Origin of the sequence: Pseudomonas citrullilanati (assembly GCF_030580855.1) — a bacterium.
Lineage (GTDB): Bacteria > Pseudomonadota > Gammaproteobacteria > Pseudomonadales > Pseudomonadaceae > Aquipseudomonas > Aquipseudomonas citrulli.
On record NZ_JAUQOP010000012.1, the window covers coordinates 1 to 56,123 of the forward strand.

At 63.1% G+C, this 56,123-nt stretch carries 50 protein-coding genes, 2 tRNA genes, 1 rRNA gene and 2 pseudogenes; 27 read left to right on the forward strand and 28 right to left on the reverse strand.

The features are described from left to right. The 4 genes from rrf to Q6A48_RS10655 form a co-directional block, all read left to right on the forward strand. A 5S ribosomal RNA gene (gene rrf, locus Q6A48_RS10640) occupies positions 1 to 114 on the forward strand; the annotation flags it as partial. A 146-nt stretch (positions 115 to 260) separates the two neighbouring features. Then, positions 261 to 920: a paraquat-inducible protein A gene (locus Q6A48_RS10645; protein WP_304554067.1), complete on the forward strand. Its 660-nt coding sequence runs from the start codon at positions 261 to 263 to the stop codon at positions 918 to 920. Beyond that, a complete protein-coding gene (locus tag Q6A48_RS10650) occupies positions 907 to 1,530 on the forward strand; it encodes a paraquat-inducible protein A (RefSeq protein WP_304554188.1) in 624 nt (207 codons plus the stop codon). The genes Q6A48_RS10645 and Q6A48_RS10650 overlap by 14 nt, the downstream gene beginning before the upstream one ends. Then, positions 1,523 to 3,826 (forward strand): PqiB family protein, encoded by a 2,304-nt coding sequence (locus Q6A48_RS10655; protein ID WP_304554068.1) that lies wholly within the window; start codon positions 1,523 to 1,525, stop codon positions 3,824 to 3,826. Before Q6A48_RS10650 ends, Q6A48_RS10655 begins: the two co-directional genes overlap by 8 nt. A gap of 121 nt (positions 3,827 to 3,947) precedes the next feature. Here Q6A48_RS10655 and mksF read toward each other — a convergent pair whose 3' ends face one another. Genes mksF through mksB form a run of 3 tightly spaced genes read right to left on the reverse strand, consistent with a single transcriptional unit; the run spans position 3,948 to position 8,756 of the window. Further along, positions 3,948 to 6,788 (reverse strand): Mks condensin complex protein MksF, encoded by a 2,841-nt coding sequence (gene mksF, locus Q6A48_RS10660; protein WP_304554069.1) that lies wholly within the window; start codon positions 6,786 to 6,788, stop codon positions 3,948 to 3,950. Continuing rightward, on the reverse strand, positions 6,785 to 7,486 hold the full coding sequence (gene mksE / locus Q6A48_RS10665; RefSeq protein ID WP_024778194.1) for an Mks condensin complex protein MksE: 702 nt from the start codon (positions 7,484 to 7,486) through the stop codon (positions 6,785 to 6,787). The genes mksF and mksE overlap by 4 nt, the downstream gene beginning before the upstream one ends. Further along, positions 7,476 to 8,756 carry an Mks condensin complex protein MksB gene (gene mksB, locus Q6A48_RS10670; protein ID WP_304554070.1) on the reverse strand — a complete coding sequence of 427 codons (1,281 nt, stop codon included), beginning with the start codon at positions 8,754 to 8,756 and terminating at the stop codon, positions 7,476 to 7,478. Before mksB ends, mksE begins: the two co-directional genes overlap by 11 nt. A gap of 180 nt (positions 8,757 to 8,936) precedes the next feature. On the opposite strand from mksB, the gene Q6A48_RS10675 reads away from it, so the two are divergent. Both Q6A48_RS10675 and rimI read left to right on the forward strand, forming a co-directional pair. Continuing rightward, entirely contained in the window at positions 8,937 to 9,713 is a 777-nt protein-coding gene (locus tag Q6A48_RS10675) for an energy transducer TonB (protein ID WP_304554071.1), read from the forward strand. Next, positions 9,706 to 10,158, forward strand: coding sequence for a ribosomal protein S18-alanine N-acetyltransferase (gene rimI / locus Q6A48_RS10680; protein ID WP_304554072.1), 453 nt, complete (start codon positions 9,706 to 9,708; stop codon positions 10,156 to 10,158). Before Q6A48_RS10675 ends, rimI begins: the two co-directional genes overlap by 8 nt. Positions 10,159 to 10,335: 177 nt before the next feature. On the opposite strand, the gene Q6A48_RS10685 is transcribed toward rimI, so the two are convergent. Then, positions 10,336 to 10,740 carry a serine kinase/phosphatase gene (locus Q6A48_RS10685; protein WP_304554073.1) on the reverse strand — a complete coding sequence of 135 codons (405 nt, stop codon included), beginning with the start codon at positions 10,738 to 10,740 and terminating at the stop codon, positions 10,336 to 10,338. Positions 10,741 to 10,868: 128 nt separating this feature from the next. On the opposite strand from Q6A48_RS10685, the gene can reads away from it, so the two are divergent. Continuing rightward, the gene (gene can, locus Q6A48_RS10690) at positions 10,869 to 11,513 is read left to right on the forward strand and encodes a carbonate dehydratase (RefSeq protein WP_041023284.1); all 645 of its coding nucleotides are present in this window, start codon (positions 10,869 to 10,871) and stop codon (positions 11,511 to 11,513) included. 10 nt (positions 11,514 to 11,523) lie between these two features. On the opposite strand, the gene Q6A48_RS10695 is transcribed toward can, so the two are convergent. The 3 genes from Q6A48_RS10695 to Q6A48_RS10705 all read right to left on the reverse strand — a co-directional run bounded on the left by Q6A48_RS10695 (position 11,524) and on the right by Q6A48_RS10705 (position 14,910). Continuing rightward, entirely contained in the window at positions 11,524 to 12,051 is a 528-nt protein-coding gene (locus Q6A48_RS10695) for an SET domain-containing protein (RefSeq protein WP_304554074.1), read from the reverse strand. A 169-nt stretch (positions 12,052 to 12,220) separates the two neighbouring features. After that, the gene (locus Q6A48_RS10700) at positions 12,221 to 13,381 is read right to left on the reverse strand and encodes a hypothetical protein (RefSeq protein WP_304554075.1); all 1,161 of its coding nucleotides are present in this window, start codon (positions 13,379 to 13,381) and stop codon (positions 12,221 to 12,223) included. 110 nt (positions 13,382 to 13,491) lie between these two features. After that, entirely contained in the window at positions 13,492 to 14,910 is a 1,419-nt protein-coding gene (locus tag Q6A48_RS10705; RefSeq protein ID WP_304554076.1) for a short-chain fatty acid transporter, read from the reverse strand. A 301-nt stretch (positions 14,911 to 15,211) separates the two neighbouring features. Here Q6A48_RS10705 and Q6A48_RS26055 point away from each other — a divergent pair. The 4 genes and pseudogenes from Q6A48_RS26055 to Q6A48_RS10720 form a co-directional block, all read left to right on the forward strand. Further along, positions 15,212 to 15,898, forward strand: a pseudogene (locus Q6A48_RS26055) (PAS domain-containing protein); the annotation flags it as partial. A 108-nt stretch (positions 15,899 to 16,006) separates the two neighbouring features. Next, positions 16,007 to 16,438: pseudogene (locus Q6A48_RS26060) on the forward strand (methyl-accepting chemotaxis protein); the annotation flags it as partial. A gap of 93 nt (positions 16,439 to 16,531) precedes the next feature. Further along, on the forward strand, positions 16,532 to 17,086 hold the full coding sequence (locus tag Q6A48_RS10715; protein ID WP_304554078.1) for a DUF2975 domain-containing protein: 555 nt from the start codon (positions 16,532 to 16,534) through the stop codon (positions 17,084 to 17,086). A 7-nt stretch (positions 17,087 to 17,093) separates the two neighbouring features. Next, positions 17,094 to 17,327 carry a helix-turn-helix domain-containing protein gene (locus Q6A48_RS10720; RefSeq protein WP_304554079.1) on the forward strand — a complete coding sequence of 78 codons (234 nt, stop codon included), beginning with the start codon at positions 17,094 to 17,096 and terminating at the stop codon, positions 17,325 to 17,327. On the opposite strand, the gene ggt is transcribed toward Q6A48_RS10720, so the two are convergent. The 3 genes from ggt to Q6A48_RS10735 form a co-directional block, all read right to left on the reverse strand. After that, positions 17,309 to 19,153 (reverse strand): gamma-glutamyltransferase, encoded by a 1,845-nt coding sequence (ggt, locus tag Q6A48_RS10725; protein ID WP_304554080.1) that lies wholly within the window; start codon positions 19,151 to 19,153, stop codon positions 17,309 to 17,311. The genes Q6A48_RS10720 and ggt overlap by 19 nt on opposite strands. Before the next feature lie 186 nt (positions 19,154 to 19,339). Then, positions 19,340 to 19,416: transfer RNA gene (locus Q6A48_RS10730), tRNA-Met, on the reverse strand. Between the two features lie 103 nt (positions 19,417 to 19,519). Then, positions 19,520 to 21,577 carry a methyl-accepting chemotaxis protein gene (locus tag Q6A48_RS10735; protein WP_304554081.1) on the reverse strand — a complete coding sequence of 686 codons (2,058 nt, stop codon included), beginning with the start codon at positions 21,575 to 21,577 and terminating at the stop codon, positions 19,520 to 19,522. Positions 21,578 to 22,183: 606 nt separating this feature from the next. Here Q6A48_RS10735 and Q6A48_RS10740 point away from each other — a divergent pair. The 4 genes from Q6A48_RS10740 (at position 22,184) to Q6A48_RS10755 (ending at position 27,183) form a co-directional block, all read left to right on the forward strand. Further along, the gene (locus tag Q6A48_RS10740) at positions 22,184 to 23,734 is read left to right on the forward strand and encodes a TerC family protein (protein ID WP_304554082.1); all 1,551 of its coding nucleotides are present in this window, start codon (positions 22,184 to 22,186) and stop codon (positions 23,732 to 23,734) included. Between the two features lie 117 nt (positions 23,735 to 23,851). Further along, positions 23,852 to 24,295, forward strand: a complete 444-nt coding sequence (locus Q6A48_RS10745; protein ID WP_304554083.1) for a DUF3592 domain-containing protein — start codon at positions 23,852 to 23,854, stop codon at positions 24,293 to 24,295. A 4-nt stretch (positions 24,296 to 24,299) separates the two neighbouring features. Continuing rightward, positions 24,300 to 24,887 (forward strand): hypothetical protein, encoded by a 588-nt coding sequence (locus tag Q6A48_RS10750; protein ID WP_304554084.1) that lies wholly within the window; start codon positions 24,300 to 24,302, stop codon positions 24,885 to 24,887. A 232-nt stretch (positions 24,888 to 25,119) separates the two neighbouring features. Next, positions 25,120 to 27,183 carry a calcium-binding protein gene (locus Q6A48_RS10755; protein WP_304554085.1) on the forward strand — a complete coding sequence of 688 codons (2,064 nt, stop codon included), beginning with the start codon at positions 25,120 to 25,122 and terminating at the stop codon, positions 27,181 to 27,183. A gap of 48 nt (positions 27,184 to 27,231) precedes the next feature. Here Q6A48_RS10755 and ychF read toward each other — a convergent pair whose 3' ends face one another. The 8 genes from ychF to Q6A48_RS10795 form a co-directional block, all read right to left on the reverse strand. After that, positions 27,232 to 28,332: a redox-regulated ATPase YchF gene (gene ychF / locus Q6A48_RS10760; RefSeq protein WP_304554086.1), complete on the reverse strand. Its 1,101-nt coding sequence runs from the start codon at positions 28,330 to 28,332 to the stop codon at positions 27,232 to 27,234. 22 nt (positions 28,333 to 28,354) lie between these two features. Next, entirely contained in the window at positions 28,355 to 28,939 is a 585-nt protein-coding gene (gene pth, locus Q6A48_RS10765; RefSeq protein ID WP_003185374.1) for an aminoacyl-tRNA hydrolase, read from the reverse strand. Between the two features lie 161 nt (positions 28,940 to 29,100). Then, entirely contained in the window at positions 29,101 to 29,703 is a 603-nt protein-coding gene (locus tag Q6A48_RS10770; protein ID WP_304554087.1) for a 50S ribosomal protein L25/general stress protein Ctc, read from the reverse strand. 143 nt (positions 29,704 to 29,846) lie between these two features. Next, positions 29,847 to 30,788, reverse strand: coding sequence for a ribose-phosphate pyrophosphokinase (locus Q6A48_RS10775; RefSeq protein WP_003171603.1), 942 nt, complete (start codon positions 30,786 to 30,788; stop codon positions 29,847 to 29,849). A 47-nt stretch (positions 30,789 to 30,835) separates the two neighbouring features. Continuing rightward, positions 30,836 to 30,910: transfer RNA gene (locus Q6A48_RS10780), tRNA-Gln, on the reverse strand. A 37-nt stretch (positions 30,911 to 30,947) separates the two neighbouring features. After that, positions 30,948 to 31,799 carry a 4-(cytidine 5'-diphospho)-2-C-methyl-D-erythritol kinase gene (ispE, locus tag Q6A48_RS10785; protein WP_304554088.1) on the reverse strand — a complete coding sequence of 284 codons (852 nt, stop codon included), beginning with the start codon at positions 31,797 to 31,799 and terminating at the stop codon, positions 30,948 to 30,950. Between the two features lies 1 nt (position 31,800). Beyond that, positions 31,801 to 32,418, reverse strand: a complete 618-nt coding sequence (gene lolB / locus Q6A48_RS10790) for a lipoprotein insertase outer membrane protein LolB (RefSeq protein WP_304554089.1) — start codon at positions 32,416 to 32,418, stop codon at positions 31,801 to 31,803. Positions 32,419 to 32,422: 4 nt separating this feature from the next. After that, positions 32,423 to 34,147 (reverse strand): tetratricopeptide repeat protein, encoded by a 1,725-nt coding sequence (locus Q6A48_RS10795; RefSeq protein WP_304554090.1) that lies wholly within the window; start codon positions 34,145 to 34,147, stop codon positions 32,423 to 32,425. A 172-nt stretch (positions 34,148 to 34,319) separates the two neighbouring features. On the opposite strand from Q6A48_RS10795, the gene hemA reads away from it, so the two are divergent. From hemA to Q6A48_RS10825, 6 genes are all read left to right on the forward strand, one after another. Next, the gene (gene hemA / locus Q6A48_RS10800) at positions 34,320 to 35,609 is read left to right on the forward strand and encodes a glutamyl-tRNA reductase (protein WP_304554091.1); all 1,290 of its coding nucleotides are present in this window, start codon (positions 34,320 to 34,322) and stop codon (positions 35,607 to 35,609) included. After that, positions 35,606 to 36,688, forward strand: coding sequence for a peptide chain release factor 1 (gene prfA, locus Q6A48_RS10805; protein ID WP_304554092.1), 1,083 nt, complete (start codon positions 35,606 to 35,608; stop codon positions 36,686 to 36,688). Before hemA ends, prfA begins: the two co-directional genes overlap by 4 nt. A 14-nt stretch (positions 36,689 to 36,702) precedes the next feature. Next, positions 36,703 to 37,533, forward strand: coding sequence for a peptide chain release factor N(5)-glutamine methyltransferase (gene prmC, locus Q6A48_RS10810; protein ID WP_304554093.1), 831 nt, complete (start codon positions 36,703 to 36,705; stop codon positions 37,531 to 37,533). Further along, a complete protein-coding gene (locus tag Q6A48_RS10815; protein ID WP_304554094.1) occupies positions 37,527 to 38,282 on the forward strand; it encodes a molybdopterin-synthase adenylyltransferase MoeB in 756 nt (251 codons plus the stop codon). Before prmC ends, Q6A48_RS10815 begins: the two co-directional genes overlap by 7 nt. Further along, positions 38,275 to 39,066, forward strand: a complete 792-nt coding sequence (murI, locus tag Q6A48_RS10820; protein ID WP_304554095.1) for a glutamate racemase — start codon at positions 38,275 to 38,277, stop codon at positions 39,064 to 39,066. Before Q6A48_RS10815 ends, murI begins: the two co-directional genes overlap by 8 nt. Positions 39,067 to 39,181: 115 nt before the next feature. After that, positions 39,182 to 39,700 carry an acyloxyacyl hydrolase gene (locus Q6A48_RS10825; RefSeq protein ID WP_304554096.1) on the forward strand — a complete coding sequence of 173 codons (519 nt, stop codon included), beginning with the start codon at positions 39,182 to 39,184 and terminating at the stop codon, positions 39,698 to 39,700. Between the two features lie 138 nt (positions 39,701 to 39,838). Here Q6A48_RS10825 and Q6A48_RS10830 read toward each other — a convergent pair whose 3' ends face one another. From Q6A48_RS10830 to Q6A48_RS10855, 6 genes are all read right to left on the reverse strand, one after another. Further along, positions 39,839 to 40,144 carry a YkgJ family cysteine cluster protein gene (locus Q6A48_RS10830; protein WP_304554097.1) on the reverse strand — a complete coding sequence of 102 codons (306 nt, stop codon included), beginning with the start codon at positions 40,142 to 40,144 and terminating at the stop codon, positions 39,839 to 39,841. Positions 40,145 to 40,172: 28 nt separating this feature from the next. Further along, complete coding sequence (locus Q6A48_RS10835; protein ID WP_304554098.1) at positions 40,173 to 40,943, reverse strand: SDR family NAD(P)-dependent oxidoreductase; 771 nt, start codon at positions 40,941 to 40,943, stop codon at positions 40,173 to 40,175. Positions 40,944 to 41,063: 120 nt separating this feature from the next. After that, positions 41,064 to 42,530 carry a deoxyribodipyrimidine photo-lyase gene (phrB, locus tag Q6A48_RS10840; RefSeq protein WP_304554099.1) on the reverse strand — a complete coding sequence of 489 codons (1,467 nt, stop codon included), beginning with the start codon at positions 42,528 to 42,530 and terminating at the stop codon, positions 41,064 to 41,066. Between the two features lie 12 nt (positions 42,531 to 42,542). Further along, complete coding sequence (locus tag Q6A48_RS10845; RefSeq protein ID WP_304554100.1) at positions 42,543 to 43,481, reverse strand: MerR family transcriptional regulator; 939 nt, start codon at positions 43,479 to 43,481, stop codon at positions 42,543 to 42,545. After that, on the reverse strand, positions 43,481 to 44,443 hold the full coding sequence (locus Q6A48_RS10850) for a YbgA family protein (RefSeq protein ID WP_304554101.1): 963 nt from the start codon (positions 44,441 to 44,443) through the stop codon (positions 43,481 to 43,483). The genes Q6A48_RS10845 and Q6A48_RS10850 overlap by 1 nt, the downstream gene beginning before the upstream one ends. A gap of 249 nt (positions 44,444 to 44,692) precedes the next feature. Continuing rightward, entirely contained in the window at positions 44,693 to 45,679 is a 987-nt protein-coding gene (locus tag Q6A48_RS10855; protein ID WP_304554102.1) for an NAD(P)/FAD-dependent oxidoreductase, read from the reverse strand. Between the two features lie 197 nt (positions 45,680 to 45,876). Between Q6A48_RS10855 and Q6A48_RS10860 the strand changes: the two genes are divergently transcribed. Next, a complete protein-coding gene (locus Q6A48_RS10860; protein ID WP_304554103.1) occupies positions 45,877 to 46,776 on the forward strand; it encodes a TIGR01777 family oxidoreductase in 900 nt (299 codons plus the stop codon). A gap of 13 nt (positions 46,777 to 46,789) precedes the next feature. Further along, complete coding sequence (gene hemH, locus Q6A48_RS10865) at positions 46,790 to 47,815, forward strand: ferrochelatase (protein ID WP_304554104.1); 1,026 nt, start codon at positions 46,790 to 46,792, stop codon at positions 47,813 to 47,815. A 132-nt stretch (positions 47,816 to 47,947) separates the two neighbouring features. On the opposite strand, the gene Q6A48_RS10870 is transcribed toward hemH, so the two are convergent. Both Q6A48_RS10870 and upp read right to left on the reverse strand, forming a co-directional pair. Beyond that, on the reverse strand, positions 47,948 to 49,222 hold the full coding sequence (locus Q6A48_RS10870) for a uracil-xanthine permease family protein (protein ID WP_304554105.1): 1,275 nt from the start codon (positions 49,220 to 49,222) through the stop codon (positions 47,948 to 47,950). Positions 49,223 to 49,224: 2 nt separating this feature from the next. Next, the gene (gene upp / locus Q6A48_RS10875; RefSeq protein WP_304554106.1) at positions 49,225 to 49,863 is read right to left on the reverse strand and encodes a uracil phosphoribosyltransferase; all 639 of its coding nucleotides are present in this window, start codon (positions 49,861 to 49,863) and stop codon (positions 49,225 to 49,227) included. Between the two features lie 163 nt (positions 49,864 to 50,026). Here upp and Q6A48_RS10880 point away from each other — a divergent pair, with 163 nt between their 5' ends. Both Q6A48_RS10880 and Q6A48_RS10885 read left to right on the forward strand, forming a co-directional pair. Continuing rightward, positions 50,027 to 50,584, forward strand: coding sequence for a hypoxanthine-guanine phosphoribosyltransferase (locus tag Q6A48_RS10880; protein ID WP_304554107.1), 558 nt, complete (start codon positions 50,027 to 50,029; stop codon positions 50,582 to 50,584). 3 nt (positions 50,585 to 50,587) lie between these two features. Then, the gene (locus Q6A48_RS10885) at positions 50,588 to 51,061 is read left to right on the forward strand and encodes a WbuC family cupin fold metalloprotein (protein ID WP_304554108.1); all 474 of its coding nucleotides are present in this window, start codon (positions 50,588 to 50,590) and stop codon (positions 51,059 to 51,061) included. Between the two features lie 58 nt (positions 51,062 to 51,119). Here the strand turns inward: Q6A48_RS10885 and dauA are convergent, their stop codons facing one another. Beyond that, a complete protein-coding gene (dauA, locus tag Q6A48_RS10890) occupies positions 51,120 to 52,859 on the reverse strand; it encodes a C4-dicarboxylic acid transporter DauA (RefSeq protein ID WP_304554109.1) in 1,740 nt (579 codons plus the stop codon). A 220-nt stretch (positions 52,860 to 53,079) separates the two neighbouring features. On the opposite strand from dauA, the gene Q6A48_RS10895 reads away from it, so the two are divergent. Further along, the gene (locus tag Q6A48_RS10895) at positions 53,080 to 53,565 is read left to right on the forward strand and encodes a hypothetical protein (protein ID WP_304554110.1); all 486 of its coding nucleotides are present in this window, start codon (positions 53,080 to 53,082) and stop codon (positions 53,563 to 53,565) included. Positions 53,566 to 53,626: 61 nt separating this feature from the next. Beyond that, positions 53,627 to 53,914 carry a PA4642 family protein gene (locus Q6A48_RS10900; RefSeq protein ID WP_304554111.1) on the forward strand — a complete coding sequence of 96 codons (288 nt, stop codon included), beginning with the start codon at positions 53,627 to 53,629 and terminating at the stop codon, positions 53,912 to 53,914. A 114-nt stretch (positions 53,915 to 54,028) separates the two neighbouring features. Here Q6A48_RS10900 and mqo read toward each other — a convergent pair whose 3' ends face one another. After that, positions 54,029 to 55,537: a malate dehydrogenase (quinone) gene (gene mqo, locus Q6A48_RS10905; RefSeq protein ID WP_304554112.1), complete on the reverse strand. Its 1,509-nt coding sequence runs from the start codon at positions 55,535 to 55,537 to the stop codon at positions 54,029 to 54,031. Positions 55,538 to 56,123: the final 586 nt, after the last annotated feature.

Here is a 56,123-nt window from a genome sequence, read left to right on the forward strand (position 1 = left end):
TGACGACCATAGAGCATTGGAACCACCTGATCCCATCCCGAACTCAGAAGTGAAACGATGCATCGCCGATGGTAGTGTGGGGTTTCCCCATGTGAGAGTAGGTCATCGTCAAGATTGAATTCCGAAACCCCAATTGCGAAAGCAGTTGGGGTTTTGTTTTGCCCGCAATAAACACCCGTGGAAGCTCGTGATAAATTTGCACGGTCATTTACGAACGAGGGCACTAGAATAGCCCCACCTTAGCCGAGCCAGAGCGCTTTATGCCCGACCCGTCAGACACTGAGAGATTGTCGGATCTACCCCTGAACGATCTGGTGGCATGCCATGAATGCGACCTGTTGATGCGCAAGCCTCGGCTGGCCCATGGCGAAAAAGCCGAGTGTCCCCGTTGCGGATATGAGCTCTACGCGCACCGGCACAATGTCGTCGAGCGCAGCCTTGCCTTGGTGATTGCCGCACTGCTGTTGTACGTGCCGGCCAATTTCCTGCCGATCATGCAACTCAACCTGCTCGGGCAGTCCTCCCAGGACACCGTCTGGAGCGGCGTAGTCGGTTTGTTCGATACGGGCATGCAAGGCATTTCGGTGGTGGTGTTCCTGTGCAGCATGGGCATTCCACTCCTCAAGCTGCTTTGCCAGCTGTTGGTGCTGCTGACCATTCGCCTGGATATCGGCCGCAGTTATGGTTTGTTGCTGTATCGCATCTATCACCATCTACGCGATTGGGGAATGCTCGAGGTCTACCTCATGGGCGTACTGGTGGCCATCGTCAAGCTGGCGGACATGGCGGCCATCACCGTAGGCCTTGGCCTGGTGTGTTTCATCAGTATGTTGCTGGTCCAGGTCTGGCTGGAAGTGGTGATGTCACCGCATCAGATCTGGCAAGCGTTATCAGGGGAGGATGATCATGCGGGCGATTGATGCAGGCATTCTGATCTGTACGGAATGCCATGAATTGAATCGGCAGGACCCCGAGGCCGACAAGCAAACCTGCACCCGCTGTGGGGCGCTGGTTCATCCTCGTCGCCCGGACAGCATGATGCGGACCTGGGCGTTGTTGATCACCGCCGCGATTCTTTACATTCCGGCCAACCTGCTGCCGATCATGACCATCAACTCGCTGGGCAAGGGGGCCCCGAGCACGATCATGGCCGGCGTCATCGAGCTGGTGCAGCACGGCATGATCCCCATCGCGGCCGTGGTGTTCATCGCCAGTATCGTGGTGCCCACGTTCAAGCTGGTGGGTATTGCCCTCTTGCTGTTTTCCGTACAGCGGCACCAGCCGATGTCGGCTCGCCAGCGCATCCTCATGTACCGTTTCATCGAGTTCATCGGCCGCTGGTCGATGCTGGATATCTTCGTGATCGCGATCCTGGTGGCCGTGGTGAATTTCGGCCGCCTCGCCAGTGTCGAAGCCGGGCTGGGGGCCATCGCATTTGCCAGCGTAGTGATTTTGACAATGATTGCCGCAGTAACCTTCGATCCCCGACTGATCTGGGATAACACGGAGTCGGATAACGACCATGACTGATTTGCCTACCGCAAAAACCCGACCGGCTTCGAACTGGTCGGCCATCTGGATCCTGCCGTTGATCGCCCTGGTCATCGGCGGTTGGCTCGGCTGGCGGGCCTACAACGACACCGGGATCGAGATCAGCGTACGCTTCGAAAGCGGCGAAGGCATCCAGGCCAACAAAACCGAGATCGTCTACAAGGGCATGTCGGTGGGCAAGGTGAAGGCCTTGACGCTGGACGATGAAGGCAGCTCGAAAGGCGTGATCGCCACCATCGAGATGAACAAGGACGTCGAGCAATACCTCAAGACTGGAACGCGTTTCTGGCTGGTCAAGCCGAGTGTCAGCCTGGCCGGCATCACCGGGCTGGAAACCCTGGTGTCCGGCAACTACGTGGCGATCAGCCCGGGGGAAGGGGAGTCGACGCGCAAGTTCAAGGCCTTGGCGGAGGAGCCGCCGCTGTCGGATTCCAAGCCGGGCCTGCACCTGACGATCAAGGCTGACCGGCTGGGTTCGCTGAACCGCGGCAGCCCGGTGTTCTACAAGCAGATTCAGGTTGGGCAGGTGAAAAGCTACGTGCTGTCCGAAGACCAGAGCACGGTCGAGATCAAGGTGTTCATCGAGCCGACCTACGCCAGCCTGGTGCGCAAGCACACGCGTTTCTGGAACGCCAGCGGCATCAGCATCGATGCCAACCTGTCGGGCGTCAAGGTGCGCAGCGAATCCCTGGCCAGCATCGTGGCCGGCGGTATTGCGTTTGCCACGCCGGAAGGTCGCAAGGACAGCCCGCCGACGGATCCGAGCCTGCCGTTCCGGCTCTACGAAGACTTTGACGCCGCCGCCGCGGGTATCCGTGTGAAGGTCAAGCTCAGCGACTTCGAAGGCCTGCAGGCCGGTCGGACGCCGGTGATGTACAAGGGCATCCAGGTCGGCAACCTGAAGGCCCTCAAGGTCGATCCGGACCTGTCCAGCGCCACGGCCGAGTTGACCATGGATCCGCTGGCTGAAGATTACCTGGTCACCGGCACCCAGTTCTGGGTGGTCAAGCCATCGATCTCCCTGGCGGGGATCACCGGCCTGGAAGCGTTGGTCAAGGGTAACTACATTGCCGTGCGCCCGGGGGACAAGGGCGGCGCGCCCCAGCGCGAGTTCGAGGCACGGGCCAAGGCGCCGCCGCTGGACTTGCGTTCGCCCGGGCTGCACCTGGTCCTGCTCACGGAAAACCTGGGATCGCTGGAGGTCGGCAGCCCGATCCTCTACAAACAGGTCAAGGTCGGTTCGGTGCAGAGCTACCAGTTCTCGCGCAAGAAAAAACAGCTGATCATCGGTGTGCACATCGAGAAAGAGTACGAAGGCCTGGTCAACGGTTCGACCCGGTTCTGGAACGCCAGCGGCATTACCCTCACGGGTGGCTTGACCGGCGGGATCCAGGTCAAGAGCGAGTCCTTGCAAAGCCTGATGGCCGGCGGGATCTCCTTTGAGACGCCAGAGCCGAATGTGCCGCTGAAACGGCGTATCCCGCGTTTCCGCTTGTTCGAGGACCGTGAAGCGGCACAGCAGCGGGGCACCCAGGTGACGATCAAGCTCGATCGCGCCGATGGCTTGCGCAGTGGCACGCCGATCCGTTTCAAAGGCCTGGATGTGGGCAAGGTCGAAAAGGTCGATTTGAGCGCCGACATGCAATCGGTATTGCTCACTGCGCGAATCACCGAAGTGCCGGAGCGCATTGCCCGGGTCGGTTCGCAGTTCTGGGTGGTCAAGCCCGAGTTGGGGTTGATGAAGACGTCCAACCTGGAGACGCTGGTGAGCGGCCAGTACATCGAGGTGCAACCCTCGGCAAAGAACCTGGGACCGCAGAAGAACTTCGTGGCCCTGGCCAACCCACCGGAAACGGCCGCGCCCGAAGCGGGCCTGAGCCTGGTATTGAGTGCGGCTCGCCGTGGCTCGTTGAAGATCGGCGTGCCGGTGACCTACCGCGAGATCACGGTAGGCAAGGTCACCGGTTATGAGTTGGGCCAGACCGCGGATCGAGTGTTGATCCATATCCTGATCGAACCCAAGTACGCGCCATTGGTGCGCACCGGCACGCGGTTCTGGAACAGCAGTGGCTTTGGCCTGGACTTCGGTTTGTTCAAGGGCGCGACGGTGCGCACCGAATCCCTGGAAACGCTGATCCAGGGTGGCATCGCCTTCGCCACGCCGGATGGTGAGCGGATGGGCGCCCCGGCGCGTCCGGAGCAGACCTTCGCGCTGTTCGATAAATTCGAAGAGGAATGGCTGACCTGGGCGCCGAAGATCAGCCTTGGCAAGTAGTTTGGCGCTATCGCGAGCAGGCTCGCTCCCATGGGGGGCTGCACGCAGGTGCTGAAATAGCGCAATGAAAAAGGCCGCGTTCCATCAGGAGCGCGGCCTTTTTTATTTCCGGCGTTTCACCTCACACCGCATCCAGCTCCGGCTCGTCGGCCTGGACGTTCACCGTGGCTTTTACCGCGTCGTGACGACGGATGTATTTCCAGTCCGCCTCGTCGATGTAGATCCCGTTCGGGCCGCTGCCGCCTTCCAGGTCGATGGCGACACTGGCGCAGACTTGCGGCTTGACGCTCGCCAGGATCGGCACGAAGCCCAGTTGCAGGCTGGTTTCCAGCAAGGCGGCCTGGTTCTTCTCGTCAATGTCCGCCGCTTCGTCCAGGTAGTACGGCAGGCGCACGCGACCGGCCTGTTCGCGGTCCATCAGGTGCAGCAGCAGGTACATGTTGGTCAGCGCCTTGATGGTCATGGTGGTGCCGTTGGACGCCGCGCCGTCGATGTCGGTGTGGATCACCGGCTGGCCGTTGACCTTGGTGATCTCGAACGCCAGTTCGAACAGGTCCTTGAGGCCGAGCTGGTTGTGGTTCGCCGCCACCAGGCGCGCCAGGTATTCCTTGGCCTCTTCGTTCTTGTTGTCCTGCTCCGCGCTCTGGCTGAGGTCGAACACCGACAGGGTCTCGCCTTCCTCGTACTGGCCGGCGCTGTGGATGATCTGGTCGATGTGCTTGAGGGCTTCCTTGTTCGGCGCCAGGACGATACGGAAGCTTTGCAGGTTGGACACCTGGCGCTTGTTGATCTCGCGGTTGAACAGCGCCAGTTGATGTTCGAGGCTGTCGTAGTCGCTGCGGATGTTGCGCAGGGTCCGGGCGATATCGGTCACCGCCGCGCGACGCGCCTTGCCCAGGGTCAGGGCCTCGTCGGTGCGGTGCGCATAGGCGTTGATCAGCAGTTGCAGGCGTCGCTCCATGTCGTCTTCGCTGTCGAACTTGGCCACGCCCTTGAGGCGCACCTGGGCATACAGCGCTTCGATCTGGCCGTCGACGCGCAGCAGGCCTTGCCAGCTGTCCTGGTAGTCATTGAGCAGTGGCAACAGGTTGTCCATGGAATCGTCGACCGGGTCCATGAACGGCGTGCCGAACGGCAGGTCCGCCGGCAGCAACTGACGGCGACGCAAGGCGTCGTCGAGGGTGCGCTGCTTGGCTTCCATGTCGGCGATCTGGCGGCCCACCAGTTGCAGCTTGGCGGAGAGTTGCTGGACGCGTTCGGTGAAGGCATCGCTGGAGCGCTTGAGTTCCTCCTGGGCTGCTTCCATCTGCGCCAGTTGCTCGAGCTTTTCGCCTTCTTCGGCGCTCAGGGTCTGGGTGCGGCGGAAATCTTCCAACGCTTTCTGGGCGTCCAGGACTTGCTGGTACAGCGCTTCGGTCTGGGTCTTGCTCGCCGCCCGGTCGGCCGCGACGGCTTGCTGGGTCTTGAGCTGCTTGAGCTCTTTTTCCAGGCGCTCCTTCTGGTCGCGCAACGCCGCGCGGTCGGCCAGCGCCTGCAAGGCGGGTGGCTCGATGTGGGAGAGGTCGATGGCCAGGCCCGGCACCTCGAAGCGCTCACCCTTGAAGCCGTCGAGGATCAGTTCCAGGGACTTGACCCATTGGCCGTCCTCGTCCAGCGCGATGCCGTGCTCTCCCAGCGGCAGGCTGAACAGGGCGCTGTTGAACAGGCGCATCAGGCGTTCGACGTCCTGTTGCGAGAATTCTTCGCGCAGGCGGGCGTAGCTGTTGTTGTCGGCGTGATCGAGTTGCTGCTTGACCGACTTCAGGCGTTTTTCCAGGTCCCGCAGGCGTTCTTCCAGGTCTTCGGCACTGAACTGCCGGGACTGGGCCAGGGCGCCGGCCAATTCGTCGTGGGCGTCCTTGGCGGCGAGCAGTTGCTGCTCCAGGACCTTGACGTCATCCACCAGGGCGAACTTGTGCTTGAGCACCGAGAGTTCGCCGAGCCAGCGCTGGATGCCGGTGATTTCCCGCTCCAGGCGCATCAGCTCCTGGGTGCCACCGCGCTGGTCGTTCTGCAGCGAATCCTGCTCGTTGCGGTAGTGTTCGGCCTGGAGGGTCAGCTCTTCCTTGCGCGCACTGGCGTAGTCCGACCAGGTGCCGAGCAGCGAATCGAGCAGCGGCGACAGGCGATGCAGTTTGCCGCGCAGAATATCGCGTTGCTTCACGCCATTGGCCAGGGCTTCCACCAGCGGGCCAGCGGCCACCAGGGAGTTGTAGTCCTGCTCCATGCGTCGTACGTCGCGGAACGCTTCTTCGCACGCGGCGATGTAGTCCACGCTGCCGGAGCGCAGGCTGTGTTCGAACGCGTCGAGGAACAGCTGCTTGAGCTTGGCCGCGGTGATTTCGCGCATGTGCAGCAGGTTGATGAACAGCGCGCGGAAGGTCTTGAGGCTTTGTTCGCTGGTGGAGCGCAGGGGGATCAGCGTCAGGTTCAGCGGGATCGAGGTGTGTCCACCCACCAGCAGGCGTCGCAGTTCATCCGGCTTGAGTTCGTAGGCCTTGAGGCCTTCGCGCTCCAGGTTGGTGAACAGCTCTTTCTGACGCAGGCACGTGTCGTTTTGCTGATAGTGAGCCAGGTCCAGCTTGCCGGCGTAGGCAAAGAACTGGTGGCCGAAACCGCCGCCCGGGCCGCGACCGACCACGCCGATGACATGGGGGCCGTGGGGCAGGGCAACTTCCACGAGGATGTAGCTGGTGTCCGATGCGAAATAGAAGCGCCGGGATTGTTCCAGGCTGTATTTGCCGAAGCTCATGTCCGACATGCGCGCCAGGATCGGGAACTGCAAGGCGTTGATCGACGCGGATTTACCGAGGTTGTTCGCGCCATACACCGACAACGGTTCTTCCAGCGGGAACAGGCCAAGGCTGTAGCCGGCGGTATTCAAAAGGGCAAAGCGGCGGATGCCGTAGCGTTCCTGGCTCATGCGTCGGTCTCCTGTTCTTCGGCAATGGCGCGGGCCAGTGCGTCTTCTTCGCTCTCGTCTTCAAAAGGCGCCAGATCGAGCGGGTCGTCGGTCTGCAGCAGTTTCTCGTCGCTGTCTTCGTCGATCAGCACCGGCGCCGGCAACGGCAACACGCTGTGCACGCTGGCGGCCAGGTCGCGGTCCTGCTGGACCGACAGGCAGACGTCGAGGAAGCGGTGCATCGGCGGCAGGAAGCGGTACACACCGTTGTCTTCGCTGGCGAAGCCCAGCTGGGTCATGCGGCGCATGATTTTTTCTTCCAGCTCTTCCTGGGTCTGGACTTCGGCCTGGATGAACAGGTCACGGTACTTTTCCAGCAGCGAAGGCAGCTCATCGCGGCCCAGGCTGCCACCGTCGAGCACGGCGATCGGGTCGCGACCCTGGTCGGCCAGGTGTTCGACCAGGATGAAAGTGAACAGGGCCAGGCGCTGGGCGGTCTTGTTCACCGCCGCGGCGGCCAGGTCCGGCACGAAGTAATAAAAGCCACGGGTGTCGCATACCAGTTCGAAGCCCAGGGCCTTGAACAGCGTGCGGTACTGGTCCTGGAAGTTGGACAGTTGGGCGTACAGCTCCGGGTCGCGGCGGCTGACGTGGTAGCCCTTGAACAGCTCGCGGAAGATCGGCGCCAGCTGGGACAGTTCGGATAGATCAAGATGCATGGGGGATGCTCGCAGAATCCTCGGCGGCGCTGTCGCGGGCCGAGAGCAGGGCGAAGGAGCGCAGGCTGACCTGATGCTCGTGGGTGTGGTATTCGCGGCGTTCCAGACGCTCGCGCTTGAAACGTTTCTCCCGCGACAGGCGCGAGAACCAGTACAGCAATTCGTCGGTGGCGCTGTCCGGTTCCTGTTCCAGCAGCCAGGTCATCAGGTCCGGCATCGGCAGCGCGTCTTCGCAGCGCTCGACCATCTCGCGCGCGGTGCGCGGTGCACGGGGGGCATCGCCGCCCTTGTGGGTCTTGTGGGACTTGGGGAAACGCGCTGGTTTCGGCTCGAAGCGGGCCAGGGCGTAGACATAGGCTTCCACCTGGCTGGCGCTGCCGAGGAAGGTGCTTTGCGGCCGGGTGAACAGCGGCATGGCGGCCTGGGGCACGGCATCGATGCCTTTGCGGCGGATGGCGGCCAGGGCCAGGGCGGCGCCACGGGTCACGGCGTTGTGGCGACGGGCTTCTTCGCGCAGGGGCAGCAACAGCTCGCGGGCATGGCGCAGGGTCAACTGGGCGCTGGTCTGCATCTCGAGGATCCGGGCGTGGGTGCGCAGCAGCATGTCGTCGTCCACCAGGTGGCCGAGGCGTTGCTGTTCGGTGAGCATGCGCAGCAGCACGTTCTCGACCTTGCGCACGCCTTGCTCGAACGCACCGTCGGCGTTCACCAGCTGGATCATCGGCTCGACGTATTCGTCCCAGGTCGCCAGCACTTCGGCGTAGCGCTGGCGCAGCGGGATCTGCCGGTCGCTGGTCTTGGCGCGCTCGGCCACGGCCACCAGGGCCTGTTCGTCGTTGGCGAGTTTTTTGAGCACGTCGCGCACGCGCATGTCCAGCAGGCGCAACTGGCGCGCGAGGTCGTTGCCGTCACGCACGTCGAAGGCGTCCTGGATATAACCGGCCAGGCGCTCGAGGTGGCGCAGGTAGGCTTCGATCTCCAGGCACAGGCCCAGGCGGTGCTCGCGGCGCAGGTAAGCGAGGAAGTCGTGGATCTGGGCATTGAGTTCGAAGCGGTTCGGACTTTTTGCCACTGGCACCAGGATGTCCAGGCGGATCCACACGTCCAGCAGTTGGGTGATGTCCTGGGGCGTGCTGTCCAGCTGTTGGGCGGCCAGTTGTGAACGCAGTTCGTTGAGGCTCAGGGTGCCCTGGTCGAAGTGCTCGCACAAAGGTTCCAGCAATGCCCAGTGTTCGGCGAGGGCGCGCAAGACGCGCTTGGGTTCGATCATCGCAATGGCCGTCGGGTTGGCAATTAAAAGCGGCGATTGTACTGCATCGGGCCGGTTGCGATTCACCCCTGAGACGGACTGTCGTGCGTATCGTCCAACTATTGGCTCGACGGGGAAGCGATCCGCGTCGAAGGGCGGTAGAATCCCTCCCACTTTCAGTTATCCACAAGTGGCCGACCCTTGCTTATCGAGTCTCGTCGCCGCGCCTATCTGACCGCCATGCAGGTGGTCAGCTGGCTGCCGCGTACCGAATTGCCCTTCGCCGCCCCGTCGCGGCCCGAGCTGCTGGAGGCGCCCGAGCCGCTGGACGTCCCGCCGGCGCCGGCCATGCCGGTGGCCAAGGCGCCGGTCGAACCTTCGACGCCTGCGCCCGAGCGGCCGAAGATCGAAGTGCCGCGTCCGAGCCTGGCGGCCAATCGCACCAGTGCCAAGCCGGTCGCCGAGGCCGATGAAGCGCCCGCGCCGGCCAAGGTCGCGCCGCCGCGTTTCGCCTTGCAACTGCTGCGCGCCGGGCGCTGCCTGCTGTTGGTCGAGCTGCCCACCGGCGAGCCGTTCCAGAGCCGCGACCCGGCCTATCTGCTGCTCAAGGACATGCTGCGCGCCGCCGGCCTGCCGGACAGCCCGCAGATCGTCGGCGAACCGGTGCGCTGGCCGCTGCTGTCTCGCGGCACCATGGACCAGGGCCCGGACGCGGCCCGGGATTTCGTCCAGGGCTTCGTCTCGGCCCGCTTGGAAGACGAGCCCTGCGTGTGCCTGTGGCTGATCGGTCTGCCGGCGGTGAAGTTTGCCGGCGAGGCGGACGCTGATGCCTTCACTCGCGAACTGCAGGTCGAAGGCCTGGGCTCGGCCTGGGCGCTGCCCGGGCTGGAACTGTTAATGGAAACGCCACAGCGCAAGGCTGACGTCTGGCAAGCCATGCGCCGGCTGATGGCGCGTTGGAAAGAATCGAATGAGTGACGCTGTATCGTTCCGCCCGATGACCGAGGCGGACCTCGACGCTGTGCTGAAAATCGAATACGCCGCCTACAGCCATCCCTGGACCCGAGGGATCTTTCTCGACGGGCTGGGTAAATACCAGATCTGGCTGATGTTCGAAGGCCAGCAACAGGTGGGCCATGGCGTGGTGCAGGTGATCCTGGATGAAGCGCACCTGCTCAACATCACCGTCAAGCCGGAAAACCAGGGCCGTGGCCTGGGCCTGCGCCTGCTGGAACACTTGATGTCCATCGCCTACCAGGCCCAGGCCCGGGAGTGCTTCCTGGAAGTGCGCGACAGCAACCGCACGGCGTTCCGGTTGTATGAACGCTACGGTTTCAACGAGATCGGCCGGCGCCGGGATTATTACCCGGCGGTGGGTGGGCGCGAGGATGCGGTGGTCATGGCTTGCACGCTGGTGGACTGAATCGCCCCATGGGGGCGTGAGCCTGCTCGCGAAGACGCCGGTACATCCGGCACTGATGCAAACTGATCCACCGCTATCGCGAGCAGGCTCGCTCCCACAGGGTTTGGGTGGGGTACACAAACCTGAATACACAAAGCCCCTGCGGGAGCGAGTTTGCTCGCGATGGCGATGGCCGGGTCAGCGCTTGCCATCCAGCGGATCGATGTCCGCCATTTCCGCCTCGTCCAGCCCATCGCCGCCGCCAATCTCATCCTCATCGACGATGCTCAGGTCCCAATCGGCCTGTTCGTCTTCGCCCAGTTCATGGGCATCCCGGGCGCCGTCTTCGCGAATCAGGGTCTCGGGGCTCAGGTCGTCGTCGGTCGGCTGGTGATCATCCGTCGAGGCGCCGGTCAGGCCCGCTTCGCGCACCCGTTCATGGGGCATCAACTGTTCGCGCTCGTTCTCCGGCAGTTCGTCGCCGATCTTCGCGCTGGGCTGTTCGTCGTCGAACTCCAGCTCGTGCATCGAGCCCATGCGGTCTTCATTGTCATCGATCGGCTCCGGTTGGGCCGCGTCGAAAGGACGTCGTGAATCATTCATGGCAATTCCTCATACTGGGGTTACTGGGTGGACCCGCAGCGCTGCCGAGAATTCCAACGGCATTATCGAAGTGACCTCGACGACCGGTCGATTGTCAAAGTTGCGCACTATTCTCGAGGGCAAGCAGCATGAACGAACTACAAGATCTGATTGATAACAACGCGCGCTGGGCCGATGCGATCAAGCAGGAGGATCCTGACTTCTTCGCCAAGCTGGCTCGTCAGCAGACCCCGGAGTACCTGTGGATCGGCTGTTCCGATGCGCGGGTACCGGCCAACGAAATCGTCGGCATGTTGCCGGGCGATCTGTTCGTGCACCGCAACGTGGCCAACGTGGTGCTGCACACCGACCTCAACTGCCTGTCGGTGATCCAGTACGCCGTGGACGTGCTGAAGGTCAAGCACATCCTGGTGACCGGCCACTACGGCTGTGGCGGCGTGCGGGCCTCGATGCAGGACCGCCAGCTGGGCCTGATCGACGGTTGGCTGCGCTCGATTCGCGACCTGTACTACGAGCACCGTGAGGCGCTGGCCCAATTGCCGACCGAAGAAGAACGCGTGGACCGCCTGTGCGAGTTGAACGTGATCCAGCAGGTGGCCAATGTCGGCCATACCAGCATCGTCCAGAACGCCTGGCACCGTGGGCAGAAGCTGTCGATCCATGGTTGCATCTACGGCATCAAGGACGGGCGCTGGAAAAGCCTGGACACCACCATCAGCGGTTTCGAGCAGTTGCCACCGCAGTATCGGTTGCGTCCCGTCGGCGCGCCGTGACGTAGGCCTGTCAGTCGCGATGACACCGATGGCGCCAGTGCCGTAGGAATTTCATTCCTTGCTCGTTGGGCGGTTCGTCATAACCTGTGATCCAACCGTGACAGTTGGACGAACCGCACCGGCAGGCAAACTGGCGATACAGCTTCTGTTCGGTGCTGGCGTGGTCGGTGGTCAGGCTGTCGCCCTTGGCGATGCGGGTCAGGGCCCATAGCCACAATTCGCTCATGTCGAGAAACACATTCGGGTTGCAGGAATGCGCCAACAGCCCGGCGAAGTACGGGTCGTACATGTGGACTTCCGGCAGCACCTGCAGCGTATGCGGGCCTCGACGGGCCACCAGCAGCCCGGACACCCGGCAGATGCGTTCCATGGGGGCGAAGTCGCGCTGGGCGATGACGGCGAAGCCGTGTCCGTCGGCCGCACGCAGGATTTGAAAATCCCGGGCCGAGGGATAGCGCAGCCGCGTACTGAGTGCTTTTTGGGGATAGAGGCAATCCCCGATCCGCGAGCGGGCTTGGGATGGACTGGAAGTGGTCATGACTGTCCCTGTCGGCAAAGGTCGGCTTTCAGCGCCAGCGATCCTGCCAACGCTCGTTGTAATTCGCAGCTTCCTCCAACTCCAACCTGACGGCTACTGTCAACTCTGACAGGCGTGCGCGATGCATGCCCCGTCGGTGTGAACCGACAGGGCACGCGCCTCGTGGGCTTTATACCGGTTCGGCGGGCAGCGGCATCGGCGCCTTCAATTGCGGAAGTTGCGTCTTGATCGCCGGTGTATCGCAGGTTTTAGCCGCTTCTTCCGGGGTCAACTTGCGGATCGTGGTGTAGAACAGCTCGCAGGTCTTTTCCTTTTGCGTGACTTGCCAGGTCTGGGTGCACTGGTTCAGCAACGTGGTCGGGTCGGAGCCCGGCTTGCTGCCCATGCCAGCCTGCCAGCAGGCCGCGCTCAGGTCCTGGCCCATGACCTTCAGGCCCGCCGCATCGGCCTTGGCTTCGTCACCGTCGTAGTTGGTCTTGTCGGCGGCGTACCAGATATAGCTCGGGTGGTTGGAGCCCAGCACCGATACCGGGGTGCCGCCTGTCGGCGTGATGGTCGCCAGGCCGAGCACATTCACGGTCTGCCCGTATTGGGTCTTGATCCAGTTCCGTACGGGGGCGCCGAAGGCCACCATGGGCAGCGAGGCGCCGGCGGAGGTCTGGGTGAGCTGCTTGACCATGATGGTCTGGTAGGCGTTGAAGTAATCGTACAGCCCTTCCAGGGTCTGGCCGGCATTGGACGGGGCCGCGATGGGCGCGATGTCGATGATGGTCTGGTAGCCCGGCGTCTGTGCGGCGGGGATGCCGTTGTCGGTCAGCAACGAGGCCCAGCGGTCGGTGGTGGCCGACTCCAGGTAATCCTGGGCCTGGGTCAGGGAGTAATCCGGCGGGAAGTGCAGCAGTTCGATGCTCTTGCGGTTCTCCAGGGCCATGCCCAGGGGCAGGAACAGGTACCAGTTGTAGGCCCATTTCTTCTCGCTGTTGAGTTTCGTCGCGCCGTTGTAGGCCAGGTCACCGGCGTCGAGCAACGCCGTCAACGGTTGGCCATAGCCCTTGGGCACCCCGCTGATGTGGGCGTAGACCTTGCCCTTGTCGCGCTTGACGCTGACCTTGGCCGTGCCATAGCCGTCGCGCTGCACGCTCTGGGTCAGGTAATGCTCGACGGTTTGCTCCAGGGTCCAGTTGCGAAAGCAAATGACGTTGCAGTTGTTGGGGTAGGCAAAGAGGCGGGTGACGCGTTCGGTGCTGCCCAGCTGTACATCGATATCGGCCGCGTGGGCGGCGGCACTGAAGGCCAGGGCGGCAAGAGAACATACGGCGAGTTTTGACATGCTCAGATCCTTTTCAGCGTGGAGACCCCTCGTTAGGGTGTCTCCATACTGAAACAGACCGAGCCGAAGAAACAGTGGGCCAGGGGAAATATCAGGGTTTTTTTATGGCTTTATGGCATCACTGGCGGCAAATAGGACAGCGTGGTGCCCAACGCCCATAGCAGCGCCAGCACCAGGGGTGTATGCACCAGCAATTGCACGAACGAGAACCCGATCAGGTCCCGAGCCTTGAGGCCCAGCACGCCCAGCAACGGCAGCATGTAGAACGGGTTGATGAGGTTCGGCAGGGCTTCGGCCGCGTTGTAGATCTGCACCGCCCAGCCCAGGTGGTAGTTCAGGTCATTCGCCACCTGCATGACATAGGGGGCCTCGATGATCCATTTGCCGCCGCCCGAGGGAATGAAGAAGCCCAGCACCGCCGAGTACACGCCCATCAGCAAGGCGTAGGTGTCATGGGAGGCGACCTGTACGAAAAACGTCGAGATGTGGTGGGCCAGCGTCTGGGCATCGCTGCCCTTGACGGTGGTCAGCAACGCCGCGATCGAGCCGTACAGCGGAAACTGGATCAGCACGCCGGTGGTGGTCGGTACCGCCCGGGCCACCGCGTCGAGGAAACTGCGCGGCCGCCAGTGCAGCAGCGCCCCGAGCATCAGGAACAGGAAGTTGTAGGTATTGAGCCCCGAGATGGCACTGATCGCCGGTTTCGTCGAAAACTCGTGGAACAGCCAGCCGGCGGCCAGCAGCACCAGGGCGAGGGTCAGCAGCGGGCTGTGCTCCAGCCATTCGCCGGGGCGGGTGCGGGGTTGCAACGCCGGCATGCTGAAGCTCGGGTCGATTCCGCACGCGGCGGCATCACGGGCACTGTTCGGCCCGGGGGCGGTCGCGTAGGCGACGATCAACGAGACGACAATCAGCGCCAGCAGCATGACCCCGGACTGCCAGAGGAAAATGGTCTGGGTGAAGGGAATCACGCCGGTGATCGACAGGATCGACGGGGGCAGGCTCGCCGGGTTGGCCTGCAATTGCGCGGCCGACGACGACAATCCCAGGGCCCACACCGCCCCCAGCCCCAGGTAGGCGGCCGCACCGGCGGCGCGATAATCCATTTTCAGCTCGGTCCGGCGGGCGAGGGCGCGCACCAGCAGGCCGCCGAATACCAGCGACAATCCCCAATTGAGCAGCGACGCGACCATCGAGATCAACGCCACCCAGGCGACGGCGGAGCGACCATTGCCGGGGATCCGCGCCAAGCGATCGATCAACTGCACCGCCGGCGGCGAACTGGCCACCACATAGCCGCCGATCACCACGAAGGCCATCTGCATGGTGAACGGGATCAGGCTCCAGAACCCATCGCCGAACGCCATGGCCGCCGCCGTGGGCGTGGCGCCGATGAATTGGGTGGCCACGGCGACCACCAGCACCGCCAGCGCGGCGAAGACCCAGGAGTCGGGAAACCAGCGCTCGGCGAAACTGGAGCAGCGCAAGGCAAAGCGGGCGGAACGGCTGTCTTCGATGTCGGTGGTCACGGTCGTTACCTCTATTCTTATGATTGGTTTCTGGGCACTGGAGCGACGACGCCCCGACAACGGTAGAACAATCCACTGACCATGGAAGCCGGGCCGTGGTTCGCGGCCGCGCGAGAAAATGCACCGCTGACCAACGGTACTCTTCAGAAAAAATTCGCCGGGCCGATGGCAAGGGAATGGACCTGTCAACCCTCCTGCCTGGAGCATGCTTATGTTCAACAATCGCCTGAAGCAGGAGCTGGTGGCTCTTCGCCAAGAACTGTCGAGTCTCATGCAGGTGAAAGAAAGCCTGGACCGCGAAATGCTGGCCCTGACCCTGGATGTCGACGGACGAATTCAGACGGTCAATCAGAATTTTCTCGAGCAGATGCACTACAAGAGCCAGGACCTGATTGGCCGGCCTGTCGAGGAACTGGTCCCGGCGTACCTGAAGAACAACGAGTTCCAGCTTCGTTTCAAGACGGCCCTGACCCGTGGCGAGCATTTCTCCGGTGCCGTGCGCCTGGTCCGTGGCAATGGCCAGGAAGCCTGGCTGCGTTCGATCCTGCAGCCGGTGCTCAACGCCGAAGGGCGGATCCGCTATTTTTCGATGTACTCCAACGACCTGACCCGTACGATCGAGGGCTCGCGCGAGCATGAAAACCTGATCGGCGCCCTTGTTCGCTCCACGGCGGTGATCGAGTTCGACCTGGGCGGCCATGTGCTGACGGCCAACGACCGTTTCCTCAACGCCATGGGCTACAGCCTGGCGCAGATCAAGGGCAAGCATCACCGCCTGTTCTGTGATCCGGAGGAGTACAACAGCGCGGCCTACCAGCAGTTCTGGAAACGCCTGAACAGCGGTGAGTTTGTCGCCGGTCGCTTCAAGCGCATCGACAGCAACGGTCGCGAAGTCTGGCTGGAGGCGTCCTACAACCCGGTGCTCGACGCCAACGAGCGGTTGTACAAGGTGGTCAAGTTCGCCACCAACATCACCGATCAGGTCAACCAGGAAAAAGCCGTCGCCGAAGCCGCCAACATCGCCTACAGCACTTCGTTGCAAACCGACAACAGCGCCCAGCGCGGCACCACGGTGGTGACCCAGGCGGTGGACGTGATGCGCGACCTGGCCCGGCACATGCAAACCGCCGGCGAAGGCATCGAGGCGCTCAACGAGCAGTCCCTGGTGATCGGGACCATCGTCAAGACCATCAGCGGCATCGCCGAGCAAACCAACCTGCTGGCGCTCAACGCCGCCATCGAAGCGGCCCGGGCCGGTGAACAGGGCCGGGGCTTCGCGGTGGTGGCCGACGAGGTCCGCCAGTTGGCATCGCGGACCAGCCAGGCGACGGATGAGATTGTCGGCGTGGTTCGCCAGAACCAGGACATGGCGCGCAACGCCGTGGCGCTCATGACCGACGGCCAACACCAGGCCGAACAGGGCCTGGCCCTGGCTGCCGAGGCCGGTTCGGTGATCGTCGAGATCCAGGACGGGGCGAAGAAGGTGGTCGACGCGGTGAGCCAGTTCGCGAACCAGCTCTCCAGTTGATGCCGTGAGTTTATTGTTTTTTACATATTAATTATTGTTTTGCGATAATTTCGTCGTTATGGTCTGGGCTCCTCTCAGGGTTGGAGCTCTCACATGTCGTCGAATCGTCTTGCTTTGTATAGCCAGCGCATGGCCGCCATCACGCTTGTCTTCATGGTCGTGATGATGGTCATCAACACCGCTGCCTGGTTGTTTCCTGATGCAGCGTCACGCTACGGCCTGGGGTTTGCCTTGACCGAGCGCCAACTGTCGAGCATGTCCGAAGAGGCGATGCGCCTGTCCGGTTGGCAATGCCTGGGCGCCATTGTGCTGTCGAGCATCCCGTTGCTCGCCCTGGTTGCCGGGTTGGCCAATTTGCGGCAGTTGTTCAAGCGGTACGCCCAAGGCCTGTACTTTTCCAGCGACGCTGCGGTTTATTTGGGAAAGGCCGGCCGGGCGGTCGTCTTGTGGGTGGTGTTGGACTTCCTCTGTGAACCGTTCCTCAGCCTGCTGGTGACGATTCATGCGCCCGTCGGTCAACGCCTGCTGACCCTCAGCGTGACCGCTCCGTCGTTCGTCGCTTTGTTTCTCGCGGCCTGTATTGCGATCATTGCCCGGATACTGTCCCAGGCCAGTGAAGTCGATTCAGAAAACCGAACCTTCGTTTGAGAGCCCCATGCCGATCGTGATTCAACTTGATGTGATGTTGGCGCTGCGCAAGGTCAAGTCCAAGGACCTGGCTGCCGGCATTGGCATAACGGAAGCCAACCTTTCCTTGCTGAAACAAGGAAAGGTCAAGGGCATCCGCCTGGCGACCCTGGAGGCCATCTGCAGCTACCTGGACTGCCAGCCCGCCGACTTGCTGGTCTACCAACCGCCGGGCAAGGAAGATCAGTCCCCCAGCGCCTGACCCTCGCGGCGCGGCTCCGCGCCGCCAGCCAGTGAGGCTTTGCCCTGGGCATCACGCACCCGGACGATGGCCTGGGTGCCGCTGGTCATGTCGATTTCGCTGACGGCGTGGCCTTTGTCTTTCAGCGCCTGGATCAGCGTCGGGCTGAACTGGCCCTGTTCCAGCTCGGTGGGGCCGTTGCGGCTGCCGAAGTTGGGCAGGTTGATGGCTGTTTGTGGGTCCAGGTTCCAGTCCAGCAGGCCGATCACCGACTTGGCCACGTATTCGATGATCTGCGAACCGCCCGGGGAACCGACGGTCGCCATCCATTCACCGCTCTGGCGATCGAAGATCAGCGTCGGCGCCATGGATGAGCGCGGACGCTTGCCCGGCTCGACACGGTTGGCGACCTTCTGCCCGTTCTCCTCGGGAATGAACGAGAAGTCGGTCATCTGGTTATTGAGCATGAAGCCCTGGACCATCAGGTGCGAGCCGAACGCCGACTCCACCGTGGTGGTCATGGACACGGCGCCGCCCTGGTCATCCACCGCCACCACTTGCGAGGTGGAGATGCGCAGCGGCGAGCGGTCCGGCGCGTAGGCCACCTGGATGCCTGGCGGCGTGCCGGGCTTGGCGATGCCCATGCTGCGTGGGCCGATCAGGCTGGCACGGCTGGCCAGGTAGGCGCGATCCACCAGGCCGTTGACCGGTACGGGGACAAAATCCGAGTCGGCGACATACTGGGCGCGGTCGGCGTAGGCCAGGCGTTCGGCTTCGGCGATCAGGTGCACCGCTTCGGGCGCGGGCTCGATGCCGGCCGGTTTATCGGTCTTGTGCGGTTTCAGGGGCGCGAGGGCGAGGCGGCTGTCGCGCTGCTCCAACGCCTGCAAGGTGCCGAGGATTTGCGCCACGGCAATCCCGCCGGAGGACGGCGGCGCCATGCCACAGACTTGCCAGCGCTTGTAGTCGGTGCACAGTGGTGCCCGTTCCCGGGCGGTGTAGCCCTTGAGGTCGTCCAGCGAAAGACTGCCGGGATTGGCGTGGCCTTGCACCTTGGCGACGATTTCCTCGGCCACCGGGCCTTGGTACAACGCATCGGCACCTTCGTCGGCGATGCGCTTGAGCACACCGGCCAGCGCCGGGTTCTTCAATAGGGTGCCGACCGCTTTCGGGCTGCCATCGACGTTGAGGAAATACCTGGCCATGTCTGGCGAACCCGGCAAGGACGGATCGGCGGCAATCATCGAATGCAGCCTTGGCGAGATCGTGAAACCCTGTTCCGCCAGGGCGATGGCTGGCTCGAACAGCGTCGCCCATTTCAGCCGGCCGTGCTTGCGATGGGCCAGTTCCAGCGCACGCAATACCCCCGGTGTCCCCACGGAGCGTCCGCCGATCTGCGCGGCGGTGAACCCCATGGGTTTGCCGTCAGCTTGCAGGAAAAGCCGTTCCGTGGCGCCGGCCGGTGCCGTTTCGCGGCCGTCGTACGTGCGCACGGCCTTGCCATCCCACAGCACGATGAACGCGCCGCCGCCAATGCCCGAGGATTGCGGCTCCACCAGGGTCAGCACCGCCTGCATCGCGATCGCCGCATCGATGGCCGAGCCGCCACGCCGCAGCATTTCGCGCCCGGCCTCGGCCGCCAGCGGGTTGGCCGCAGCCGCCATGTGCCGGGTGGCGTGTTGGGTGTGCAGGTCGGTGCGGTAGCCGGAAGCGATCTCCGGCGCGGTGGGCAAGGTTGGCGTGGCGGTCGAGGAGGGCGGCGCCTTGCATGCGCCAAGGACCAGGGCGATCGCCAACAGCGAAACGGCTGACAGGCGTTGAAGATTCAAGGGCTGATGTGTGGGCACGTGTCGCTCCATCCGTGGGACAGGGTAGGGAGACCGACTGTAGCGAGGGGAGGCGTATGGTGCAAATCAGGGGTAATCGGCGGGTGAGTGCGACGAGTGAGCGCACTACGGCTCGATGGAGGCGAGCCAGGCTTTTCTCCAGGCATAAAAAAACGGCTTATCTTTCGATAAGCCGTTTTTGGTACTTGGTGGCTACACAGGGACTTGAACCCCGGACCCCAGCATTATGAATGCTATGCTCTAACCAACTGAGCTATGTAGCCAAGTGGCGCGCATTATTCGCCGGTAACGAAGATGTGTCAAGCGTAAATCTGAAATATTTCTCTGCGCTTTCAACCGCTTATCCATCCTCGTCGCAAATGCCCGTCAACCGAGTTGAAATCTCCCCGTGTTGGCACTCAAGGCCTGGCTTCCCTGGCTCAGGGTGTCCGCCGCCAGGTTCACCGCGCGGGCGCCTTCCAGCAGGCGCATGGCGGCCTGGTCGACCTGTTGGATATTGCCGCTGACCTCGTCGGCGGTGCTGGCTTGTTCGTCCACGGCGGTGGCGATTTGCGCCAGGGTGTCGGTGACGCTCTGCACGGCGCTGGCGATTTCCCCCAGGCGCTCGCCCAGGCCGGTGACGGCTTGCGCATCGGTCTGGGCCTGGCCGCAGGCCGCTTCCATCAGGCTGACCGCTTCGTCGACGGTGGCGCGCAGGCTGTCGACGGTGGCGGCAATCTGTTGCGTGGACGACTGGGTACGTTGCGACAGGCTGCGGACTTCGTCGGCCACCACGGCGAAACCACGGCCCTGTTCGCCGGCGCGAGCGGCCTCGATGGCGGCGTTGAGGGCCAGCAGGTTGGTTTGCTCGGCCACGCCACGGATGGTGTCGACCACCAGTTGGATCTGTTGCCCCTGTTCGCTGACCCGGCCCAGGGCGGCGGCGGTGTCGTTGAGGCGCTGGTTGAGCTGCTGGATGCTCGTGGTGGTGCGCTGGCTGTCGCGGCTGCTGTCGGTGGCGATGCGCCGGGTTTGCTGGGCGCTGTCGGAGGCCTGCTCACAACTCTTCGCCACGCCTTGAGAGGTGGCCGCCAGTTGCGTGGCCGCGGCCGCGATCTGGCTGATCTGCATCTGCTGGGCTTCGACCTCGCCCAGGGCGCCACTGGAATGGGTGTTGAGGGTGCGCACGGCGTTGCTCAGCTGCAACGTCTCGTGGTCCACCCCCAGCAAGCTGTTGCGCAATTGCACCACGGCGACGTTGAGGGCGGTGCTGATGGCCGCCAGTTCGTCGCGGCCCTGCACCGGCACTTGCAGGCTGAGATTGCCATCACGCAGGGCCTCGGCGAGCAGGGTGATGCCGCTGGCGCTGCGGCGGATCGACGCTTGCAGGCAAATGAACAGGTAGAGCGCTGCCAATAGCAGGCAGCCGAGTACCGTCGCCACCAGGGTGAACTGGCGGATGGCCGAGCCATGGTAGTGGTCCAGCCGCGTATCCAGGGCTACCAGGGATTGCTGGCGCAGGGTCGCCAGGTCGGCCAGGAGTGCATCCATTTGTTTTTCGAAGGCTTCCGGCTTGAGCGTGATGGAGCCGCCGAACACGCCGTCATCCAGCACTTTCAAGCCGGCATCCAGGTTCTTGAGGCTGGCCTGGTATTGGCCGGCCCAGGTTTGCAAATCGCTGGGCAGGCGGGTTTCCAGCAGTGCGCCGGTCTTGACCAACTGGTCCCGGGCGTCGCCGATGCGGCTGCGCAGGTCCCGCAGTTGCAGGCGGCTTTGCAAGGAGAATTGACCCGAGACCACGGAGGCCTGGCCAACGCTGGTCAGGCGCCCGACCCGTTCGATCAGGTCCGGGGTCTGCTGGGTGGAAATCTGGGTCAACAGATAGGTTTCCAGCCAGGAAGCGAGGTTCAGGCGATTGTCCATGACCATTTGTTCGCGCAACGCTTGCAAGGCGCTGAGGGCGGCGGTGAAGCGGTCATAGCCGTCCGGCCACCAGCCCACCGTCCCCAGGCTTTTCGAATCCAGGCCGTTGAGGCTGTTCTGCAGGGCCTGGAAGCGGGCCAAGGTGTCGGCTTCGGCGCCTTCGGCTTGCAGGGTCGTGCCCAGGTCGTTGGCGGCCTGGTTGAGCGCCGGTTGCACGGCATCGAATGCCGCCATGGCCGCCAGCGTCGCCGGGGTCGGTTGGCGATTGGTTTCCGTGGCCCGCCAGCGCGCCGCCCGATTGCGCTGGGCGGTCAGCAGGTTGTCCAGGTTGTCCAGGGCCAGCAATTGGCGGACCCCGTTGCGCTCCCCGGAAATCAGGCTGAGTTTGTCCCGATAATCCTGGCCAATGAGCCACAGGCTGCCCATGAGCGGCAGGATGAAAAGCAGGAAAAGCAGTTGGAATTTACGGGCGAAGCCGAAACGTCCCAACAATCTGATGCCCGGTGACAGAAAAGCCTGCATGCCCATACTCCCCTGGACACCTGTGCACTGTTTTTGTGCGGTTCTACACACGTGCTGGAACAGGTGCCCTTTTAAAAGGCTTCGAAAGTTTGTCCAAATCGGCTCTGTAGGCCTGCTCTGTAGCGAAACTTCCCATTCTCGGTCCACTTTGTAAGGGGCCGCGTCTTAGGGCATTTACAAGGCAAGATTCAGACCATGGCGTTGGGCTATTACCTGGTGGGCAGGGTGTTTTTTTCCAGGCCTATCGTACCCTGGGGAGCGCGGCCCCCGCACCGAAAAATGGCACTTGGTGGGAGCGAACCTGCTCGCGAAAGCGATACCCTATATTGTCGTAGTCGGGTTGTGCTACCGGCTTCGCGAGCAAGCTCGCTCCCACAGGAAGGGGTGGTCGTTGCGAATGCAAAATGCGTGTCGATGCGAGGTTGCGGCGGCTTTGTCAGATCCTGTAATGATTCCGCTCGTATGACGCGTCCTGAAGTTATGTAGGATTTTTATCCCCAATCACTGTCAGGTCGATATGAACGCCCACGTGGAACCTCCCGGCAACCTTTTCCGTTTCATCCCACGCTTTTGCGCGACGTCTTTTCGAGGGAGTGAATAATCCCCATGGAATGGATCGTCGACCCCACGGCCTGGCTTGGCCTGCTGACCCTGATCGTGCTGGAGCTGGTGCTCGGCATCGATAACCTCGTATTCATTGCCATCCTGGCGGACAAACTGCCGCCCGAGCAGCGCGATCGCGCCCGGGTGATCGGCCTGTCCCTGGCGTTGTTGATGCGCCTGGGCCTGCTGGCCAGCATTTCCTGGATGGTGACCCTGACCGAGCCGTTGTTCGAGGTCTTCGCCAAGACGTTCTCGGGGCGGGACCTGATCATGCTGTTCGGTGGCGTGTTCCTGTTGTTCAAGGCCACCATGGAGTTGCATGAGCGCCTTGAAGGGCATGTGGCGCAACGTACGGGCAACGCCGCTTATGCGCTGTTCTGGCCGATCGTGGCGCAGATCGTGGTGCTCGATGCGGTCTTCTCGCTGGACGCGGTGATCACCGCCGTGGGCATGGTCGAACACCTGTCGGTGATGATGATCGCGGTGATCTTCTCCATCGGCCTGATGATCGTTGCCAGCAAGCCGCTGACTCGCTTCGTCAACTCGCACCCCACGGTCATCATGCTTTGCCTGGGCTTCTTGATGATGATCGGTTTCAGCCTCACGGCGCAGGGCCTGGGTTTCCATATCCCGAAGGGCTATCTCTACGCCGCGATTGGCTTCTCGATCCTGATCGAGTTGTTCAACCAACTGGCGCGCGTTCGTCGCCAGAAGAGCCTGCAAGGTCGCCGGCCGATGCGTGAGCGTACCGCCCATGCGGTGATGCGATTGCTGGGCGGGCAAAAGTTGAGTGTCGAGGAAGTGGGCGAGGACATCGCCGACATGCTCGCCGGTGATAAGGTCGAGCAGGTGTTCGACCGACGCGAGCGCGTGATGATCAGTGGTGTGCTGCAGTTGGCGGAGCGCCCGATACGCACGGTGATGACGCCGCGTGCGCAGGTCGATCACATCGACCTGGCCGATGCGCCGGACGCGATTCGCACACGGCTGATGCACTCCTCGTATTCCCGCCTGCCCCTGGTTCGGGAAGGGCGGGTGGATGAGCCGCTGGGGTTTATCCACAAGAAGGAATTGCTCAAGGAAATGCTCGCGGGCCATTCGCCCAACCTCGAAGCCATGGCGCGCCAGGCCATCAACTTGCTGGACAGCTTCACGATTCTCAACGCCTTGGAGCAGATGCGCAAAGCGTCCACCCACATCGCGTTCGTGGTGAACGAGTTCGGCGACTTCATCGGCCTGCTGACCATGACCGACATCCTGGAGTCGATCGCTGGCGAGCTGCCGGACGCCAGTGAAATCGAAGGGCCGAACATCGTCGCGCAGGAGGACGGCTATCGCGTCAGCGGTGCGCTGAATCTCAGCCAGATTCGCGAGCACATCGGTTTCCAGGCGCAGGCGACAGACGATTACCAGACGCTCGCCGGTTGGGTCATGAGCCGGTTGGACCGCTTGCCGGTCATGGGTGACCAGCTCCATTGGCAAGGCTGGGACGTGACCGTCGTGGAGGTACAGGAGCGCCGTGTCACACGGGTGCTGATGCGCAAGGACGGGTAAGGGGCGGCGCAATCTGGCCGCCAGCCCTGCGCCTGGGAATACCTATTGGAGATGCGGCAGGGTGACAGTTCTTGTTATCCTGACGCCCCTCTTTCAAGGACGATTCCGAGACACGCCATGGCTAACGACACTTCGTCCCCCATCGGGAAGGTACTGCTGGGCCTGCTGTTTGCCCTGATCGGTATCGGCCTGCTGGTCATCACCGCCAATCTCACCCTCGAACGCCGCGAATTTCTCGCACGCGCACAGACCGCCGATGGCATCGTCAGCCGCCTGAATGCCGGTGGCTCGCATCCCGAGATCGCCTTCACCAGCGCCAGCGGCGAGAACATTTCCTACCCCCAGGGCGGCTTTATCTTCGGCTACCAGCCGAATCAGGCCGTGCGGGTGCACTACCTGCCCGAGCAGCCGGCCGCCAGCGCCATCGTCGATGACGCGGGTGCGCTGTGGGGCACTTCGGTGGTCCTGGGCGTGATCGGCTTGGTGTTCTCCCTGGTCGGCCTGGCAACGGTCTTGCGTCAGCGCGGCCGCGGTGCGGTTCATTCAGCTAAAGGACTTTGAACGTATGAGCTACAACATCCCAATCCCGGTCAATGAAAGCCGCTGGCAGTACCAGACCGCCAGCGGTGGTGGCCTGACCGTGGCCGTGGTGGCCGGCAGCGGTGGTTCGATCATCCTGCGTTCGCCAGAAGGCAAGGACGTCAGCTATTGCTACGGAGGCGTTGGCCTCGGGGTCGGGTTCGGTGCGCGGCTGCCGCGTTTCGGCAAGGTCAATCTGCAGATCAAGGGCAAGAGCGTGGGCGCGGCCGGCGCGGCGGAGGCCTTTCCCAGCACCGGCAAGGTCTTCGTCAGCGACGCCTTGGCCAGCCGTGACCTGACCGATGACGACATCACCGGGCCGTGCTTGTACACGGAGGTAGGGGCAGGCCTGGTGGTCGGCGGTTCGGCCACCGCCCTGTTGTTCGGGCTCGATCCCAAGTTGTTGGCATTGTCGGTGGCGTTGAGCGCCAGCCCGGCCACGTCGATGATCGCCTCCAGTACCGTCAACCGGCAGCTGTTGCAGTCGGCCAAGGGCGCGCTGGTCATGGCCGGGATGAACGCCGGCGCGCAGGCCGGTGGTGGCGCGGCCATCTACATGGGCTATCTGTTCTAAGCAAAATTCATGAGCGTTACCCACGAAAAAGCCGCGAATCAACGCGGCTTTTTTTGTGGGCAACGGCAACGGGTGCAACACGCCAGGCCAGGTGCCTGAGCCCTCCAGCGAAGCCAAACGGCGGGCTGTACGCCATTCGTCGAGCGGTGCCTGTGCAAGCGGCGGGGCTCCGTGCAAATCCCGGGTGCTCTACTAGAGTGACGGATCCCGCACCCCTTAAAGGATTAAGCCCATGGCAACCGCCGATAGCAAGACGACAAGTACCCATACCGTGAGAACCGGGCCTGGTACTGTCCAGGTCGATCTCACCGGCCAGTTCGACACGAACCAGAGCATCATGATCCAGCCAGACGGCAAGATACTGGTCGGCGGCTATACCCAGTACCTCGCCTGGGGGTACCCCGGGGCGCCGGGGGAAGAAAGCTACGGTTACGAACAAAACCACAGCGTCATTCGCCTGAACGCCGATGGCAGCCTGGACACGAGTTTCCATGACGGCGGCATCGACATCGTCCCTGCCGCGACGGCGCCGGAATCTCACTACGAGCTGACGGCGGTGCAGCCCGATGGCAAGGTGCTCGTCGCCGTGGCACTGAACACCGGCGTGCAGGTCGAGCGCTTCAACAGCGACGGGACCCGGGACGCAACTTTCGGTCAAAACGGTGCCATTTCGTTGGGCATTGGCCATGCGTTCAAGGACATCGACCTGACGGCCAACGCCGATGGCACCTTCCAGGTCAGCGCCCGTGGATTCGACCAGGCCAGCGTGACCCGGATCGGCGCTGACGGCACGCTCGTCGATGGCTTCGGCGATAACGGTGTGCTGAGCGTCAACATTCCTACAGACAAGTACTACAACGGAGGGATTTCCACCGCGGTTCAGGCCGACGGCGGTGTCGTGGTCGGGGCGGCGTACAACGTGGCCGGCGCGGGCGATCCGACCTTCCTGCTGCAGCGCTTCACCCCCGACGGTCAGTTGGATACCCATTTCGGCGACAACGGCGCCCTTTACCTGACCCCGGCAATGGGCTTCGGCGAAGACTCGGTGGTCACCCTCCAAGCCGACGGCAAGATCATCGTCATGGGCCACGTCGAGGGCAACGCTTGGGCGACGGTCGCTCGGCTCAACGCCGACGGCTCCTTCGACAACGGCTTTGGCACCCACGGCACGGTGACTTTCGAGACCGACACACCCGTGGCCTTGACGGTGCAAGCCGACGGCAAGATCGTGGCGGCCGGCACGAGCAATGGGGATTTCAGTGTCATCCGCCTGAACGCCGACGGCAGCCTGGATACCGGTTTCGGTAGCCACGACGGCAAGCTCCATGTCGACGGTTACGTCGGCGAGGAGATCCTGCAGGGCACCGCTGCCGCCGAGGTCATCCAGGGCCTGGCAGGCGATGACGTGCTCCAGGGCAATGGCGGGCGGGACGTCTTGCACGGTGGCGCCGGCGCCGACATCTTCCGCTTCACCGAGCTGGGCGACAGCTTCCGTACCGACACGCAAAACGGCAGCGACCGGATCCAGGACTTCGATGCCGCCCAGGACCGCATCGACTTGACCGCCCTGGGCTTCACCGGCATTGGCAATGGTCACGACGGCACCTTGGCGGTCCTGGCCAGCGCGGACGGCACCCGTACCTACCTCAAGAACTATGACGCCGATGCCTCAGGGCAACGGTTTGAACTGACCCTGGATGGTAATTGGACAGGGCAGTTGAACAACACCAACCTGGTGTTCACTGCGCCCACCGTCGACGGTACGGCTGGCAAGGATACGATTATCGGTTCGGCCTTGTCGGAAATCATCCGTGGCCTGGACGGCAATGACCGGATCAACGGCGGCGCCGGCGCGGATGTGATCATCGGCGGCAAGGGCGCCGATCGCCTCGATGGCGGTGACAGGGGGGACATTTCGTTGTGGACGGACCACCGGGAGAACGCCGACGTGTTCCGCTACACCACCGCCGAGGACAGCTATCGCACCGACAGCCAGAGCTTCGTCGACCTGATCGAGCGCTTCACGGTCGACGACCGGATCGATGTATCGAGCCTGGGCTATACCGGTTTGGGGGATGGGACGGGGACGACGCTGAAGGTGGCCTATAACCAGGCGTTGGACCGCACGTACTTGCAGGACGTGGAAGCGGATGCACAAGGCCACTGGTTCCAGATCGGGCTGGCCGGGGATTGGCGGGAGAGTCTCGACGAAGACAACATGATCTTCGCGACGAATGCCGACGTGGGACTGGTCGGGATGGCGCCAGAGACCGATCCAGGTCACTTGCTGACCTGATGCCGCCTGGGCGATGCGTGGCAGTGGGGCACACTGCCACGCAAACCGTCAGACGTTGAAGCGGAAGTGCATCACGTCGCCGTCCTTGACCACGTATTCCTTGCCTTCCAGACGCCATTTGCCGGCTTCCTTGGCACCGGCTTCGCCCTTGAACTGGATGAAGTCGTTGTAGGCGATGACTTCGGCGCGGATAAAGCCCTTTTCGAAGTCGGTGTGGATCACGCCGGCGGCTTGCGGCGCGGTGGCGCCGACGCGGACGGTCCAGGCGCGGACTTCCTCGACACCGGCGGTGAAGTAGGTCTGCAGGTGAAGCATCTCGTAGCCGGCGCGGATCACGCGGTTCAGGCCCGGCTCTTCCAGGCCGAGGGCCTCGAGGAACATGTCCTTCTCCTCGCCGTCATCCAGTTCGGCGATTTCCGCTTCGATCTTGTTGCAGACCGGAACGACCACGGCGCCTTCTTCTTCGGCGATGGCCTTGACCACGTCCAGGTGCGGGTTGTTGTCGAAACCGTCTTCAGCGACGTTGGCGATGTACATCACCGGCTTGGTGGTCAGCAGGTGGAAGCCCTTGATCACCAGTTTTTCTTCGGCGCTCATGTTCTTCATCAGGCTGCGTGCCGGCTTGCCTTCGGTGAAGTGGGCGATCAGTTGCTCCAGCAGGCCTTTCTGGGCCACGGCGTCCTTGTCGCCACCCTTGGCGTTGCGAGCGACCTTCTGCAATTGCTTCTCGCAGCTGTCGAGGTCGGCGAAGATCAGTTCCAGGTCGATGATCTCGATGTCGCGTTTCGGGTCGACGCTGTTGGAAACGTGAATCACGTTCTCGTCTTCGAAGCAGCGCACCACGTGGGCGATGGCGTCGGTCTCACGGATGTTGGCGAGGAACTTGTTGCCCAGGCCTTCGCCTTTCGACGCGCCGGCCACCAGGCCTGCGATGTCGACGAATTCCATGGTGGTCGGCAGGATGCGCTTGGGGTTGACGATCGCCGCCAGGGCGTCCAGGCGCGAATCGGGCATCGGCACAATGCCGCTGTTCGGCTCGATGGTGCAGAAGGGGAAGTTCTCGGCCGCGATACCGGATTTGGTCAGGGCGTTGAACAGGGTGGACTTGCCGACGTTAGGCAGGCCGACGATGCCGCAATTGAATCCCATGGTGTTTCCCCTCGGATAAGTGTCAGGCCTTCTGGCTGTGCAGGTTTTTCATCGCGCGGTTCCATTCACCGGCGAGGATATCCGGCAGCACGCCGAGGGCAAAGTCGATGCTGGCATCGAGTTTTTCCTGTTCGGCGCGAGGCGCACGACCCAGGACAAAGTTTGAAACCATGCTGGCGACGCCCGGGTGGCCGATGCCAAGCCGCAGGCGGTGAAAGGTATTCTGATTGCCCAGTTGCGCGATGATGTCGCGCAACCCGTTGTGACCGCCATGGCCGCCGCCCTGCTTGAGCTTGGCGACGCCCGGAGGCAGGTCGAGTTCGTCGTGGGCCACCAGGATCTCTTCCGGCTTGATGCGAAAGAAACCGGCCAATGCCGCCACGGCCTGGCCGCTGCGGTTCATGTAGGTGGTGGGGATCAACAGGCGAACATCCTGACCTTGGTGCGAGAAGCGCCCGGTCAGGCCGAAATACTTGCGATCGGCCGCCAGGCTGACGCCTTGTGCGTGCGCGATGCGCTCAACAAAAAGGGCCCCTGCGTTGTGCCGGGTCTGTTCGTATTCAGCGCCTGGATTTCCCAAGCCAACGATCAGTTTTATGGCAGTCACGATAGGGGCCCTTCCTGGAGTGTGGGTAACGTCGCGGCCAGCTCGTCGCGACAGTGGATGAACATTGCGGATCTACCGTTAAGTAAACTTCGCGTTCTCGCCCGCTGTCTCGCTACGTTCCAGTCCGCGATGTTTCCGGTCACTCCGGCGACAGAGTGAAATTACTCTGCAGCGCCTTCTTCAGTCGCTTCTGGAGCAACACGTGGAGCGTGGACGTTGGCAACAGCCTTGTCATCACCGTGTGCCAGGGCAACGAACTCAACGCCTTTAGGAGCCTTGAGGTCGGACAGGTGAACGATCGTGCCGATTTCGGCGTCAGCCAGGTCGACTTCGATGAATTCAGGCAGGTCTTTCGGCAGGCAGGACACTTCGATTTCCGAAGTCACGTGCGAGATTTCGCCGCCTTTCTTGACCGGGGCAGCTTCGTTGATGAAGTGCACTGGAACAACAGCGGTCAGCTTCTGGCCGGCAACGACGCGGACGAAGTCGGCGTGCAGCACGTGGCCTTTGGCTGGGTGGCGTTGCAGGGCCTTGATCACGACGTTCTGCTTGGAACCACCGACGTTCAGCTCGATGATGTGGCTGTAGGCCGCTTCGTTTTCGAGCAGTTTGGCAACGTCTTTGGCCAGCATGCTGATGGACTCAGGGGCTTTGTCGCCACCGTAGACTACAGCTGGAACCAGGCTTGCGAGACGACGCAGGCGGCGGCTCGCACCTTTCCCCAGGTCGGAACGCACTTCAGCATTCAGAGTAAAATCGTTCATGTTGTATCTCCAGGATAACCATGCTCGCCCCAGCGTTTGCGACCAGCGCTAAAGGCGATATGGGCAAAAAAGCCCCGCCCCGACAATGGATGCCGGGGCGGGGCGCTTTTCGTCAACGAGGTGTCATCGCCAGGGCAGGGCCCTTAGCGGAACATCGCGCTGATCGATTCTTCATTGCTGATGCGGCGAACCGCTTCGGCAACAACCGGTGCGATATCCAGTTGACGGATACGCGCACAGGCTTGTGCAGCTGCGGACAACGGGATGGTGTTGGTCACCACCAGTTCGTCCAGCACGGAATTTTCAATGTTCTCGATCGCCCGGCCCGACAGCACTGGGTGCGTGCAGTAGGCAAAGACCTTGGCTGCGCCGTGCTCTTTCAGGGCCTTGGCCGCGTGGCACAGGGTGCCGGCGGTATCGACCATGTCGTCGACCAGGATACAGGTACGCCCTTCGACGTCGCCGATGATGTGCATCACTTCGGAGTGATTGGCTTTCTCACGACGCTTGTCGATGATGCCCAGGTCCACGCCCAGGGACTTGGCCACCGCGCGTGCACGCACGACGCCGCCAATGTCCGGGGAGACGATCATCAGGTTTTCGAAGCGCTGGTCTTCAATGTCATCCACCAGGACGGGGGAGCCGTAGATGTTGTCCACGGGAATATCGAAGAAGCCCTGGATCTGGTCAGCGTGCAGGTCAACCGTGAGGACACGGTCGATGCCAACGACGGTGAGCATATCAGCCACGACTTTCGCGCTGATCGCCACGCGTGCGGAACGCGGACGGCGATCCTGGCGGGCATAACCAAAGTAGGGAATAACAGCAGTGATACGAGTAGCCGAGGAACGGCGGAAGGCATCAGCCATCACGACGAGTTCCATCAGGTTATCGTTGGTCGGAGCGCAAGTCGGCTGAATAATGAAGACGTCTTTACCGCGAACGTTTTCATTGATCTCGGCAGTGATTTCGCCGTCGGAGAACTTACCGACAGAAATGTCACCGAGAGGGATATGCAGCTGACGTACGACACGCCGAGCCAGATCGGGGTTAGCGTTCCCCGTAAAGACCATCATCTTGGACACGCGCAGTACCTGAAGGCTGAGGGTATACCTGGATGAGTATAGGAAAATGGCAGGGGCGGCTGGATTCGAACCAACGCATGGCAGGATCAAAACCTGCTGCCTTACCGCTTGGCGACGCCCCTGTATCTGTTGCTGCGAGTGCCCAGCACTCGATTCCTTTTAGAGCAGACTTTGCAGCTTGCGATGCAACATCGAAACGTTGCTTCCTTTTGCTACAAACCCTGTAAGGGTCTCTGTAAGAAGGGCCGAGACTTTATCAGCTTCAGCTTTGCTTGGGAAGCCCCCAAACACACAACTTCCAGTTCCGGTGAGTTTTGCTTCGGTAAATTTACCTAACAAATTCAAAGCGTTACGAACATCTGGATAACGCCTTGCTACCACCGGTAAGCAGTCATTTCGACTGTTTCCCTTGGGAACGGGGCGCACTTTAATGGGAGGAGAGTTACGTGTCAACAGTGGATCTGAAAAAATTTCTGCTGTACTTACAGAGACTTGCGGCACCAGTACCAAGTACCAGGGTTCTTCGGGTTCCACCGGCGTGAGTTTTTCCCCGACGCCTTCGGCAAAAGCGGCGTGCCCACGCACGAAAACCGGGACATCGGCCCCCAGGGCCAGGCCCAGCGTCGCCAGTCGATCCGCGTCCCAGCCCAGTTGCCAGAGGTGGTTGAGCCCCAGCAGGGTCGTCGCCGCATTCGAGCTGCCGCCGCCGATCCCGCCGCCCATGGGCAGGATTTTTTCGATCCAGAGGTCGATGCCCAGTGGGCAACCGGATTGTTCCTGGAGTTTTTTCGCGGCCTTGACGATCAGGTTGCTGTCGTGGGGGACGCCCTCGAACTCGGTGTGCAGGCGAATCACGCCATCGTCGCGCACGGCGAAGGTGATCTCATCGCCGTAGTCGAGAAACTGGAAGATCGTCTGCAGCTCGTGGTAACCGTCCGGGCGGCGCCCGAGGATGTGCAGCATCAGGTTGAGCTTGGCCGGCGAGGGCAGGGTCAGGCGTGGCGCGCTCATGTCATTGCCCCAGCTTGCGCGGCTGCCACTGCTTGATCACCAGGGTGACGTCAAGGTTGCTGCCGTGCAGCTTGATGCGCTCGGGCAGCCAGTAACCGTTCTGCTGGGCGTAGCTGAGGTATTCGATCTGCCAGTCGTCCTGCTCCAGGTTCGACAGGCGGCTGTCGGCATCGAGGGTCAGGCGGCTCTTGCTGTCTGGCGCCGGCAACCCACGCACCCACCAGGTCAGGTGGGAGACGGGCAACTTCCAGCCCAGTTGTTCTTCCAGCAAGGCCTCGGGGGTAGGGGCTTCGTAGCGTCCCTGGTTGGCCACTTCCAGCGCCACCTGGCCCGGCCGGCCGGTGAGGCGGGCCGCACCGCGACCCAGTGGGCCCGAGAGGCGAATGTCGTAGTAGTCCTGGCGTTGCAGCCAGAACAGCGTGCCGCTGCCCGAATCCTTCGGCGCGCGGATGCCGATCTTGCCGTCGATCTGCCAGCCGTCGAGGCCACTCAGTTGGGACTTGTGCTCGCGCCACTGGGCCGGGTCGCCATGGCCCTGGACGGATTCACGGGCGCCGAAGCCCGCGCAACCGGCGAGCAGGGCGATGAAGCTGAAAACGATGAAGTGGCGCAAGAACATGGTCTTAAAGGGTCTCTGATCCGGTCAGGCGTTTGATGGTGCCGCGCAAGATCGGGCTGTCGGGCTGCTCCTTGAGGAAGCGGCTCCAGATCTGCCGGGCTTCGCGTTGTTTGCCGTTGGCCCACAGGACTTCGCCCAGGTGCGCGGCGACTTCCTGGTCGGGGAAACGCTCCAGGGCCTGGCGCAACAGGCGCTCGGCCTCGTCGAGATTGCCCAGGCGGAAGTTCACCCAGCCCAGGCTGTCGAGCACGGCCGGGTCTTCCGGGTTGATCTGGTGGGCCTGTTCGATCAGCACCTTGGCTTCGTCATAGCGGGTGGTGCGATCCGACAAGGTATAGCCGAGGGCGTTGAGGGCCATGGCGTTGTCCGGGTCACGCTGGATGATCAGGCGCAGGTCCTTTTCCATCTGGCCCAGGTCATTGCGCTTTTCCGCCTGCATGGCGCGGGTGTACAGCAGGTTAAGGTCGTCCGGGTATTGCTTCAAGGCTTGTTGCAACACATTCCAGGCCTTGTCGCCCTGATTGTTGGCCGACAGGGTCTCGGCTTCGATCAGGTACAGCTGGATGCCGTAGTCCGGTTGGGCGTCGCGCTGCACGGCGAGGCGGCTCTGGGCCTCGGCGGTCTTGCCGTTGCCCATCAGGATATCGGCCTGGCGCAGCTGCGCCGGCAGGTAGTCGTTGCCCGGGCCGACCTGGGCGTATTCGATCAACGCGCTCTCGGGATCATTGCGTTCCTCGGCGATGCGCCCCAGGTTCAAGTGGGCCGAATCGACGTGGCTGTCCCGGGCGATCAGGTCTTCCAGGTAGCCCCGGGCCTCGTCCCAGGCCTTGGCCTCCAGGCACACCAGCGCCAGGGAGTAACGCAGGTCGTCGTCTTCCGGGTATTGCTGGACCAGGCTGGAGAACTCCACCTTGGCGTCGTCCATGCGGTTGTTTTCCACCAGCATGCGGGCGTAGGTGAGGCGCAGGCGTTTGTCGTCGGGGTACTTCTTGATGCTTTTTTCCAGCAGCGGCAGGGCTTCGTCACCGCGATTCAAGCCTTGCAGCAAGCGTGCGCGCAGCAGGATCGGCGCCACCTCGCCGGCTTCCGGCGGGTTGTCTTCCAGCAGGGCGAGGGCGCCCTGGATGTCGCCATCCTGTTGCATCAACAGGGCCTTGCCGAAAATCAGCTGGCCGTTGTTAGGATGACGCTGCAACAGGCGATCGAAGCTTTTCATCAGGCCGTTGCGGGTTTCCTGGTCGGTGTCGGCCGCGGACAGTGCCAGGAAGTCGAAGTGGGTATCGCCCTTGCCCAGCAGGACTTTCTCCATGTACATCATGGAATCGTCGTAGCGTCCGGCCCGCGCCAGTTGCACGGCGGCGGCGCGCTGCGCCTCGAGGTCGTCCGGGGCATTCTTCGCCCAGATCAGCGCGGTATCCAGCGCAGGCTGGTCGGCACCGAGGTACTCGGCGATGCGAAACGCCCGCTCGGAAATGCCCGGGTCCTGGGTATTGATGGCCTGGGTCACGTAGTTGTCCAGCGCAATGTCGAAGCGATTGCGCTGGCCTGCCAGTTCGGCGCTCAACAGGCTGAAGATGGTTTCTTCGCTGAACGAACCGTAGACCTTGGGCTTTTCAGGGGCCTGCGTGCTGTCTTCGACCGGTGGCGAACCGTCTGTCGAAACGGGGGCCATGGATTGGCAGCCGCTGAGCAAGGCAAGAGCGAGGAACAACGCGGAAGATCTATTCATATAGGAAGAGGACGACTAACCTGCGGTCGGATCATCATGACACAAGCCTTCGGTCAAACATAACCGCCCCGTCGATTTACGCACGCGTGCCAGGCGATAGAGATCGAGTGGTTGTTCTGAATCTGGCGAAGTAGGACAATTGCCGGCTTCACGTCACCATCAGCGACCTTGAATGGCCTTCCTTGCACTTGGTATTAACCACAAGACTGCTTCAGTAGACGTCCGCGAGCGCGTGGCCTTTACGCCTGAGCAGCTGGTTGAGGCCCTGCAGCAGCTCTGCCGGCTGACCGACAGCCGCGAAGCCGCGATCCTCTCCACCTGCAACCGCAGCGAGCTTTATATAGAACAGGATCACGTTTCGGCCGATTCGGTGCTGCGCTGGCTGGCCGGTTTCCACGACCTGAGCCTCGAAGAGCTGCGCGCCAGTGCCTATGTGCACGAAGACGATGCGGCCGTTCGTCACATGATGCGCGTGGCCTCGGGCCTCGATTCGCTGGTGCTGGGTGAGCCGCAGATCCTCGGCCAGATGAAGTCGGCCTACGCCGTGGCCCGCGAGGCCGGTACCGTTGGCCCACTGCTGGGACGGCTGTTCCAGGCCACGTTCAACGCCGCCAAGCAGGTGCGCACCGACACCGCCATCGGCGAGAACCCGGTGTCGGTGGCGTTTGCCGCCGTCAGCCTGGCCAAGCAGATCTTCAGCGACCTGCAACGCAGCCAGGCGCTGTTGATCGGTGCCGGCGAGACCATCACCCTGGTCGCCCGCCATCTCCACGACCTGGGGGTCAAGCGCATCGTCGTCGCCAACCGGACCCTGGAGCGCGCCAGTACCCTGGCCGAACAGTTCGGTGCCCACGCGGTGCTGCTGTCGGACATTCCCGCCGAGCTGGTGCACAGCGACATCGTCATCAGTTCCACCGCCAGCCAATTGCCGATCCTGGGCAAGGGCGCGGTGGAAAGCGCCCTGAAACTGCGCAAGCACAAGCCGATCTTCATGGTCGACATCGCCGTTCCCCGGGACATCGAGCCGGAAGTCGGCGAACTGGACGACGTCTACCTCTATAGCGTCGACGACCTGCACGAAGTGGTCGCCGAAAACCTCAAGAGCCGGCAGGGCGCGGCCCAGGCGGCGGAAGAGATGATCACCGTCGGCGCCGAGGACTTCATGGTGCGCCTGCGCGAGCTGGCGGCGGTGGACGTGCTCAAGGCGTACCGCCAGCAGAGCGAACGCCTGCGCGACGAAGAACTGCAAAAGGCCCAGCGCCTGCTGGCCAACGGCGGCAGTGCCGAAGAAGTGCTGGTGCAGCTGGCGCGCGGGTTGACCAACAAATTGCTCCACGCCCCCAGTGTCCAGCTCAAGAAGTTGACCGCCGAGGGCCGGCTCGATGCGCTGGCCATGGCTCAGGAACTCTTTGCCCTCGGTGAGGGTTCACCGGATAGCTTTTCGGATAAGAAACCGCAATGAAAGCGTCACTGCTCAACAAGCTGGATATTCTCCAGGATCGTTTCGAAGAACTGACCGCCCTGCTCGGCGACGGCGAAGTCATTTCCGACCAGAACAAATTCCGCGCCTATTCCAAGGAGTACGCGGAGGTCGAGCCGATCGTCGTGGCCTACAAGCAGTTGCTCAAGGTGCAGGACGATCTCGAAAGCGCCCAGGCGCTGCTCAAGGACAGCGATCCGGACCTGCGGGAAATGGCCGTGGAGGAAGTCCGCGAGGCCAAGGAACAGCTGATCGAACTGGAAAGCCGCTTGCAGCGCATGCTGTTGCCCAAGGACCCGAACGACGGTCGCAACGTCTTCCTGGAGATCCGCGCCGGCACTGGCGGCGACGAAGCGGCGATCTTTTCCGGCGACCTGTTCCGCATGTATTCGCGGTACGCCGAGCGACGCGGCTGGCGGGTGGAGATCCTGTCGGAGAACGAAGGCGAACATGGCGGCTACAAGGAAGTCATCGCCCGGGTCGAGGGCGACAACGTCTACGGCAAGCTCAAGTTCGAATCCGGCGCCCACCGTGTGCAACGCGTGCCGGCCACCGAATCCCAGGGCCGCATCCACACGTCGGCTTGCACCGTGGCGGTGTTGCCCGAACCGGACGAGCAGGAAGCCATCGAGATCAACCCGGCGGATTTGCGGATCGACACCTACCGCTCTTCCGGCGCGGGCGGCCAGCACGTCAACAAGACCGACTCGGCGATCCGCATCACCCACTTGCCCTCGGGCATCGTGGTCGAGTGCCAGGAAGAACGCTCCCAGCACAAGAACCGCGCGCGGGCGATGGCCTGGTTGTCGGCCAAGCTCAACGACCAGCAGACCAGCGCCGCCGCCAATGCCATCGCCAGCGAACGTAAATTGCTGGTGGGCTCGGGGGATCGTTCCGAGCGGATCCGTACCTACAACTTCGCCCAGGGCCGGGTCACCGACCATCGCGTCAACCTGACCCTGTATTCCCTCGACGACATTCTTGCCGGCGGTGTCGATGCGGTCATCGAGCCCTTGCTGGCCGAATACCAGGCCGACCAGTTGGCGGCGATTGGCGATTAAGCACAGGTGAACCCATGACCATCATCGCCAGTTTGTTACGCGCCGCCGAGTTGCCGGATTCACCGACGCCGCGCCTGGATGCCGAATTGTTGCTGGCGGCTGCGCTGGGCAAGTCCCGCAGCTTCCTGCACACCTGGCCCGAGCGGATCGTGCCGAGCGAAGCGGCGCTGCTGTTCTCCGAATACCTGCGTCGTCGCCGCTGCGGCGAGCCGGTGGCCTACATCCTGGGGCAGCAGGGCTTCTGGAAGCTCGACCTGGAAGTCGCACCCCACACCTTGATCCCGCGTCCCGACACCGAACTGCTGGTGGAAACCGCGCTGGCCTTGCTGCCGGCCACGCCCGCGCGGGTCCTCGACCTCGGCACCGGCAGCGGCGCGATTGCCCTGGCGTTGGCCAGCGAGCGTCCGGCCTGGCGCGTGACGGCGGTGGACCGGGTACTGGAAGCCGTGGCCCTGGCCGAGCGCAATCGCCAGCGCCTGGCCCTGGGCAACGTCACGGTGCTGAGCAGCCACTGGTTCAGTGCGCTGGAAGGCGAGCGATTCGAATTGATCATCAGCAACCCACCCTACATCGCCGCCGCCGATCCGCACCTGGCCGAGGGCGATGTGCGCTTCGAACCGGCCAGTGCGCTGGTGGCCGGCCAGGACGGGCTGGATGACCTGCGCGAGATCATTGCCCGGGCACCGGCCCATCTCGAGCCGGGGGGCTGGCTGATGCTCGAGCACGGCTACGATCAGGCCGAGGCCGTGCGCGACCTGTTGCAGACCCAAGGCCTGCACGAGGTCCATAGCCGCAAGGACCTGGGCGGCCACGAACGCATCAGCCTGGGGTGCCTGCCGTGCTGAACGATCAGGAATTGTTGCGCTACAGCCGGCAGATCCTGCTGCAACATGTCGATATCGACGGCCAGTTGCGCCTCAAGCAAAGCCGCGTGTTGATCGTCGGCCTTGGCGGTCTCGGCGCCCCGGTGGCGCTGTACCTGGCGGCCGCCGGCGTGGGTGAAATGCACCTGGCGGATTTCGACACGGTCGACCTGACCAACCTGCAACGCCAGGTCATCCACGACACCGACAGCGTCGGCCTGGGCAAGGTCGAATCGGCGATGCGGCGCCTGGCGGCGATCAATCCCGGGGTCCGGCTGGTGCCTCACCGGGCCGCCATGGACGCTGACAGCCTGGCCGCCGCCGTCGCCGGCGTGGACCTGGTGCTGGACTGCTCCGACAATTTTTCCACCCGCGAAGCGGTGAATGCCGCGTGTGTCGCGGCAGGCAAGCCCCTGGTGAGTGGCGCGGCGATTCGCCTGGAAGGGCAGTTGTCGGTCTTCGATCCACGGCGCGCCGAAAGCCCGTGCTACCACTGCCTCTACGGCCATGGCAGCGAAGCCGAACTGACGTGCAGCGAAGCCGGCGTGCTGGGGCCGCTGGTAGGGCTGGTCGGCAGCCTGCAAGCCCTTGAAGCCTTGAAGCTACTGGTGGGATTTGGCGAGCCGCTGGTCGGGCGCCTGCTGCTGATCGATGCCCTGGGCTCGCGGTTCCGTGAGCTGCGGGTCAAGCGCGACCCGCGTTGCGGCGTCTGCGGTGACCGTCATGCGTGAAGCGCCGGTCGGCGTGCTGGACTCGGGCGTCGGCGGGCTCTCGGTGCTGGGGGAAATCCGTCGGTTGTTGCCCGATGAATCGCTGCTGTACGTCGGTGACTGCGGGCATATTCCCTATGGCGAGAAGAGCCCGGACTACATCCGGCAGCGCTGCGCGATCATTGCCGACTTTCTCCTGGGCCAAGGTGCGAAGGCATTGGTGGTGGCGTGTAACACCGCCACGGTGGCCGCGGTGGCCGACCTGCGGCGCGATTTTCCGCAGTGGCCCATCGTCGGCATGGAACCTGCGGTCAAGCCGGCAGCGGCCGCCACCCGTAGCGGCATCGTGGGCGTGCTGGCCACCACCGGCACCTTGCAGAGCGCCAAGTTCGCCGCGCTGCTCGACCGCTTTGCCGCCGATGTGCGGGTCATCACCCAGCCCTGCCCGGGGCTGGTGGAAATGATCGAGGCCGGGGACCTGCACAGCCCGGCCTTGCGTCAACTGCTGCAACACTACGTCGAGCCGTTGCTTGCCGCCGGCTGCGACACGCTGATCCTGGGTTGCACCCACTATCCCTTCCTCAAGCCACTGCTCCAGGACATGATCGCGCCGCACATCAGCCTGATCGACACCGGTGCCGCCGTGGCCCGCCAACTCCAGCGCCTGCTGGCAGAACGGGAGCTGCTGGCCGAGGGGCCGGCCAGCGAAACTCAGTTCTGGACGAGTGCAGATCCGACACATTTAGGAAAAATCCTACCGGTGCTATGGCAATCGTCTGGCATTGTGCGAAGCTTCGGTCTGTAAAAAAATGTGAAAATTGTGTAAAAAGCGCTGAACTTCTGTTTCAGCGCGGATTTCTATAGCTTTGTCTGTTTGTAACAAAAAACTAACTAAGTCTGTTCGGAAAAGGATGTTTCTAATGAAGCGCTTATTCTGCTTTGCCGCACTTGCGGCAGCACTACTGGGGCACACCTACACCGCACAGGCGGCTGGTGTGGAATTTGGGGTTGGCCAGACCAGCGATTCGACCATGACCTATCGCCTGGGCATGCAGTTCGACTGGGACAAGAGCTGGCTGCAAAGCGACGTCGGCCGCCTGACCGGCTACTGGAGCGGCGCCTACACCTACTGGGAAGGCGACGAGACCTCCAGCAACCACAGCCTGTCGTTCTCGCCGGTCTTCGTCTATGAATTCGCCGGCGAAAACGTGAAGCCCTACATCGAGGCGGGCGTGGGCGTGGCGTTGTTCGCCAACACCGAAGTGGAAACCAACAAGCTGGGCACGGCCTTCCAGTTCGAAGACCGCATCGGTTTGGGTGTGCGTTTCAACGGCGGCCATGAAGTGGGCATCCGCGCGACTCACTACTCCAACGCCGGTATCAAGTCGACCAACGACGGTGTGGAAAGCTTCGCGCTGCACTACACCATGCCGTTGTAACACCGCACCACCCCCGTGTGGGCGCGAGCCTGCTCGCGAAAGCGTAGTGTCAGTCACTTTCGAATGGCTGGACAGACCGCTTCGCGAGCAGGCTCGCTCCTGCAGATTCAAGCCCCATCCTTCGCAGATCAGGCCTTTCTACCTGTACGCCGTCGCGATTCCCTTGCGCTCTTCGATACATTCCGCAGCCCCCATCTCGAACTCCCGGCAGATCAGCGGGCGTTTCTCGTAGATCGTGCACATCATGCTGTCGCGGTCCAGGGCCGCGCACCAACCGTCGTCGAGCCGGCGCATGACTTCGCCACCCCAATCGTCGGTGTCGATGAAACGTTCCGGAACCCCGGTGTCGGTGATCAACATCACTTCCAACTGGCAACAGCACGCCGCACACGTCGAGCAGGTGACGACGGGCGTGGCGATGGCATGGACGGGGATGGTTTTCATGGCGCGCAGTGTAAGCCACCCGGGCGGTTCAGGGTTGACCCTTGATCGGCGCCCGGTTCGTCGAGTCCCCGGAGGCGGCTTGCGCCGGACGGGCGTCGGCGGCATTCGCCAGCGGCCAGAGTGCCGTCAGGCAAGAGACTGAGAAAGTCACTTCGGCGGGACGTTCTGCCAATTGGCCAAGAAGGTAGGTCGCCGCCTCGCCTGCCGACCAATGGGCCGGCTTCGGGAAACAATCGTCGGCATTCAGTGATGCGCTGTCGACCCCCGGGGTGACCAGCGTCACGTCGATACGTTCGGCGGCCAACGCCTGGCGCGTCGTCTCGAACAGTTCGCGCAACGAGCTGCTGCCGGAGGCCTGCAAGGACGTCAGGTAGGTCACGGGGCTGGTGATGCCCGCCAGGTGCGGTTCGCGGCCAGCACTCAACAATGGCCGGGCCGTTTCGATGCAAAAGCTGGCGGCCAGCAGGTTGCTGCGCACGATGTGCTCGATCATCGTTTGTTCCGACGGTTGCCCGTGGACATACTCGGCCGTCCCGAGGTTGAGAATCACCCGATCCAGGGCGCCCCATTGCCGGGCGATCGTTTCACCGATCTCGCGTACGGTCTGGCTGTCACTGAGGTTGCCGGGCACGGCGAGCACCTGTCCCGGATAACGCGCCGACAAGGTTTCGCAGGCGTGTGCCGAACACGCGCTCACCGCCAGGTGGGCGCCGGTTTCGAGTATCGCTTCGGCCAATGCGGCGCCAATGCCATTGCCGGCACCGGTCAACCAATACCGAGGGGGCGAACTACGACCCATTCCATACTCCTTCTTCGAAAGGCTGCGTGCCGGGTGGATAGGAGGCTCTCGTGTGAAGTCCGTGGGATTTGTAAGACTATAAGCCCGGCCCCCAAAAAAACACCGCGCGCGCGCACTTATTTATGTTCGTTGATCGCACAACCCCTCAAGGGCGGCGTCCTGGCGTTTTGGCAAGCGCCTGAACGCTGCCAGGGCGCGCGCCCGGGACTGGCCCAGATCGACAATCGGCGCGGGATAGTCCGCTGCACCGAACAGATCGCCCCCGGCGTGGCGATTTGGGTTATGGACCTGTTGTCGATCGAGATCGTTCAGTTGCGGTAGCCAGTGCTTGATGAACAGGCCTTCTGGGTCGAATTTTTCTGACTGGCTCAATGGGTTGAAGATGCGGAACCAGGGGGATGCATCCGTACCCGTGGAAGCGCTCCACTGCCAGCCGCCGTTGTTGGCCGCCAGGTCGCCGTCGATCAGGTGCTGCATGAAGAAGCGCTCGCCTTCGCGCCAGTCGATCAGCAGGTTCTTGGTCAGGAACATGGCAACGACCATGCGCAGGCGGTTGTGCATCCAACCGGTTTCCAGCAGCTGGCGCATGGCCGCGTCGATGATCGGCAGGCCGGTGCGGGCTTGCTTCCAGGCGGCCAGTTCTTCCGGGGCGTTGCGCCAGGCCAGGGCTTCGGTTTCCGGGCGGAACGCGCGATGGCGGGAGACCCGCGGGTAGCCCACCAGGATGTGTTTGTAGAACTCGCGCCAGAGCAGTTCGTTGATCCAGGTGACCGCGCCGGCGCTTCCGCTCTCGAACTCGCCCTGGTTGGCTTGCAGCGCGGCGTGCAGGCACTGGCGCGGGGAAACCACGCCGGCCACGAGATAAGCCGACAGCTGGCTGGTGCCGGGCTTGGCCGGGAAATCCCGTTCGCTCTGGTAGTAGTCGATCTGCTGGTCGAGGAAGGTATCGAGGCGCCGTCGGGCTTCGGTCTCACCGGCGGGCCAGAGCGCCCTCAGTGCTTCGCCGGGAGGCGCGAAGCCTTCCACCTGCGTCGGCACCGGGTCGCTGGTCATCCCGGAGGGCGGCTGGCGGGCCGGTGTCGGCGCCAGGCCTGGCAGCGAGTGGTGCAAGCGGCTGTAGCAGACCTTGCGGAACTGGCTGAACACCTGGAAGTAATTGCCGGTCTTGGTCAGTACGCTGCCGGGCTTGAACAGCACCTGGTCGAGGTGGCTGTGCAGTTCGATGCCTTGTCCGGCCAGGGCCCGGGCCACCTCGGCATCGCGCCGGGCTTCGTTCAGGCCATATTCCTCGTTGACGTGCACGGCGCCGATCTTCAATTCCCGGCACAGCGTCAGCAGCACCTGCGGTGCCTGGTCCCAGCGGTCGGCGGTGCGGATCAGCAGCGGGATGTTGAGGCTGTCCAGGCCTTTGCTCAACGCGGCGAGGTTGCGCAGCCAGAAATCGATCTTGCACGGGGCATCGTCATGGGCGCGCCATTGTCCTGGGCTCATCAGGTACACCGCCACGCAGGGGCCCCGGGCCGCTGCGGCCGCCAGGGCGGTGTTGTCGTGAAGGCGCAGGTCGCTGCGCAGCCAGATCAATTGCATGCTGTTTTCCATTCAAAGAAGTGCTCGGTGGCTCAGTTCGTGGTAGGTCGAGAGCGGGTCTTCGGCCCACGCCACGTCAATCGTCGACACGCCTGTGGATAATCGCGCTTGATGGATCGACGCGGCCGGGCCGGCGATGATGATCGGGCAGGCGATGCCGACCAGCAGCCGGGGCAACTGGGACAGGTTGATGGCGTTGCTGGCGTACAGCAGCACGCCGCGAGCCCCGAGGCGCTCCACCGCCAGGGCCAGTTCGCCGGCCGGGATCGGCCCGTCGAACACTTCCACCGGACAATCGGCGCTGCTGACGAGCCAGGCGGTGAGCCACAGGTGCGGTTCCAGGGCCAGGTCCGAATGGTTGACCATCAGCAGCGGCGCGCCGCGCAACTGGCGATTGTTGTGGTAGATCCGGCTGCCGAATTTGCTGCGCAACCACGAATACAGGAAGACCCTCTCCAACTGCGCCCCGAACTGGCCCTGCCAGCGCAATTGCAATTCGGCCAGCAACGGCAACAGCAACTGCTCGCAGACGGTCCGGGGCGGGTAGAGGGCCATGGCCTGGTTGACCAGGTCGTCGATCTGCCGCTCGGCCAATTGCGTCACCGCCTGCACCAGCGCATGACGCTGGCGTTGCCAGTCGTTTTCCACCGGTTCGGCGGCCGGTTGCGGTGTGTCGAGCAAGGGCTTGATCTTGCTCACAGCCACCCCGCGATTGATCCAGGTGAGGATGCCCTGGATCCGCTGCACATGCTCGGCATTGAACAGCCGGTGGCCCTTGGGTGTGCGGTGCGGCACGATCAGGCCGTAGCGGCGCTCCCAGGCGCGCAGCGTGACGGCATTGACGCCGGTTTGCCGGGCCACTTCACGGATCGGCAGCCAGCCTTGCGCCAAGGCTTCGGCGAAATCCGCCCCGAGGTCTTCGCTGGCGCTGGAGTCGGCAGGTGGTTTCATCAGATGGCATTTCGCAGGCTGAGGTTTTCCGGGTGCGGTTGCAGGTAGACCTGCTGCGCCAGGTACGGGTCGGGATGCAGGCGCAAGTGATGCTTGAGCAGGGTCAATGGCACCACCAGCGGCACGATGCCGAGGCGATACTGGCCGATGAGGTGCTGCACTTCCTGCTTGTCCTCCGCGCCGATGGCCCGCTTGAGGTAACCGCTCAGATGTTGCAGCACGTTGGTGTGGGTGCGGCGGGTGGCGCATTTTTTCAGGGCGGTCATCAACGCGCTGAAGTAGCGTCGGCCGAGTTCGTCGGGGTCTTCCTTGCCCATGTTGCCCAGCCAATTGCCCAGGGCCTTGTATTGCGCCGGGTTGTGGGCCATTAGCAGGTATTTGTGGCGTGAGTGGAAGTCGATCAGGTCGCGACGGGTCAGGCCCCGGCGACGCAAGGGTTGCCAGGCGGCGTAGGCGAACACCCGGGTGATGAAGTTTTCCCGCAGTACCGGATCGTTGAGGCGACCGTCTTCTTCCACCGGCAGGTCAGGGTGGCGGGCGCAGAAGGCCTGGGCGTAGACGCCGCGTCCGCCGCCGTCCTGTGGCACGCCGTTGTGGTCGTAGACCTTGACCCGTTCCAGGCCGCAGGACGGTGACTTCTGCATGAAGATGTAGCCGCAGATATCGTCCAGTTCCGCGGCCATTTGCCGTCCGTAATCGGCCAGGGGCTGGGTGACGTCGAGGTCGCGATTCACCGTGCCCACCGCCACAGGTTGCGCAGGGTCGCCCGCCAGGCGGATGGGCTCGCGGGGGATGCCCAGGCCGATGGCGACTTCAGAGCAGACCGGTACGAAATCGAAGTACTCCACCAGGGTACGGCTGCACAAGGGAGATTGCTTGTGCCCGCCGTTGTAGCGCACTTCGGCGCCCATCAGGCAGGCGCTGACGGCGATCTTGGGTTTGGCGGTGGCGTCGTTGGGCATGGGCACCTCGGTTGACATAATCTTGTACAGGTCATGAAATTTGTACAATATGTTTCATCATAGAGGTGAAGTTGTACAAGTCAAACGGGATTTTTCGAGGAGGGCGTCAAGCTTGTGGGGAGCGTCGCTTGCGAAGATGTTTGCTGTCACGGAAGTTTGCCGCCTTCACGAGCAGGCTCGGTTCCAGAGGGCTTGCACAGAGGGGCTGCTGTCTGTTTCGACAGCAGCGGGCAGCGAGGGCAGCGCGATTTATTGCAGGCTAGCGTGCAGGCGACGGGCCGCTTCCTGGCCGCTGAGCCAGGCACCTTCGACCCGGCCGGACAAGCACCAGTCGCCACACACGTACAGGCCCAGGTCGGCGTCGGCCAGGGCGCCCCATTCGTGGCTGCCGGCGGGGCGGGCGTAGAGCCAGCGGTGAGCCACGCTGAAGTGCGGCGCAGGCATGGCGCTGTGCAACAGTTCGGCGAAGGCGCCGTGCAGGTGTTCGATCACCGCCTCCTTGGACAGGTCGATGTGTTGCCGGCTCCAGTCGCTGGTGGCGTGCAGGACCCAGGTATCGAGCGTGCTGTCGCGCCCCGGTTTGCTGCGGTTGCGGGCCAGCCAGTCGAGGGGGCTGTCTTGCACGAAGCAACCCTCCATGGGGGTGTCCAGCGGCGTCTCGAACGCCAGGGCCACCGCCCAGGTCGGGTCCATTTTCACCCCGGCCGCCACGCCGGCCAGCTTCGGTACGGCCGCCAGCAATGCCGTGGCCTGGGGCGCCGGGGTGGCGATCACCACCTGGCCAAACGGGCCGTGGGTGAAGCCCTCGGCGTCTTGCAAGTGCCAGTGCTCCTGGCCGCGATACACCTCGGTGATCCGGCAGGAAAACTGCACGTGCAGCTTGCCGAGCAGGGCGCGGGTGATGGCGCTCATGCGGGGCGTGCCGACCCAGCGGGTCTGCTCGTCCGGCGAGGGGCTCAGTTGCCCGCCCTGGAAATTATAGAGTTGCGGGTTCCACTCCGCGGCCCAGCCATTGGCCTGCCAACGCTGGACTTCGGTGACGAAGCGGCGGTCGCGGGCGGTGAAATATTGAGCGCCCATGTCCAGCGCGCCGGCGTCGCTGCGCTTGCTGGACATGCGTCCGCCGCTGCCATGGCTTTTGTCGAAGAGTTGAACGATGTGCCCGGCCTCCGTCAGGGCCTGGGCGGCTGAGAGTCCGGCGATGCCGGCGCCGATGATTGCGATGGGTACAGTCATGAGGGCCTCGTTTACCTTTTCTGTACAGACTACGCCGTCGTTTAAACCTGTACAATTCGGGTTTTTGGTATAAGTTTTACCGTTCGCGTTCGGATAGGTTGTCCTATTGTTAAACACAGACCCTGTCCGATACGAAAAATCCCTGCTTATAAAAATAGACTAATGGGCTGGGTAAAACGCGACGCGAGGAAGCTCTCATGCACATATTGCTGACCGGCGGTACTGGTTTGATCGGGCGTCAGCTCTGCCACCTCTGGTTGGGGCAGGGCCATCGCTTGACGGTCTGGAGTCGTCGCCCCGACGAGGTGGCGAAGATCTGTGGGGCGCAGGTCAGGGGCATTGCCCACCTCGACGACATCGTCGAGCCCGTGGATGCGGTGGTGAACCTGGCCGGCGCGCCGATTGGCGATCGTCCCTGGACCCACAAACGCAAGATGTTGCTGTGGAGCAGCCGCATCACCCTGACCGAGGTATTGCTGGCGTGGTTGGAACGCTGCGAGCAGAAACCGCGGGTGCTGGTTTCCGGTTCGGCGGTGGGCTGGTATGGCGACGGTGGCGAGCGCGAGTTGACCGAGGCGTCGGGGCCGGTGAGCGAGGATTTCGCCAGCCAGTTGTGCATCGCCTGGGAAGAAACCGCGCAACGTGCCGAGGCCATGGGGGTGCGCGTGGTGCTGGTGCGAACCGGGCTGGTGCTGTCCGCCGAGGGCGGCCTTTTGTCGCGGCTGGCGCTGCCGTTCAAGCTGGCGTTGGGCGGGCGTATCGGCAATGGTAGGCAGTGGATGCCATGGATTCATATCGACGATCAAATCGCCCTGATTGATTTTCTTCTGCACCAGCAGGACGCCAGCGGTCCTTATAATGCCTGCGCGCCGAACCCGGTGCGCAATCGCGATTTCGCCAAGGCCCTGGGGCGCGCGCTGCACCGGCCGGCCTTGGTGCCGATGCCGGAGCTGGCGCTGAAAGTCATGCTGGGGGAGTTGTCCTTGCTGTTGCTGGGCGGGCAGCGCGCCACGCCGGCCCGATTGCAGGCGGCAGGCTTCACATTCCGCTTCACCGATTTACCTGCGGCCCTGGATGACGTGTCCAGCCGCCTTTGAAATAGGACGTTGCATGACCGATCACGCGTTGCTTCTGGTTAATCTGGGTTCGCCTGCTTCCACCTCGGTGGCCGATGTGCGCCGCTACCTCAATCAATTCCTGATGGATCCGTATGTCATCGACCTGCCATGGCCGGTGCGCCGCTTGCTGGTGTCGCTGATCCTGATCAAGCGCCCCGAGCAATCGGCGCATGCCTACGCGTCGATCTGGTGGGAAGAGGGTTCGCCGCTGGTGGTGCTCAGCCGTCGCCTGCAACAGGCCATGACCGCCCAATGGACCCAGGGGCCGGTGGAACTGGCGATGCGTTACGGCGAGCCGTCCATTGAGTCGGCGCTGGTGCGCCTGGCGAGCCAGGGGCACAGGAAGATCACCTTGGCGCCGCTGTATCCGCAGTTTGCCGACAGCACCGTCACCACCGTGATCGAGGAAGCCAGGCGGGTGGTGCGGGAGAAGAAGCTCGACGTGCAGTTCTCGGTCCTGCAGCCATTCTACGACCAGCCGGAATACCTCGACGCGCTGGTCGCCAGCGCCAAGCCCTACCTGATGCAGGACCACGATCACCTGTTGTTGAGTTTCCACGGCCTGCCGGAACGGCACCTGACCAAGCTCGACCCCACGGGGTTTCATTGCTTCAAGGACGCCGATTGCTGCCGCAATGCACCGCCGGAGGTCATGGCGACCTGTTACCGCGCGCAGTGCATTCGCACGGCCGAGCTGTTCGCCCAACGCATGGGGCTCAAGGACGGCCAATGGTCGGTGTCGTTCCAGTCCCGGCTGGGCCGCGCCAAGTGGATCGAACCCTACACGGAAGCACGCCTGGAGGCGCTGGCCAACAGTGGTGTGAAGAAAGTGCTGGTGATGTGCCCGGCGTTCGTGGCCGATTGCATCGAGACCCTGGAAGAGATTGGCGATCGCGGGCGCGAGCAGTTCCGCGAAGCGGGCGGGGAGGAGTTGGTGCTGGTGCCGTGTCTCAATGATGAGCCGCAGTGGGCCAAGGCGTTGAGCACTCTATGTGAACGGGCGCCGATCGCTTTGTAACATTCAAAGCCCCCTCGCGAGCAAGCTCGCTCCCACAGTGGACCTAGAGTGATCACAAAACATGTGTACACCGCAGATCTCATGTGGGAGCGAGCTTGCTCGCGATGGCTTTCTGACTGACAGCAAAGTACTTCAGATCAGCGGTTCATCCGCCTTCTTGTGCTTCCAGCTGTCATTGCCCGGCAGCAGCAGGTTCAGTGCGATCGCCACCACCGCGCACAGCGCGATGCCCTTGAGGCCGAAGTCATCCGGGCCGGTGCCGGTGCCCACCAGCACGCCGCCGATGCCGAACACCAGCGTCACCGACACGATCACCAGGTTGCGCGCTTCGCCCAGGTCGATCTTGTGGCGGATCAGCGTGTTCATGCCCACCGCCGCGATCGAGCCGAACAACAGGCAGAGAATCCCGCCCATCACCGGCACCGGGATGCTTTGCAGCAACGCGCCGAACTTGCCGATGAACGCCAGGCTGATGGCGAAGATGGCCGCCCAGGTCATGATTTTCGGGTTGTAGTTCTTGGTCAGCATCACCGCGCCGGTGACTTCGGCGTAGGTGGTGTTGGGCGGGCCGCCGAAGAGGCCGGCGGCGGTGGTGGCGATGCCGTCGCCGAACAGGGTGCGATGCAGCCCCGGCTTCTTCAGGTAGTCGCGACCGGTCACGCTGCCCACCGCGATCACGCCGCCGATGTGCTCGATGGCCGGCGCCAGTGCCACTGGAACGATGAACAGGATCGCCTGCCAGTTGAACGCCGGCGCGGTGAAGTTCGGCAGGGCGAACCACGGGGCGGCGGCGATCTTCGCGGTGTCCACCACACCGAAGAAAAACGCCATGGCAAAGCCCACCAGCACGCCGGAAATGATCGGCACCAGGCGGAAGATGCCTTTGCCGAACACCGCGACGATCAGGGTGGTGAGCAGGGCCGGCATCGAGATCATCATCGCTGTCTGGTAATGGATCAGCTCGGTGCCGTCGCCGGCCTTGCCCATCGCCATGTTCGCGGCAATCGGCGCCATCGCCAGGCCAATGGAAATGATCACCGGGCCGATGACCACCGGTGGCAGCAGGCGGTCGATGAACCCGGTGCCCTTGATCTTCACCGCCAGCCCCAGGAAGGTGTAGACGAAGCCGGCCGCCATCACGCCGCCCATGGTCGCGGCCAGGCCGAACTGGCCCTTGGCGAGGATGATCGGGGTAATGAAGGCAAAGCTCGACGCCAGGAACACCGGCACCTGGCGCCCGGTGACGACCTGGAACAGGATCGTGCCCAGGCCGGCGGTGAACAGCGCCACGTTCGGGTCCAGCCCGGTGATCAATGGCATCAGGACCAGAGCGCCGAAGGCGACGAACAGCATCTGCGCGCCGGACAGCACCTGGCGCCAGAGCGGATCGTTGAACTCATCCTGCATGCTCAGGCGTCCTTCTGCTTGGTGCCGAAGATCTTGTCGCCGGCATCGCCCAGCCCCGGGATGATGTAGCCATGTTCGTTGAGCTTCTGGTCGATGGACGCGGTGTAGATGGTCACGTCGGGGTGTGCGTCCTGCACGGTCTTGATGCCTTCGGGCGCGGCCACCAGCACCATCGCGCGAATGTCACGGCAACCGGCTTTCTTCAGCAGGTCGATGGTGGCGACCATGGAACTGCCGGTAGCGAGCATCGGGTCGATGATCATGGCCAGGCGTTCGTCGATTTCCGGTACCAGTTTTTCCAGGTAGGTGTGGGCCTGCAGCGTTTCTTCGTTGCGAGCCACGCCCACCGCGCTGACCTTGGCGCCCGGGATCAGGCTCAACACGCCCTCGAGCATGCCGATGCCGGCGCGCAGGATCGGCACCACGGTTATCTTCTTGCCGGCGATTTTCTCGACCTGGACCTTGCCAGCCCAACCGTCGATCTCATAGGCCTCCAGGGGCAGGTCCTTGGTGGCTTCGTAGGTGAGCAGGGCACCGACTTCCTGGGCAAGCTCCCGGAAGTTCTTCGTGCTAATGTCGGCGCGGCGCATCAGGCCGAGTTTGTGTCTGATCAGCGGATGGCGGATCTCGAGGATGGGCATGGGGAAGGCTCCGGCGGCGGGCAAAAAAACCGGCCTAGATTAATCTATCCGAGGGTGATGTCCTATAGACAATACAGAACGTTAGTCCACAAACGCTTGATCTGGCCGGGCGGGATGCGTACCTTTGCCCGCTTTTCCGAACCCTGCCCCCCTGGAGAGCGCCATGTCCGCTGATCTCGAGCATATCCGTCAAGTCATGCGAGAGGCTGACTGCCTGTACACCGAAGCCGAAGTCGAAGCGGCGATCGCCCGTGTCGGTGCGCAAATCAACGAGCAACTGGCCGAGTCCAACCCGGTGGTGTTCTGCGTGATGAACGGCGGGCTGATCTTCTCCGGCAAGCTGCTGACCTACCTGAACTTCCCGCTGGAGGCGTCGTACCTGCACGCCACCCGTTATCGCAACGAAACCAGTGGCGGCGACCTGTTCTGGAAGGCCAAGCCGGAAGTCTCGTTCATCGACCGCGACGTGCTGATCATCGACGACATCCTCGACGAAGGGCACACCCTCGGCGCCATCATCGACTTCTGCAAGCATGCCGGCGCCCGCGCCGTGCATACCGCCGTGCTGATCGACAAGGACCACGACCGCAAGGCGCGTCCCGACCTGAAGGCCGATTTCGTTGGCCTGCCGTGCGTCGATCGCTACATCTTCGGCTATGGCATGGACTACAAAGGCTACTGGCGCAACGCGAACGGTATTTTCGCCGTCAAGGGCATGTAAGCGATGACTCGGCCCAGCTTTCTGGATCAAGCGCTGTTCGACGAATTGGCCGGGAAAGCGGCGGCCAGTCCTCGCGGGCGGCAGCATCACAACTTCCATGAGATGGACGAACCTTGCCATCGCATGGCGGTGGGCTTGCAGCCTTCGACCTACATCCCGCCGCACCGTCACCTGAGTGCCGACAAGGCCGAGACCCTGCTGGTGCTCAAGGGCCGGCTGGGGGTGTTGATCTTCGATGAAAGCGGCGCGGTGGTGGACAAGCGCGTCCTGCAGGCCGGCGGTGATTGCCTGGGTGTCGACCTGCCGGCCGGCGTGTATCACGGCCTGGTGGTGCTGGAAGCCGACAGCCTGATGTTCGAATGCAAGGCAGGCCCTTACCGCCCCGTGGGCGACGGCGAACTGGCCCATTGGGCGCCCCGCGAAGGCGAAGCTGGCGTGGCCGAGTACCACGCCTGGATGCGCGCCCAGTTCGACTGACCTGTGGCGAGGGGATAAATCCCCTCGCCACATGAATCATCTGCACCCTCACTACAGATCAAGCCAACCTTGGGTGAGCGGTGCCACCGGCCAGCCATTGCTCACTCTTGACCCGCGCCTGCTCCAGCGTCCTCACATACGCCAGTTGGCGCTGCTCGCGATGGATGCCGGCGCGGCGCAGCTTCAGCCGCACCCGTGGCGCGGTCGCCACCAGGATCAGGCCGATGCCCTGCTTGCGGTAATCCTTGAGGATACTTTCGAACGCCGCCAGTGCGGTCATGTCCAGCATCGGCACGGCACTCATCTCCACGATCACCACCCGAACCCCCGGATCGAAGTGGCGCAGCACGTCCAGGGCCTTTTCGGCCGCAGCGAAGAACAGCGGTCCGCGAATGCCATAGCAGCGCACGGGCTCGGGCAGGTCCAGCAAGGCCTGGTGGACGTGGCGGGGCAGTTCGGTGCTGTCGGTCAGTTCACTCATGCGCTTGATGAACAGCCCGGCGGCCAGGAGCAGGCCGACGGCGACGGCCAGCACCATGTCGAACAGCACCGTCAGGCCCAGGCAGGTCAGCAGCACCAGCACGTCGCTGCGCGGGGCGATGCGCAAGGTGTGCAGCACATGCCCGGCTTCGCTCATGTTCCAGGCGACCATCACCAGCAATGCCGCCAGCGCGGCCATGGGCAAGTAGCTGAACAGCGGCGCCAGCAACACCATCGCCAGCAGCACCACCAGGCTGTGGATGATCGCCGCCAGCGGCGAAGACGCGCCGCTGCGCACGTTGGTGGCGCTGCGGGCAATGGCGGCGGTGGCGGTGATGCCTCCGAACAGCGGCGCCACCAGGTTGCCCAGGCCCTGGCCCATCAGCTCGGCATTGGGGTCGTGCTTGCTGCCGGTCATGCCGTCGGCCACCACGGCGCACAACAGCGACTCGATGGCGCCGAGCATGGCGATGGCGAAGGCGGGGCCCAGCAACTGGCGGATCAGGTCATAGGAAAGTGCCAACGGCCGGCCCTGGCCATCCGGCAGATTCCAGGGCCAGTCGAAGCTCGGCAGGAACGGTGGGATGCCCGGGTAGGCGACGCCCTCCACCACATAGCCGAAGCGTTCCCCCAGTGTCGCGACCGGCAGGCCCCAGCGCTCCATCGCCAGCCCCAGCAGCGCACCCACCAACAAGGCGACCAGGTGCCCGGGGACTTTCGGCACCCAGCGCGGCCAGGCGACCAGCACCGCCAGGCACACGGCGCCGATGAGCCCATCACCGAGACGAACGCTGGGCAGTGCCACGATCAATTCGCCCAGTTGTTCGAGGTAGTGTTTGGCTTGGCCTGCGGTGGTCAGCCCCAGGAGATCCTTCAGTTGCAACGTGGCGATGACCACGCCGATCCCGGCGGTGAAGCCCAGGATGACCGGATAGGGAATGTATTGGATCAGCCGTCCGGCGCGCATCAGGCCCAACGTGATCAGGATCAGGCCGGCCAGCATCGTGCACAGCAGCAGGCCTCCCAGGCCATATTGCTGGGTGATGGGCAGCAGGATCACCACGAACGCGGCCGTCGGCCCGCTCACGTTGAAGCGCGAGCCGCCGGTGAGGGCAATCAGCGGCGCGGCCACCAGCACGGTGTACAGGCCATGTTGCGGCGGCACGCCGACGGCGATTGCCAGGGCCATGGCCAGGGGAATGGCGATGATCCCGACCGTGAGCCCGGCCACCAGGTCGCCGCGCAGGCGTGCAAGGGTGTAGCCGGCCCGCCAGCTCTGGCGCCAGGCGGCAAACAAGGGTGGGGCGGAGAAGGACATAAACACTCCACGGAATGAATAGGGCAACACCGAACGCCCGGCAAACACATGACGGTGGCGAGGGGATAAATCCCCTCGCCACAATAGGTCTTACTAAGGCGTCTGCACTGATGGCCTTTTGAGTATGCCGCGCACGACGCCAGGCTGCATTGACCCTGATCGTTTATTTTTACCCATCGCCCCCATGCTAGAGTGCCGGGCCAAGATCCCGGAGCCTGTCATGCCTGTATCGATCCGCCGTTGCGCCACTTCGCTGTTGATCGCCAGCCTGCCCTTGACGGCCATGGCCGCGCCGATGCACAGTCAGTTCCTGCCCCCCGACGACCTGGTGGCGCGCCAGGAGCAGCCCGAACAACAACAGTTGCTGCAGGTCACCGAGTATTCGGTGGTGCTGGGCAACCAGCGCCAGTCCAACCAGCAGCCGATACCGGTCACCTCACCCTTGCTGGTACGCCTCAAGGGCAAGCCGTTGAACAAGGGCGCCACCCTCAACCAGGTGATCCTCAACTTCGACGGTGAAAGCAAAAGCCTGAAGAAGCCGGTCTTCGACGAAGCCAGCAAGACCCTCACCCTGACTTATCCACAAGCCCAGTACCGAGTGGTCATCGATCTGCTGCGCAATAACACGGTGTATGTGCAGTTCCTCACCTATGCCAACGGCCACATCTGGGCCGATCTGCACACTGGGGCCGAACGCTCGCGTTGAGCCTCGGGGCCTGCCGGGGGTAAACTGCCCGCCCCGTGAATCGTGCGAGTTGGAGCCGGCAATGCGTAAAGACAAGAAACAGGTGATTGGTGACGAGATTGGCGACGAACAGATCAAGCTGTTCCTCAATTTCGAACCGGTCGATGCCACTTCGCCGTCGCTGCACAAATTGATCAAGGCTTACCGTGGCCTGCGGGTCGACGACTTCGAACGGTTCCTGGCCTTCTTCGTCGAAGCCGGCCATGACCTCAATGGCAAGGACGAGCACGGTAACGATTTCGTGGCGCTGGTTCGCGACCAGCGTAATGCCGAGGATTACATCGAATTGATCGAGAAGGCACGTGGCTGATTGATCCTGGGCCTGCGTGCAGGCCTTCGGGCGCAAGCGCCTCGCCACGAAAGCGCCCTCCATGAAAAACGCCCCGCTCTCAGAGAGAACGGGGCGTTTTTCATGCGGCGAGCATCAAGCGTAGCTTGGGGTCTCGCTGCTTTGCTCGACCAGCTCCAACGCGACGTTGTTCTGCGCGTTGACCTTGCGATACAGCGCCGCGTCGGCTTCCAGCACTTTCTCCCGGGCCGGGAAGATTTCCGCGAGCTTGGTCGCCCACTCACCCTTGGCCTTGTCCGGGAAGCAGCGCTCGATCAGTTCCAGCATGATCGACACGGTCACCGAAGCCCCTGGCGATGCGCCGAGCAGGGCGGCGAGGGTGCCGTCCTTGGCGGCCACCAGTTCGGTGCCGAACTGCAGGATGCCGCCTTTCTTCGGGTCTTTCTTGATGATCTGCACTCGCTGGCCGGCCACTTCCAGGCGCCAGTCCTCGGCTTTCGCCTCGGGGTAGAAGCGCCGCAGCGATTCCAGGCGCTGTTCCATGGACTGCATCACTTCGCTGATCAGGTACTTGGTCAGGTCCATGTTGTCGCGGGCCACGGCCAGCATCGGGCCGATGTTGCCGGCGCGTACCGACAGCGGCAGGTCCATGATCGAGCCGTGCTTGAGGAACTTGGTGGTGAAGCCGGCGTAGGGTCCGAACAGCAGGGATTTCTTGCCATCGACCACGCGGGTGTCCAGGTGCGGCACCGACATCGGCGGCGAGCCCACCGCGGCCTGGCTGTAGACCTTGGCCTGGTGGTGCTTGACCACGTCCGGGTTGTCGCAACGCAGCCACTGGCCGCTGACGGGGAAGCCGCCAAACCCCTTGCTTTCCTCGATGCCCGACGCTTGCAGCAGCGGCAGGGCCGCGCCGCCGGCGCCGAGGAAGACGAACTTGGCGTCGACTTCACGGGTGCTGCCGGAGTTGACGTCCTTGATGCTCACGGTCCAGCCGCTGCCTTTGCGCTTGAGGCCGGTGACGCGCTTGCAGTACTTGACCTGGGTGTCCGGTGCGCTGGTCAGGTGCTTGAGCAACTGGTTGGTCAGGGCGCCGAAGTTGACGTCGGTGCCGTTCATGACGCGGGTGGCGGCGATGACTTCATCGGCGGGCCGGCCCGGCATCATCAGCGGCATCCACTCGGCCATCACGGCCTTGTCCTCGGTGTATTCCATGTCGGCGAAGGCGTGATGCTTACTCAGCAGCTCGAAGCGCTTCTTCAGGAACGACACGCCTTTTTCACCCTGGACGAAGCTCAGGTGCGGCACCGGGGCGATGAACGACCGGGAAGAGCCGAACGTGCCTTTTTTGGTCAGGTAGGTCCAGAACTGCTTCGACACCTCGAACTGGGTGTTGATGTGCACGGCCTTCTTGATGTCGATACTGCCGTCGGCCGCCTGGGGCGTGTAGTTGAGCTCACACAGCCCGGCGTGGCCGGTACCGGCGTTGTTCCAGGGGTTGGAACTCTCCGCGGCACCGGAATCCATCAGCTCGACGACTTCCAGCGAGATCGCGGGGTCGAGCTCCTTGAGCAGCACGGCCAGGGTGGCACTCATGATGCCGGCCCCTACCAGAACTACATCGACTGCTTCGTTATGCGCCATTTAACGCGTCTCCAAAATCTGCAGCACCAAATTGTCGGCATAGCGGCCAGGATTGGCGGGGCAGGTTGATGGTGCCCCAGGTACCCATGGCCAGGATCGCCATGTCCGAATCTTCGCAATTTTTCGCAACTACCGCGGATGCATGCAGCCTGGCCTCATGGAGTCACATGAACTCATTTAAGCGCCGGGCAGGCAATTCGACTTATGGCCGAGACATCCGGTAGCGCAACCAAATCCGTAGCGGACAGGCTTCAGGCAGCGGTTCTTAAACGATATCCGGTCCTGTGTCGTTGGGCTGTTTCAGACGCCAATGGTGCTTGTTCAGACGCAAAACTCTTCATTTGCTCGCCACACTCTCGTGAAGTTGTGAAAACCCGTTTTTTCACGCTCTTTTGAAGACGTGAACCTCAAAAAAGGGCTGTCCCAGCCTGGCACCGTGCCCGGTTTGGTTGCCCCCATGTAATACATGACAGGCAAAACGGGCAGACAGCTCAGTGACCGAGCGTAATGACAGCTCTGCAGATGCGCGAAAAGTGGTCGATGGCTTGAAGAACAGCAAGCACGCCAGCTTCACTCGATCTGTGTG

Coding starts and splice junctions, on each gene's coding strand:
- murI (WP_304554095.1), top strand. CDS start 38,275: ATGCGTGAAGCGCCGGTCGGCGTGCTGGACTCGGGCGTCGGCGGGCTC.
- mksF (WP_304554069.1), bottom strand. CDS start 6,788: ATGAGCCAGGAACGCTACGGCATCCGCCGCTTTGCCCTTTTGAATACC.
- Q6A48_RS10835 (WP_304554098.1), bottom strand. CDS start 40,943: ATGGGTCGTAGTTCGCCCCCTCGGTATTGGTTGACCGGTGCCGGCAAT.
- Q6A48_RS10750 (WP_304554084.1), top strand. CDS start 24,300: ATGAGCTACAACATCCCAATCCCGGTCAATGAAAGCCGCTGGCAGTAC.
- Q6A48_RS10735 (WP_304554081.1), bottom strand. CDS start 21,577: ATGCAGGCTTTTCTGTCACCGGGCATCAGATTGTTGGGACGTTTCGGC.
- Q6A48_RS10850 (WP_304554101.1), bottom strand. CDS start 44,443: ATGCCCAACGACGCCACCGCCAAACCCAAGATCGCCGTCAGCGCCTGC.
- Q6A48_RS10880 (WP_304554107.1), top strand. CDS start 50,027: ATGTCCGCTGATCTCGAGCATATCCGTCAAGTCATGCGAGAGGCTGAC.
- lolB (WP_304554089.1), bottom strand. CDS start 32,418: ATGTTCTTGCGCCACTTCATCGTTTTCAGCTTCATCGCCCTGCTCGCC.
- Q6A48_RS10655 (WP_304554068.1), top strand. CDS start 1,523: ATGACTGATTTGCCTACCGCAAAAACCCGACCGGCTTCGAACTGGTCG.
- Q6A48_RS10695 (WP_304554074.1), bottom strand. CDS start 12,051: ATGACCACTTCCAGTCCATCCCAAGCCCGCTCGCGGATCGGGGATTGC.
- Q6A48_RS10845 (WP_304554100.1), bottom strand. CDS start 43,481: ATGAAACCACCTGCCGACTCCAGCGCCAGCGAAGACCTCGGGGCGGAT.
- Q6A48_RS10770 (WP_304554087.1), bottom strand. CDS start 29,703: ATGAACGATTTTACTCTGAATGCTGAAGTGCGTTCCGACCTGGGGAAA.
- Q6A48_RS10755 (WP_304554085.1), top strand. CDS start 25,120: ATGGCAACCGCCGATAGCAAGACGACAAGTACCCATACCGTGAGAACC.
- rimI (WP_304554072.1), top strand. CDS start 9,706: ATGAGTGACGCTGTATCGTTCCGCCCGATGACCGAGGCGGACCTCGAC.
- prmC (WP_304554093.1), top strand. CDS start 36,703: ATGACCATCATCGCCAGTTTGTTACGCGCCGCCGAGTTGCCGGATTCA.
- Q6A48_RS10685 (WP_304554073.1), bottom strand. CDS start 10,740: ATGAATGATTCACGACGTCCTTTCGACGCGGCCCAACCGGAGCCGATC.
- Q6A48_RS10870 (WP_304554105.1), bottom strand. CDS start 49,222: ATGCAGGATGAGTTCAACGATCCGCTCTGGCGCCAGGTGCTGTCCGGC.
- phrB (WP_304554099.1), bottom strand. CDS start 42,530: ATGCAATTGATCTGGCTGCGCAGCGACCTGCGCCTTCACGACAACACC.
- hemA (WP_304554091.1), top strand. CDS start 34,320: ATGGCCTTCCTTGCACTTGGTATTAACCACAAGACTGCTTCAGTAGAC.
- Q6A48_RS10645 (WP_304554067.1), top strand. CDS start 261: ATGCCCGACCCGTCAGACACTGAGAGATTGTCGGATCTACCCCTGAAC.
- Q6A48_RS10650 (WP_304554188.1), top strand. CDS start 907: ATGCGGGCGATTGATGCAGGCATTCTGATCTGTACGGAATGCCATGAA.
- Q6A48_RS10745 (WP_304554083.1), top strand. CDS start 23,852: ATGGCTAACGACACTTCGTCCCCCATCGGGAAGGTACTGCTGGGCCTG.
- ychF (WP_304554086.1), bottom strand. CDS start 28,332: ATGGGATTCAATTGCGGCATCGTCGGCCTGCCTAACGTCGGCAAGTCC.
- Q6A48_RS10795 (WP_304554090.1), bottom strand. CDS start 34,147: ATGAATAGATCTTCCGCGTTGTTCCTCGCTCTTGCCTTGCTCAGCGGC.
- Q6A48_RS10700 (WP_304554075.1), bottom strand. CDS start 13,381: ATGTCAAAACTCGCCGTATGTTCTCTTGCCGCCCTGGCCTTCAGTGCC.
- Q6A48_RS10740 (WP_304554082.1), top strand. CDS start 22,184: ATGGAATGGATCGTCGACCCCACGGCCTGGCTTGGCCTGCTGACCCTG.
- dauA (WP_304554109.1), bottom strand. CDS start 52,859: ATGTCCTTCTCCGCCCCACCCTTGTTTGCCGCCTGGCGCCAGAGCTGG.
- Q6A48_RS10860 (WP_304554103.1), top strand. CDS start 45,877: ATGCACATATTGCTGACCGGCGGTACTGGTTTGATCGGGCGTCAGCTC.
- ispE (WP_304554088.1), bottom strand. CDS start 31,799: ATGAGCGCGCCACGCCTGACCCTGCCCTCGCCGGCCAAGCTCAACCTG.
- Q6A48_RS10720 (WP_304554079.1), top strand. CDS start 17,094: ATGCCGATCGTGATTCAACTTGATGTGATGTTGGCGCTGCGCAAGGTC.
- Q6A48_RS10715 (WP_304554078.1), top strand. CDS start 16,532: ATGTCGTCGAATCGTCTTGCTTTGTATAGCCAGCGCATGGCCGCCATC.
- Q6A48_RS10900 (WP_304554111.1), top strand. CDS start 53,627: ATGCGTAAAGACAAGAAACAGGTGATTGGTGACGAGATTGGCGACGAA.
- Q6A48_RS10825 (WP_304554096.1), top strand. CDS start 39,182: ATGAAGCGCTTATTCTGCTTTGCCGCACTTGCGGCAGCACTACTGGGG.
- mqo (WP_304554112.1), bottom strand. CDS start 55,537: ATGGCGCATAACGAAGCAGTCGATGTAGTTCTGGTAGGGGCCGGCATC.
- mksB (WP_304554070.1), bottom strand. CDS start 8,756: ATGATCGAACCCAAGCGCGTCTTGCGCGCCCTCGCCGAACACTGGGCA.
- upp (WP_304554106.1), bottom strand. CDS start 49,863: ATGCCCATCCTCGAGATCCGCCATCCGCTGATCAGACACAAACTCGGC.
- mksE (WP_024778194.1), bottom strand. CDS start 7,486: ATGCATCTTGATCTATCCGAACTGTCCCAGCTGGCGCCGATCTTCCGC.
- Q6A48_RS10855 (WP_304554102.1), bottom strand. CDS start 45,679: ATGACTGTACCCATCGCAATCATCGGCGCCGGCATCGCCGGACTCTCA.
- prfA (WP_304554092.1), top strand. CDS start 35,606: ATGAAAGCGTCACTGCTCAACAAGCTGGATATTCTCCAGGATCGTTTC.
- Q6A48_RS10830 (WP_304554097.1), bottom strand. CDS start 40,144: ATGAAAACCATCCCCGTCCATGCCATCGCCACGCCCGTCGTCACCTGC.
- Q6A48_RS10885 (WP_304554108.1), top strand. CDS start 50,588: ATGACTCGGCCCAGCTTTCTGGATCAAGCGCTGTTCGACGAATTGGCC.
- can (WP_041023284.1), top strand. CDS start 10,869: ATGAACGAACTACAAGATCTGATTGATAACAACGCGCGCTGGGCCGAT.
- Q6A48_RS10895 (WP_304554110.1), top strand. CDS start 53,080: ATGCCTGTATCGATCCGCCGTTGCGCCACTTCGCTGTTGATCGCCAGC.
- hemH (WP_304554104.1), top strand. CDS start 46,790: ATGACCGATCACGCGTTGCTTCTGGTTAATCTGGGTTCGCCTGCTTCC.